49 protein-coding genes and 6 tRNA genes (1 of these 55 running past the window's edge) are annotated in these 57,671 nt (G+C 46.3%); 42 read left to right on the top strand and 13 right to left on the bottom strand.

Annotated features, from left to right (window positions below; all coding sequences use genetic code 11):
• Both C8D85_RS16880 and C8D85_RS16875 read right to left on the bottom strand, forming a co-directional pair.
• A protein-coding gene (locus C8D85_RS16880) for an HlyC/CorC family transporter (RefSeq protein WP_133564983.1) crosses the window boundary here: on the bottom strand, positions 1-865 show its 5' portion. Its footprint begins 392 nt before the window's first position; 865 of the gene's 1,257 nt are visible here — the first part of the coding sequence; its start codon is at positions 863-865; its stop codon lies beyond the left edge, outside the window.
• Positions 866-936: 71 nt separating this feature from the next.
• A complete protein-coding gene (locus C8D85_RS16875) occupies positions 937-1,704 on the bottom strand; it encodes a cytochrome C assembly family protein (protein ID WP_133564981.1) in 768 nt (255 codons plus the stop codon).
• A gap of 128 nt (positions 1,705-1,832) precedes the next feature.
• Here C8D85_RS16875 and ffh point away from each other — a divergent pair, with 128 nt between their 5' ends.
• The 10 genes from ffh to C8D85_RS16825 all read left to right on the top strand — a co-directional run bounded on the left by ffh (position 1,833) and on the right by C8D85_RS16825 (position 11,032).
• The gene (gene ffh, locus C8D85_RS16870; RefSeq protein WP_133564979.1) at positions 1,833-3,212 is read left to right on the top strand and encodes a signal recognition particle protein; all 1,380 of its coding nucleotides are present in this window, start codon (positions 1,833-1,835) and stop codon (positions 3,210-3,212) included.
• A 152-nt stretch (positions 3,213-3,364) separates the two neighbouring features.
• The gene (gene rpsP, locus C8D85_RS16865) at positions 3,365-3,613 is read left to right on the top strand and encodes a 30S ribosomal protein S16 (protein WP_133564978.1); all 249 of its coding nucleotides are present in this window, start codon (positions 3,365-3,367) and stop codon (positions 3,611-3,613) included.
• Positions 3,614-3,628: 15 nt separating this feature from the next.
• Positions 3,629-4,174, top strand: a complete 546-nt coding sequence (gene rimM / locus C8D85_RS16860) for a ribosome maturation factor RimM (RefSeq protein ID WP_133564976.1) — start codon at positions 3,629-3,631, stop codon at positions 4,172-4,174.
• A gap of 20 nt (positions 4,175-4,194) precedes the next feature.
• Positions 4,195-4,947 carry a tRNA (guanosine(37)-N1)-methyltransferase TrmD gene (trmD, locus tag C8D85_RS16855; protein ID WP_133564975.1) on the top strand — a complete coding sequence of 251 codons (753 nt, stop codon included), beginning with the start codon at positions 4,195-4,197 and terminating at the stop codon, positions 4,945-4,947.
• Positions 4,948-5,017: 70 nt separating this feature from the next.
• Positions 5,018-5,380 carry a 50S ribosomal protein L19 gene (gene rplS, locus C8D85_RS16850; protein WP_133564973.1) on the top strand — a complete coding sequence of 121 codons (363 nt, stop codon included), beginning with the start codon at positions 5,018-5,020 and terminating at the stop codon, positions 5,378-5,380.
• Positions 5,381-5,484: 104 nt separating this feature from the next.
• The gene (locus tag C8D85_RS16845; RefSeq protein ID WP_133564972.1) at positions 5,485-6,192 is read left to right on the top strand and encodes a thioredoxin fold domain-containing protein; all 708 of its coding nucleotides are present in this window, start codon (positions 5,485-5,487) and stop codon (positions 6,190-6,192) included.
• Between the two features lie 152 nt (positions 6,193-6,344).
• Complete coding sequence (locus C8D85_RS16840; RefSeq protein ID WP_133564970.1) at positions 6,345-7,646, top strand: homoserine dehydrogenase; 1,302 nt, start codon at positions 6,345-6,347, stop codon at positions 7,644-7,646.
• Positions 7,647-7,658: 12 nt separating this feature from the next.
• A complete protein-coding gene (gene thrC, locus C8D85_RS16835) occupies positions 7,659-9,044 on the top strand; it encodes a threonine synthase (protein WP_133564968.1) in 1,386 nt (461 codons plus the stop codon).
• Between the two features lie 98 nt (positions 9,045-9,142).
• Positions 9,143-9,853 (top strand): 16S rRNA (uracil(1498)-N(3))-methyltransferase, encoded by a 711-nt coding sequence (locus tag C8D85_RS16830; RefSeq protein ID WP_133564966.1) that lies wholly within the window; start codon positions 9,143-9,145, stop codon positions 9,851-9,853.
• A 75-nt stretch (positions 9,854-9,928) separates the two neighbouring features.
• A complete protein-coding gene (locus C8D85_RS16825) occupies positions 9,929-11,032 on the top strand; it encodes a GGDEF domain-containing protein (RefSeq protein WP_133564964.1) in 1,104 nt (367 codons plus the stop codon).
• 80 nt (positions 11,033-11,112) lie between these two features.
• Here the strand turns inward: C8D85_RS16825 and C8D85_RS16820 are convergent, their stop codons facing one another.
• Positions 11,113-12,345, bottom strand: a complete 1,233-nt coding sequence (locus C8D85_RS16820) for a sugar MFS transporter (protein ID WP_133564962.1) — start codon at positions 12,343-12,345, stop codon at positions 11,113-11,115.
• 336 nt (positions 12,346-12,681) lie between these two features.
• On the opposite strand from C8D85_RS16820, the gene recJ reads away from it, so the two are divergent.
• The 8 genes from recJ (at position 12,682) to C8D85_RS16780 (ending at position 22,618) form a co-directional block, all read left to right on the top strand.
• Positions 12,682-14,412, top strand: a complete 1,731-nt coding sequence (gene recJ / locus C8D85_RS16815) for a single-stranded-DNA-specific exonuclease RecJ (RefSeq protein WP_133564960.1) — start codon at positions 12,682-12,684, stop codon at positions 14,410-14,412.
• Positions 14,413-14,524: 112 nt separating this feature from the next.
• Positions 14,525-15,367, top strand: a complete 843-nt coding sequence (gene folD, locus C8D85_RS16810; protein ID WP_133564958.1) for a bifunctional methylenetetrahydrofolate dehydrogenase/methenyltetrahydrofolate cyclohydrolase FolD — start codon at positions 14,525-14,527, stop codon at positions 15,365-15,367.
• Between the two features lie 99 nt (positions 15,368-15,466).
• The gene (locus C8D85_RS16805; RefSeq protein WP_133564956.1) at positions 15,467-16,057 is read left to right on the top strand and encodes a UPF0149 family protein; all 591 of its coding nucleotides are present in this window, start codon (positions 15,467-15,469) and stop codon (positions 16,055-16,057) included.
• A gap of 30 nt (positions 16,058-16,087) precedes the next feature.
• Positions 16,088-17,395, top strand: coding sequence for an aminopeptidase P N-terminal domain-containing protein (locus C8D85_RS16800; protein ID WP_133564954.1), 1,308 nt, complete (start codon positions 16,088-16,090; stop codon positions 17,393-17,395).
• Between the two features lie 24 nt (positions 17,396-17,419).
• Positions 17,420-18,619 carry a UbiH/UbiF/VisC/COQ6 family ubiquinone biosynthesis hydroxylase gene (locus C8D85_RS16795; RefSeq protein WP_133564952.1) on the top strand — a complete coding sequence of 400 codons (1,200 nt, stop codon included), beginning with the start codon at positions 17,420-17,422 and terminating at the stop codon, positions 18,617-18,619.
• 142 nt (positions 18,620-18,761) lie between these two features.
• The gene (locus C8D85_RS16790) at positions 18,762-19,832 is read left to right on the top strand and encodes a Fe(3+) ABC transporter substrate-binding protein (protein WP_133564951.1); all 1,071 of its coding nucleotides are present in this window, start codon (positions 18,762-18,764) and stop codon (positions 19,830-19,832) included.
• 27 nt (positions 19,833-19,859) lie between these two features.
• Positions 19,860-21,521: an ABC transporter permease gene (locus C8D85_RS16785; RefSeq protein ID WP_133564949.1), complete on the top strand. Its 1,662-nt coding sequence runs from the start codon at positions 19,860-19,862 to the stop codon at positions 21,519-21,521.
• Positions 21,522-21,538: 17 nt separating this feature from the next.
• Complete coding sequence (locus tag C8D85_RS16780) at positions 21,539-22,618, top strand: ABC transporter ATP-binding protein (protein WP_133564947.1); 1,080 nt, start codon at positions 21,539-21,541, stop codon at positions 22,616-22,618.
• Positions 22,619-22,680: 62 nt separating this feature from the next.
• Here C8D85_RS16780 and C8D85_RS16775 read toward each other — a convergent pair whose 3' ends face one another.
• The gene (locus C8D85_RS16775) at positions 22,681-23,547 is read right to left on the bottom strand and encodes an HDOD domain-containing protein (protein ID WP_133564945.1); all 867 of its coding nucleotides are present in this window, start codon (positions 23,545-23,547) and stop codon (positions 22,681-22,683) included.
• 115 nt (positions 23,548-23,662) lie between these two features.
• Here C8D85_RS16775 and C8D85_RS16770 point away from each other — a divergent pair, with 115 nt between their 5' ends.
• The gene (locus C8D85_RS16770; protein WP_133564943.1) at positions 23,663-24,859 is read left to right on the top strand and encodes a class I SAM-dependent rRNA methyltransferase; all 1,197 of its coding nucleotides are present in this window, start codon (positions 23,663-23,665) and stop codon (positions 24,857-24,859) included.
• A 67-nt stretch (positions 24,860-24,926) separates the two neighbouring features.
• Here the strand turns inward: C8D85_RS16770 and C8D85_RS16765 are convergent, their stop codons facing one another.
• The gene (locus C8D85_RS16765; protein WP_133564941.1) at positions 24,927-25,592 is read right to left on the bottom strand and encodes a histidinol-phosphatase; all 666 of its coding nucleotides are present in this window, start codon (positions 25,590-25,592) and stop codon (positions 24,927-24,929) included.
• A gap of 134 nt (positions 25,593-25,726) precedes the next feature.
• Between C8D85_RS16765 and C8D85_RS16760 the strand changes: the two genes are divergently transcribed.
• Genes C8D85_RS16760 through lgt form a run of 3 tightly spaced genes read left to right on the top strand, consistent with a single transcriptional unit; the run spans position 25,727 to position 29,367 of the window.
• Positions 25,727-26,227, top strand: coding sequence for an RNA pyrophosphohydrolase (locus C8D85_RS16760; RefSeq protein ID WP_133564939.1), 501 nt, complete (start codon positions 25,727-25,729; stop codon positions 26,225-26,227).
• A gap of 31 nt (positions 26,228-26,258) precedes the next feature.
• The gene (ptsP, locus tag C8D85_RS16755) at positions 26,259-28,547 is read left to right on the top strand and encodes a phosphoenolpyruvate--protein phosphotransferase (protein WP_133564937.1); all 2,289 of its coding nucleotides are present in this window, start codon (positions 26,259-26,261) and stop codon (positions 28,545-28,547) included.
• A 22-nt stretch (positions 28,548-28,569) separates the two neighbouring features.
• The gene (gene lgt / locus C8D85_RS16750) at positions 28,570-29,367 is read left to right on the top strand and encodes a prolipoprotein diacylglyceryl transferase (protein WP_133564935.1); all 798 of its coding nucleotides are present in this window, start codon (positions 28,570-28,572) and stop codon (positions 29,365-29,367) included.
• A gap of 75 nt (positions 29,368-29,442) precedes the next feature.
• Here lgt and C8D85_RS16745 read toward each other — a convergent pair whose 3' ends face one another.
• Entirely contained in the window at positions 29,443-30,294 is an 852-nt protein-coding gene (locus tag C8D85_RS16745) for a thymidylate synthase (protein ID WP_133564933.1), read from the bottom strand.
• A 74-nt stretch (positions 30,295-30,368) separates the two neighbouring features.
• Between C8D85_RS16745 and folA the strand changes: the two genes are divergently transcribed.
• On the top strand, positions 30,369-30,869 hold the full coding sequence (folA, locus tag C8D85_RS16740) for a type 3 dihydrofolate reductase (RefSeq protein WP_133564930.1): 501 nt from the start codon (positions 30,369-30,371) through the stop codon (positions 30,867-30,869).
• A 3-nt stretch (positions 30,870-30,872) separates the two neighbouring features.
• Entirely contained in the window at positions 30,873-31,301 is a 429-nt protein-coding gene (locus C8D85_RS16735) for a secondary thiamine-phosphate synthase enzyme YjbQ (protein WP_133564928.1), read from the top strand.
• A gap of 53 nt (positions 31,302-31,354) precedes the next feature.
• Here C8D85_RS16735 and C8D85_RS16730 read toward each other — a convergent pair whose 3' ends face one another.
• The 3 genes from C8D85_RS16730 to ilvD all read right to left on the bottom strand — a co-directional run bounded on the left by C8D85_RS16730 (position 31,355) and on the right by ilvD (position 35,381).
• Positions 31,355-32,578 carry a PAS domain-containing protein gene (locus tag C8D85_RS16730; protein ID WP_133564926.1) on the bottom strand — a complete coding sequence of 408 codons (1,224 nt, stop codon included), beginning with the start codon at positions 32,576-32,578 and terminating at the stop codon, positions 31,355-31,357.
• 40 nt (positions 32,579-32,618) lie between these two features.
• A complete protein-coding gene (locus tag C8D85_RS16725; RefSeq protein WP_133564923.1) occupies positions 32,619-33,461 on the bottom strand; it encodes a 23S rRNA (adenine(2030)-N(6))-methyltransferase RlmJ in 843 nt (280 codons plus the stop codon).
• A 75-nt stretch (positions 33,462-33,536) separates the two neighbouring features.
• Positions 33,537-35,381, bottom strand: a complete 1,845-nt coding sequence (ilvD, locus tag C8D85_RS16720; protein ID WP_133564920.1) for a dihydroxy-acid dehydratase — start codon at positions 35,379-35,381, stop codon at positions 33,537-33,539.
• Positions 35,382-35,541: 160 nt separating this feature from the next.
• Here ilvD and C8D85_RS16715 point away from each other — a divergent pair, with 160 nt between their 5' ends.
• Positions 35,542-36,744 (top strand): EAL and HDOD domain-containing protein, encoded by a 1,203-nt coding sequence (locus C8D85_RS16715; RefSeq protein ID WP_133564918.1) that lies wholly within the window; start codon positions 35,542-35,544, stop codon positions 36,742-36,744.
• 1,091 nt (positions 36,745-37,835) lie between these two features.
• Here the strand turns inward: C8D85_RS16715 and fdxA are convergent.
• Positions 37,836-38,159 carry a ferredoxin FdxA gene (gene fdxA / locus C8D85_RS16710; RefSeq protein ID WP_133564916.1) on the bottom strand — a complete coding sequence of 108 codons (324 nt, stop codon included), beginning with the start codon at positions 38,157-38,159 and terminating at the stop codon, positions 37,836-37,838.
• 116 nt (positions 38,160-38,275) lie between these two features.
• Positions 38,276-40,933: a DNA mismatch repair protein MutS gene (gene mutS, locus C8D85_RS16705; protein ID WP_133564915.1), complete on the bottom strand. Its 2,658-nt coding sequence runs from the start codon at positions 40,931-40,933 to the stop codon at positions 38,276-38,278.
• 77 nt (positions 40,934-41,010) lie between these two features.
• Here mutS and C8D85_RS16700 point away from each other — a divergent pair, with 77 nt between their 5' ends.
• The 3 genes from C8D85_RS16700 to C8D85_RS16690 all read left to right on the top strand — a co-directional run bounded on the left by C8D85_RS16700 (position 41,011) and on the right by C8D85_RS16690 (position 44,370).
• Complete coding sequence (locus tag C8D85_RS16700; protein WP_133564913.1) at positions 41,011-41,499, top strand: CinA family protein; 489 nt, start codon at positions 41,011-41,013, stop codon at positions 41,497-41,499.
• Between the two features lie 102 nt (positions 41,500-41,601).
• Positions 41,602-42,663, top strand: coding sequence for a recombinase RecA (gene recA / locus C8D85_RS16695; RefSeq protein ID WP_133564911.1), 1,062 nt, complete (start codon positions 41,602-41,604; stop codon positions 42,661-42,663).
• A gap of 159 nt (positions 42,664-42,822) precedes the next feature.
• Positions 42,823-44,370 (top strand): hypothetical protein, encoded by a 1,548-nt coding sequence (locus C8D85_RS16690; protein WP_133564910.1) that lies wholly within the window; start codon positions 42,823-42,825, stop codon positions 44,368-44,370.
• A gap of 34 nt (positions 44,371-44,404) precedes the next feature.
• Here the strand turns inward: C8D85_RS16690 and C8D85_RS16685 are convergent, their stop codons facing one another.
• The gene (locus C8D85_RS16685) at positions 44,405-44,860 is read right to left on the bottom strand and encodes a regulatory protein RecX (RefSeq protein WP_133564908.1); all 456 of its coding nucleotides are present in this window, start codon (positions 44,858-44,860) and stop codon (positions 44,405-44,407) included.
• Positions 44,861-45,039: 179 nt separating this feature from the next.
• Between C8D85_RS16685 and C8D85_RS16680 the strand changes: the two genes are divergently transcribed.
• The 11 genes from C8D85_RS16680 (at position 45,040) to C8D85_RS16630 (ending at position 52,697) form a co-directional block, all read left to right on the top strand.
• Positions 45,040-46,296 carry a D-amino acid dehydrogenase gene (locus C8D85_RS16680; protein ID WP_133564907.1) on the top strand — a complete coding sequence of 419 codons (1,257 nt, stop codon included), beginning with the start codon at positions 45,040-45,042 and terminating at the stop codon, positions 46,294-46,296.
• A gap of 9 nt (positions 46,297-46,305) precedes the next feature.
• Entirely contained in the window at positions 46,306-47,397 is a 1,092-nt protein-coding gene (gene alr, locus C8D85_RS16675) for an alanine racemase (protein WP_133564905.1), read from the top strand.
• 218 nt (positions 47,398-47,615) lie between these two features.
• Positions 47,616-50,234, top strand: coding sequence for an alanine--tRNA ligase (alaS, locus tag C8D85_RS16670; protein ID WP_133564903.1), 2,619 nt, complete (start codon positions 47,616-47,618; stop codon positions 50,232-50,234).
• A 48-nt stretch (positions 50,235-50,282) separates the two neighbouring features.
• Entirely contained in the window at positions 50,283-51,524 is a 1,242-nt protein-coding gene (locus C8D85_RS16665) for an aspartate kinase (RefSeq protein WP_133564901.1), read from the top strand.
• A gap of 136 nt (positions 51,525-51,660) precedes the next feature.
• Entirely contained in the window at positions 51,661-51,849 is a 189-nt protein-coding gene (csrA, locus tag C8D85_RS16660) for a carbon storage regulator CsrA (RefSeq protein WP_055464205.1), read from the top strand.
• A 62-nt stretch (positions 51,850-51,911) separates the two neighbouring features.
• Positions 51,912-52,001 (top strand) — tRNA-Ser (locus C8D85_RS16655).
• A gap of 15 nt (positions 52,002-52,016) precedes the next feature.
• A tRNA-Arg gene (locus C8D85_RS16650) sits at positions 52,017-52,093 on the top strand.
• A gap of 70 nt (positions 52,094-52,163) precedes the next feature.
• A tRNA-Arg gene (locus tag C8D85_RS16645) sits at positions 52,164-52,240 on the top strand.
• A gap of 22 nt (positions 52,241-52,262) precedes the next feature.
• Positions 52,263-52,339 (top strand) — tRNA-Arg (locus C8D85_RS16640).
• Positions 52,340-52,521: 182 nt separating this feature from the next.
• A tRNA-Ser gene (locus tag C8D85_RS16635) sits at positions 52,522-52,611 on the top strand.
• 9 nt (positions 52,612-52,620) lie between these two features.
• Positions 52,621-52,697: transfer RNA gene (locus tag C8D85_RS16630), tRNA-Arg, on the top strand.
• Positions 52,698-52,714: 17 nt separating this feature from the next.
• Here the strand turns inward: C8D85_RS16630 and C8D85_RS16625 are convergent.
• Positions 52,715-53,701, bottom strand: a complete 987-nt coding sequence (locus tag C8D85_RS16625; protein WP_244937046.1) for a tRNA dihydrouridine synthase — start codon at positions 53,699-53,701, stop codon at positions 52,715-52,717.
• A gap of 151 nt (positions 53,702-53,852) precedes the next feature.
• On the opposite strand from C8D85_RS16625, the gene C8D85_RS16620 reads away from it, so the two are divergent.
• From C8D85_RS16620 to C8D85_RS16610, 3 genes are read left to right on the top strand one after another with little or no spacing between them, the layout of a single operon-like run.
• On the top strand, positions 53,853-54,101 hold the full coding sequence (locus C8D85_RS16620; RefSeq protein ID WP_133564899.1) for an OadG family protein: 249 nt from the start codon (positions 53,853-53,855) through the stop codon (positions 54,099-54,101).
• Positions 54,102-54,131: 30 nt separating this feature from the next.
• Positions 54,132-55,925: a sodium-extruding oxaloacetate decarboxylase subunit alpha gene (gene oadA, locus C8D85_RS16615; protein WP_133564897.1), complete on the top strand. Its 1,794-nt coding sequence runs from the start codon at positions 54,132-54,134 to the stop codon at positions 55,923-55,925.
• Positions 55,926-55,939: 14 nt separating this feature from the next.
• Positions 55,940-57,112, top strand: a complete 1,173-nt coding sequence (locus C8D85_RS16610) for a sodium ion-translocating decarboxylase subunit beta (RefSeq protein ID WP_133564895.1) — start codon at positions 55,940-55,942, stop codon at positions 57,110-57,112.
• The last annotated feature ends 559 nt before the right edge of the window (positions 57,113-57,671 follow it).

The following is a 57,671-nucleotide window of genomic DNA, read 5'->3' as shown; positions in this document are numbered from 1 at the left end:
TGTTGATAGAGGTGCTTTCTGGAATGAAGTACGGTTCCAATGTTGCTTTTAGAAGGGCTGCTTTAGATGGGTTTTCTTCACGCAAAAACTGCGCAGCATGACGGGCATGGAGGATGCCAATTACCTTGTTGATCTCGCCATTGTAGACTGGCATACGTGTGTGTCGAGAATCACAAATTTGCTGAATGATCTCTTCAATCGAGTCTTCGATATCGATGCCGATTACTTCGTTGCGCGGCACCATAATGTCTTCAACAGAGACCTTCTCTAAGTCTAAGATAGACAAAAGCATCTCTTGGTGAGCTGCGGGGATTAGACCGCTGGCTTCATTAACAACGGTGCGAAGCTCCTCAGATCCCAGCTTGTCATGGTTACCATGGGCGTGTTTTACGCCGACTAGGCGCATTAAACCATTAGACATGGTGTTAACGATAACAACGAGGGGATAAAGGGCTTTAAGTAAGATGGTTAATACCCAAGAAGCTGGGAAAGCAATCTTCTCAGGGTGAATTGTGGCCATGGTTTTAGGTGTGACTTCGGCAAAAATAAGAACAACCAAAGTCAGAACGGCGGTTGCAATGGCAACACCTGCGTCGCCCCAGATTCGCACAGCGATAATCGTTGCAATAGCAGATGCCAAGATGTTAACGAAGTTGTTACCAATCAGAATGACGCCGATGAGACGGTCAGGGCGTTCTAATAGTTTGCTGGCTTTCTTAGCCGAGCGATGCCCGCTTTTAACAAGATGTTTCAGTCGATACTTATTGATCGACAGCATGCCTGTTTCAGAGCTGGAGAAGAATGCAGATAAAATGATTAGAAAAAACAGTATTCCGCCTAGAATACTTAAGGGAACTTCGTTCAAAAAAATTATGCCTCAATTATAGAATCTGATCGGATTATTAGGTTTGCTGTAAGTCCTGTCAAATATCCTGATCATTTATTGATGATTTCGACTGCTATTTGAGTGCCAAAGTAGCCAATCATTAATAGTACGAATCCGCTTAAAGTTAGTTTTACTGCGAGCTGCCCACGCCAGCCAAGGTACAAACGGCCACCTAGCAAACCTGCAAATACAAACCAAGATGCAATGGTAAAGACGGTCTTGTGTACAAGGTGTTGCGCAAACATGTCTTCAATAAAATAAAAGCCTGTGGCGATCGTTATGCTCAGTAAGACAAACGCCGCCCAAATAAATTCAAACATTAATCGCTCTAGTACCTGTAATGGAGGAACCCGTAACAGTTGCTTTAGGCGATGATGCTTGAGTTGGTACTCTTGAATTGCAAGCAAAATGCCGACGCCACAGGCTGCGGTGAATAGACTGTAAGCGACAGATGCGATCAAAATGTGTAGAGAGGTGCCAAGGGATGAGCTATGGAGTTGTTGTAAGTTCCAAGGTTCAATAGCATTTAAAGCAATGATGATTGAGGCGAGAGGGAAAGCGATCGACAGTAGCAAAGAGAGATCCTTATCTCGATTGCTAAACCACAAAAGCAAGTTACCGATCAAAGCGATCAAAAGGCCAATGGTTAAGAAGTCGAAACCGTCTTTGCTGCCAAGTAACTGAATCAGGGCCATGGTATGCACAACAATTGTGATGGCGCCCAATGTTTGAGTAGTACGAACGCCAGGGCGCAAATAATAAGTGCCCCCAGCCGTTAGCGATAGAATACAAGCGAGCCAAAGCGAAAGATGTGTCATGTATAAGCCGATCCACTGGTTAAAACTATAGGGTGACGATCAAATCTTCGTTATAATAAAGTCAATTTCACCTTGGATAAACTGAATAAAGCGGTTTTTTCCATCTAGAGCAAATTTTTGAGGGCAACATGTTTGACAATTTATCAGAACGTTTAACGTCATCCTTAGACCGGATTCGTGGTCGCGCCAAACTCACCGAGGACAATATTAAAGATGTATTGCGTGAAGTGCGCATGGCGTTGTTGGAAGCTGACGTCGCGTTGCCCGTGGTAAAAGACTTTATTAATGCGGTGAAAGAGCGCGCGGTTGGTACCGAAGTAACTCGCAGCTTAAGTCCTGGTCAGGTTTTCCTAAAGATCGTTAAGCAAGAGCTCGAAGCGGTCATGGGGCAGGCTAACGATGAATTGAATCTTCGCGCCACGCCTCCAGCGATTATCTTACTTGCTGGTCTACAAGGTGCAGGTAAAACCACCTCTGCTGGTAAACTGGCAAAATTCTTAAAAGAGCGCCAGAAGAAATCAGTAGCTGTGGTCAGTGCGGACGTCTACCGTCCTGCTGCGATTAAACAGTTAGAAACACTTGCTAATGATATCGGTGTCGATTTCATTCCAAGTGATATTTCTCAGAAGCCGATTGATATTGCCAATAATGCTATCGACGTGGCGAAAAAGGCTCACAAAGATGTGCTGATCGTCGATACCGCAGGTCGTTTAGCGATTGACGAAGACATGATGGCGGAGATTAAAGCTCTTCACGGAGCTATTAATCCGGTTGAAACGCTGTTTGTCGTGGATGCCATGACTGGTCAAGACGCAGCTAATACCGCTAAAGCGTTCGGTGATGTCCTGCCATTAACAGGTGTGATCTTAACCAAGACCGACGGTGATGCGCGTGGTGGTGCGGCGTTATCTGTGCGTCATATCACTGGTAAACCAATCAAGTTCTTGGGTGTGGGTGAAAAGACCGATGCTCTGGAACCATTCCATCCTGATCGTTTAGCGTCTCGAATTCTTGGCATGGGCGACATGCTATCTTTGATCGAGCAGGCTGAGCAGAAGATCGATAAGGATAAAGCAGAGAAACTAGCTGGCAAGCTGAAAAAAGGTAAAGGCTTCGATCTAGAAGACTTTCGCGAGCAGCTACAGCAGATGAAAAACATGGGCGGTATGACGTCTATGTTAGATAAGCTGCCAGGTATGGGACAGCTAGGTGATATCCAAGATAAAGTGAACGATAAAATGTTCGTGCAAATGGAAGCGCTGATTAACTCTATGACCCCTGCAGAGCGCCGCAACCCAGATGTGATCAATGGCTCACGTAAAAAGCGTATTTCTGCCGGGGCAGGTTTGCAGATTCAAGACCTTAATCGTCTGCTCAAACAGCACAAACAAATGCAGAAGATGATGAAAAAATTCAGTTCCAAAGGTGGCATGAAGAAAATGATGCGTGGCCTAGGGGGCATGATGCCAGGTGGTTTACCTGGCGGTGGGAATTTCCCGAAATTCTAAAACACCGATATAGAATGAAAAAATGTTTAAAGGGCGATCAATTCGCCCTTTTGTTTTGGTGTCGAATCGACTAGAATATGCCGCCTTCTTGTAGTAGGTCTCATAAAGAGCCTAACAAGAGGTGTTTCGTTAAGCAATAAGGAACCAATCATATGGTAACTATTCGTCTTTCTCGTGGTGGCTCTAAGAAGCGCCCATTCTATCACTTGAACGTGGCTGACAGCCGCCGTGCTCGTGATGGTCGTTTTATCGAACGTGTAGGGTTCTTCAACCCAGTTGCACGTGGTCAAGAAGAACGTCTACGTGTTGACCTAGACCGTGTTAATCACTGGGTAGGCCAAGGCGCTCAGCTTTCTGACCGTGTTGCTCAGCTTGTTAAAGAAGCTGGCAAAAACGCTTAATACTGAGGTAATGCTATGTCTACTGTAAAACAGGCGAAAGCTCCTGAGCAGGCGCTTGTGGTTGGACGCATTACATCAGTTTATGGTGTTAAAGGGTGGGTGAAGTTATATTCGCACACCGATCCAATGGTTGGGATCTTTGATTACAAGCATTGGTGGCTGAAAACTCCTAGTGGGTGGAAAGTCGTAGAACTAAGCCAAGGTCGCACTCAAGGGCGCGGATTGGTAGCAGCAATTAAAGGGTATAACGATCGTGATCTTGTAAAAGAGATTTGCGGTATGGATATCTATATTGATGCAAAGGATCTTCCTAAGCTTGAGGACGGTGAATTTTACTGGTCTCAACTAGAAGGTCTAAAGGTGATTACCAAAGAGGGTGTTCTTCTAGGTAAAGTCTCGCAACTGATGGAAACCGGTGCAAACGATGTGTTGGTGGTACGAGGTTGTGAAGGCAGTTACGATCGTGAAGAGCGTTTGATTCCCTACGTGCCAGATCAGTTTGTTTTAAACATTGATTTAGATAAACAGGAAATGGTTGTGGATTGGGATCCAGACTTCTAATAGATCGAACGAGGCCTAGGGTGCGAATCGGTGTAGTAACGCTGTTTCCAGAGATGTTTCAAGCCATTACCCAACATGGTGTAACGGGCAGAGCAGTAAAATCTGGCATAGTGGAAGTGGATTTTTTTAATCCAAGAAGCTTTGCGCATGACAAACACAAAACGGTCGATGATCGTCCTTATGGTGGTGGCCCTGGGATGCTGATGAAAGTTCAGCCCCTAAAAGATGCAATTGAGGACGCTAGACAATGGGTTCCCAATGCAAAAGTTATTTATCTATCCCCTCAGGGGCGCACGCTCACACAGGAAGGCGTGCAACAGCTTGCTAAAGAAGCAGAATTTATTCTGGTAGCAGGCCGTTATGAAGGCGTTGATGAGCGTTTGATTCAATCTCAGGTTGATGAAGAATGGTCAATTGGCGACTTTGTCCTAAGTGGTGGAGAGTTACCGGCTATGGTGTTGATGGACTCTGTCTTTCGCATGGTGCCGGGGGTGCTTGGTAAACAAGCCTCTGCAGATGAAGATTCGTTTGCCGATGGATTACTTGATTGCCCTCACTATACTCGCCCCGAGGTACTTGAAGGTGAACCTGTACCACCTGTACTACTTAGCGGCAACCATGAGGCGATACGGCGCTGGCGATTAAAGCAAAAGCTCGGAAGAACTTGGCAACGTCGGCCTGACCTCCTGCAAGACCTTGAGTTGGACAAGGAACAGCAAGAGTTGTTAAAAGAGTTTATTCGTGAGACTGAAGTTTCAACCTCGGCAGAGTAAGAATCGCGAGCTTATCAGAACGTTAAACCTTCGCGCTGATAAGAAACCATATTCATTAGGAGTCACATCCATGAGCAACAAAACTAAGCTGATTCAACAGCTAGAAGCAGAACAAATGACAAAAGAGATCCCGGCTTTCGGTCCTGGTGATACTGTTGTTGTTCAAGTAAAAGTTAAAGAAGGTACTCGTGAGCGTCTACAGGCTTACGAAGGTGTTGTAATTGCAAAACGCAACCGTGGCCTAAACTCTGCGTTCACTGTACGCAAAATCTCTAGTGGTGTAGGCGTTGAGCGTGCATTCCAAACTTACAGCCCACTAGTTGATAGCATTGAAGTGAAACGTCGCGGTGACGTTCGTCAAGCGAAAATCTACTTCCTACGTGATCGTTCAGGTAAGTCTGCACGTATCAAAGAGAAATTGGCTAAACGTTAATCTCTCCGTAGAATTAAAAAAAGGCGACTTAGGTCGCCTTTTTTTATGGAACTTCATCAGCTTATGGTGGCCTAATAGGCAAACTACGATATTCAGAGGTCAGTATGGAACGGGTAATCAAACAAGCTGCAGTTGCCGCTTTAACACTGTTCAGTGTCATGCAAGCAAGTGCTGGGGAACAAGAAGTCAAAGCCGCAATGGCCAACGCCTTACCGCAATATTCAATCGAGTCTATTGAGCAGCATGAGGGTAGTGGGTTGTATGTTGTGACATTGAATAACGGTCCAATTCTTCATGTGACGCCAGATGGGCGGTATTTTGTCGCGGGTGACATGTACCAAGTTCAAGAGAAACAGCTGATTAATGAAACAGAGCAGAAGAAGCTGGCGAAGATTGAGCAACTGCCTGAGTCTGACATGGTGGTGTTCAAAGCGAAAGATGAAAAAGCTCATATTTCCGTGTTCACCGATGTCGATTGCGGTTATTGCCGTATGTTACACAAAGAGATTGAAGACCTTAATGAGCGCGGTATCACGGTACGATATTTAGCTTATCCACGTGCAGGGATCGGCTCTGAAGCCTACAACACCATGGTTAATATCTGGTGTTCTGACGATCCAAAAAAGTGGATGACCGAGGCGAAGCTTGGTCGTGAGGTGCCAGAGAATAAATGTACGAACCCTATTGCAAGCCAGTATCGTCTTGGAAATGCTGTTGGGGTCAGAGGTACACCAAGTATTATTTTAGATAATGGCAAATTCATCCCGGGTTACTTACCGGCAGATGAGTTGGCAAAAGAACTAAACCTATAGCGTTATAGCCAAAGAATCTACCAAACAATGGGGCAGTTCAGTCTTTTCTGCGTTGGGTTTATCCGCTTCTGACGGTATAATCATTGATCTAAAAATCGCTAGGTATCAGCGAGTATCAATATTATTAAAACCGTCAGCTGTGGGGTATCGTTTTGAAACCGGTAAAAGTCGGAATTTGTGGTCTTGGAACAGTAGGTTCCGGTACATTTAACATTCTGCAGGACAATGCAGAAGAAATTACACGACGTGTAGGCCGAAGCATTGTTGTAGGGCAAATTGGCGCACGTCGTGACAATCCTACCTGTGATACCACTGATATTGATATTACCCGCGATATTTTTGATGTGGCCAACAACCCAGAAGTCGACATCATTGTTGAGTTAATCGGTGGCACTAGCGTGGCTAGAGAGCTTGTATTAACTGCCATCGAAAATGGTAAGCATGTTGTTACTGCCAACAAAGCATTGATTGCCGAGCATGGGAATGAAATTTTCGAAAAAGCTCAGGCGAAAGGTGTCATGGTGGCTTTTGAAGCCGCTGTAGCTGGTGGTATTCCAATTATCAAAACCCTTCGTGAAGGTCTGTCTTCAAATAAGATCGAATGGTTGGCTGGTATTATTAATGGTACTGGCAACTTCATCATGACTGAGATGACAGAAAAAGGCCGTGCATTTGATGATGTGCTTAAAGAGGCACAAGCGCTTGGTTATGCTGAAGCTGATCCAACCTTTGATGTAGAAGGTATTGACGCGGCACACAAGCTAACCATTCTTGCATCGATTGCTTACGGTATCCCGCTTCAGTTTGAAAAAACTTACACTGAAGGCATTAGCCGTATCACAGCAGAAGACGTATCCTTTGCTCAGGAAATGGGCTATGCCATCAAGCATCTTGGTATTGCTCGTCGCACCAAGGCAGGTGTTGAGCTTCGTGTTCACCCAACATTGATTTCTAAGAAAGCCCTGCTAGCTAATGTAAACGGCGTAATGAACGCTGTCATGGTAAAAGGCGACGCAGTCGGCCCTACATTGACTTACGGTGCTGGCGCGGGTGCATTGCCAACAGGTTCTTCTGTTGTTGCTGATATTATCGATGTAGCACGTACCTTGACTGCTGATCCAACGAATCGTGTGCCACACTTGGCATTCCAAGCGGATCAACTGTCTGATGAAGCCGTATTACCGATGGAAGAAATCGAATGTGGCTTCTTCCTAAACATGACGATTCAAGATCGTGCAGGCGTACTCGCGAACATTACCCAAATCCTGTCAACGAACGGCATCAGCATTGAGTCTGTGATTCAGCGCGAACGTGAAGGCAGTGATCTAGTACCGCTTGTTGTCATGACTCATGACGTGAAAGAACGCAATATGAATGCTGCTATTGCAGCAATCGAAGCTTTGCCAGATGTTGCAGGCGCTGTTCAGCGCATCCGTGTAGAAAATCTGGCGTAAGAGGATAAATTGATGAAATACATTTCAACTCGTGGCCAAGCTCCAGCATTAAGCTTTGGCGATGTTTTGCTAGCAGGTTTGGCGAGCGATGGCGGTCTATATGTTCCAGAGCAGCTACCAAAGTACTCGACTGAAGAGATCGCTTCATGGGCATCTTTGAGCTACCAAGAGCTCGCGTTCAAAGTAATGTGGCCATTTGTAGAAGGCGAGATTCCTGCTGAAGAATTCAAACGCATGATTGATGAAGCTTATGCTGGCTTCAATCACTCAGCGGTTGCGCCAATGGTGCAAACTGATAACAACGAATGGGTATTGGAATTATTCCGTGGCCCAACGTTAGCTTTCAAGGACTTCGCTCTGCAATTGCTTGGTCGTTTGATGGACTACGTACTAGGTCAACGTGGTGAGAAGCTGGTGATCCTAGGCGCGACGTCTGGTGACACAGGCTCCGCTGCCATCGAAGGTTGCCGTCACTCCGAGCACCTAGATATCTTCATCCTGCACCCTTACCAGCGTGTATCTGAAGTACAGCGTCGTCAGATGACAACCGTGATTGATGACAACGTTTTCAACATTGCTGTAAAAGGTAACTTCGACGACTGTCAGGGCATGGTGAAATCAAGCTTCGCTGATCAATCATTCCTAAAAGGTGCGAAACTGGGCGCAGTAAACTCAATCAACTGGGCGCGTATCATGGCTCAGATCGTTTACTACTTCTCTTCAGCGCTGGCTGTGGGTGGTCCACATCGTAAAGTATCGTTCTCTGTACCAACAGGTAACTTTGGTGACATCTTTGCAGGTTACTTGGCGAAGCAAATGGGCTTGCCAATTGATCAGCTTGTGGTAGCGACAAACCAGAACGATATTCTACACCGTACCATTGCGACGAACGATATGAGCCGTCAGGCCCTAAACGTAACGCTTTCTCCAAGTATGGACATCATGGTTTCAAGTAACTTTGAGCGTCTATTGTTTGATGCCCATGGTCGTGACAGCGCTGAATTAGCCGATCTCATGGCGCGCTTTAACGCAGGTGATGTGACGCTGAATGACGAAGCTTGGAAGTACGTAAAAGAGAACTTCGACAGTTACAAAGTAGACGATGCTCGCACTTGTGAAGTGATTGCTGAAGTCTTCAAGTCGACTCAATACCTACTTGATCCACACACTGCGATTGGCCTAGAAGCGGCGCGTCAGTGCTGGAAAGACAAGTCTGTACCAATGATCACCTTGGCGACAGCACACCCTGTGAAGTTCCCTGAAGCAGTGGAAAAGGCAGGTTGTCAGTCTCCAAGTCTTCCTGAGCACATGAAAGATCTATTCGAACGTGAAGAAGCGTACGAAGTGATCGATAACGACCTTGCTGCCGTACAAGGCTTCGTTGCAGAGCGCATTTAAGCCTCTTTCGAGCAAGCAGAGCGCTTCTGCTTGCTCGATCTCTTCCTCTTTTACTAGCTTTTCCATTACTGCCTCTCTTACTTACAGAGTTTTAAATCATGAACCTTATTTTGCTTGCTCCTGAACAGGCGCTCTCGGATCAACAATACAAGTTAAGTGATCGTCAAATTGAGCACATTGCCAAAGTGTTGAAAAAAGACCATGGCGACAAGCTTCGAGTTGGGGTGTTAAATGGTCTGATTGGCGATGCAGTGCTGGACAAGTCTGAATGGCGAGTGACGATAGAAACACTGGAGAGTGAGCCGCCAAAAACCTTGCCAATGGAGCTCGTATTGGCTCTGCCTCGCCCTAATATGCTCAAGCGAACCTTGATGAATATTACTGCCATGGGCGTTAAAAAAATCCACTTGTTACACTCAGCAAAAGTAGAGAAAAGCTACTGGCAAAGCCCTGTTTTAAAAGAAAACTCTATTTATGATTACCTTGTCGAAGGTCTAGAGCAGGCTAGAGATACGGTGTTGCCTGCAGTGCATCAGCACACACGGTTTCGTCCTTTTGTTGAAGACGTTTTACCCGATTTGTTGGTGAAGCGCATGGGGCTGGTCGCACACCCCTATCAAGCAGAACCTTGTCCCGTCGATCTAGTGCAACCTTGTGTTTTGGCGATTGGGCCAGAGGGTGGCTGGAATGAGTTTGAAATGCAAAAGTGGTCTGATGCTGGCATGCAATCGGTACACCTTGGCGACCGGATTCTAAAAGTAGAGACAGCTGTTCCAGTATTGTTGTCGCGCTTATATCCAGCGAAATAGGAAACTTTACTAGCCCATGGTGCAAGTTTTAGGCTATTGTCATGTCTATATCCTTGGAAGTGATATTTGTAGAGCATGTCAGATAAAGCGCCAACATCATGGACTATTAGATGGAAGCTATGGTTTTCCAAGACGCTCAATGCTGGGGCTGTGAACGACTCCTTTAGCAATACGTCGCGTCGGGCCTTTATTATCAATCTATTCTGCTTGGTGGGCGTTCTGTTTACTGGGCCTCTAGGGTTGATCTCCCTGCTTAAAGGCAACCTTCTTATCGGTTTAGGACTGCTGAGTATTGCCTCGATTTATAGCCTGAACCATCTCTACTTGCGAAAGACGAAGAACTATTTGTTTTCCGCGAATGTCATTTTATATCCCTTGTACGCACTGATGTTGTACTTGATTTATAGTGGTGGAGTCAATGGTACAGGGCACGTATGGATTTACTGTATTCCTCCTGTTTCGCTGTTTCTTCATGGCCTAAAAAGAGGCTTGCTAGAAGTCTTTTTGTTTATTCTGGCTTTGGTTTTTATTCTCTTTTTTATCCCTTCGCCTTTTGATCGTTACGGGTACCACCCAGATCTAAAATCGCGCATTGTCTATTCCTTTATATTGATATCGTTCTTATCCACCATTTATGAGTACATCTCTTCGCGCTTTAACCAGTCCTTAGAGGCGCTCTCTAGCAAATTAGAACTGGCCGCTACGACTGATCCACTGACAGGGTTGTTAAATCGCCGCGGGCTAGAGCAACAGATGGTGGCAAAAGAATGGTTGGCTCCAACCGTCATGGTGTTGGACATCGACCATTTTAAATCGATCAATGATCGTTTTGGTCATGAACATGGCGATGAATACCTCAAGCTTGTATCGAAAAGCATGGCTGGTTTTTTAATTGGTCAGAAGTGTTTGTTATCTCGTTGGGGAGGAGAGGAGTTTCTGCTTCTGATAGAACATCAAGGTGACAACAAACGATTTGCTGATGCTCTGAGAAATACGGTGTCGAATGTGTCGCTCACGACTCAAGAAGGAGAGAGCGTTTGTACCACAGTGAGTATTGGGGTATCTGAGTTAAAGTTAACAGAGACCTTGTTAACCGCGGTAGGCAGAGCAGATAAAGCCTTGTATGAGGCGAAAAGTCATGGGCGGAATTGCGTTGTGTTAGCGAGCAAGGCGACGTAATGTTATTGCTGTTTAAAACGAAAAAGCGCCTTTAGAGTGTATTTCTAAAGGCGCTTTTTTATAGCTAACTGACTTGATACTTACTGTGTGCGTACTTTAGAGCCAATTAGACCGTAGTAAGCAATGTATAAGTAACATACAAGTGGTAAGACAAATGACACCTGTAGACCAATACTATCCGCTAGGCCGCCTTGCATAACTGGTACAATGGCACCACCGACGATAGCAAGACATAGTAAACCTGAACCACGGCTAGTATTTACGCCTAAGCCTTTAAGTGCCAAGCTAAAGATAGTTGGGAACATAATTGAGTTACATAGACCAACCAGCAGAATTGAGTACATAGCGACAGAGCCTTCGCTCGCAATCGATAGGGCAATTAGAGCGGCAGATGCAACACTGTTGAATGCCAATAGCTTACCTGCAGCGATTTTTTGCATCAGGATCGCACCAGCAAAACGGCCAACCATAGCACCACCCCAGTAGTAAGCGATGTAATGTGCTGCTTCAGATTCTGGCATGCCTGCAATGTTTTCAAGACCGAAGTAGTTAACTAAGAAGCTACCAATGGATACTTCAGCACCTACGTACATAAAGATGGCTACAGCACCTAATACTAGGTGGCGGAACTCCATCAAGCTGCTTTGTTCAGTTCCAACTTGAGTTTCTTCTTCCAAGTTTGGAGTCGGCAGTGAAATGCGTGTAAAAATCAGCGCTAATGCGATCAGAGCAATCGCTAGGCCGAAGTAAGGCACGATAACGCTTTCTGCTTCTTGTGCTTTCGTTGCAAATTCTGCTGTCGCAGAGAAAATCAAAATACTACCGATGATGGGAGCAACGGTTGTACCAAGAGAGTTGAAAGCTTGTGTCATTGTTAGACGGCTAGATGCGGTTTCTTCTGGTCCCATAATCGTAACCAATGGGTTCGCTGCAACTTGAAGAATCGTAATGCCCGATGCAAGAACGAAAAGGGCAGTTAGGAATACCCAATACACTTGAACCTTGGCGGCACCAATGAAGAGTAAGCAGCCGGCCGCAGCAATCATGAGTCCTATCCCTAGACCACGTTGAAAGCCCACTTTTTTAACGAGATTACCCGCAGGAACAGAGACTAGAAAGTATGCTCCAAAGAAACAAAACTGAATCAACATTGCTTGTGTGTAATTCAATGAAAAGACAGATTTCAAATGTGGGATGAGAATGTCATTTAGTGAGGTGATAAAGCCCCACATGAAAAATAACGATGTCAGTGCAACCAGTGCAAAACGCTGTCCTGAGGTGTTTTGGCCCAGGGATGAGGTTTGACCGCTCATAAAACCAACCTTTTTAATATTTAAGAAATGGGATAGTTAGGTGGGCGTGGATAATAACTGAGCTTGTTTTGCTTGAGAGGTAAAAATGCACGATAGTGACGCTAATTCCACTAATCGTGCAAACTTATCGAGCTTATGTAACGGATCCTTGCGGTGCGTTACAGTGCCTTATTTTCTCTAATTTAAAACCTAAACAATGGTTAAGTCTGTGGCTGAATGAAGAACGCGAGTGACGTCATCATTATTCGAGTTATGTGCTTTAGTCCTGCTAAGACATTTATGTTAACCTCTAAAAATCCCATCTATTTAATTTTCTTTTATAAATAAGAAGACTGCATGCGCATCCTAACTCGTTCACTTGATGGCTCATTGGAGAACCGCTTCCCTAGTCATTTTCCGAAAACATTGTCCCGTATTTATCAAGCCAGAGGTGTGTTAGGGCCTGAGGAACTGGAATATAAACTGGCGAGTTTGGCTCATCCTAAGCAGTTTTTTGATATCAATAATGCCGCGACTATCTTGGCGGATGCGATTGAGCATGAAAAACGCATAGTCATTGTTGGTGACTTTGATGCAGATGGCGCCACTTCAACGACCCTTGGTATTCTTGCACTGACTGCAATGGGGGCAGTGGAGCCACAGTACATCGTGCCAAACCGGTTTGAATATGGCTATGGCTTAACGCCTGAAATCGTCACACTCGTGCAAGAACAAGAAGCGGATGTGTTGGTCACGGTCGACAATGGTATTGCCAGTATCGATGGTGTGGCCGCGGCAAAAGCAGCTGGTATGCAAGTAATTGTGACAGACCATCACTTACCAGGGGATGTACTGCCCAATGCAGATGCCATTGTGAACCCCAATCATCCTGACTGCCAATTCCCGAGTAAATCGTTGGCAGGCGTTGGTGTGATTTTCTATGTTATGTCTGCTCTTAGGGCTCAGCTCACACAGCGTGGCTGGTTCGAAAGAGCGCATATTCCCCGTCCAAATATGTCTGAATACCTTGATATCGTAGCCCTTGGAACGGTGGCTGATGTGGTGCCACTGGATGCGAACAATCGTATTCTGGTTCAACAAGGATTGGCGCGCATTCAAGCTGGTAAAGCACGCCCAGGGATTCTTGCCTTATTAGAGCTAGGGGGACGAGAGGCAAGCCGAGTAAAAGCAACCGATTTAGGCTTTGTCGTAGGGCCACGCTTGAATGCGGCAGGGCGATTAGATGATATGTCGATTGGTATTGAGTGCCTACTGAGTGAGCAAGCGTTTTTAGCACGCTCTTACGCAGAGCAATTAGATCAACTGAATCGAGAGCGCAAAGCCATTGAATCAGACATGAAACAGCAAGCTGAACAATCTTTGGCCTCTATTGAGGAAGTATCGGATTTACCCTATGGCATGTGTTTTTACCAAGAAGACTGGCATCAAGGGGTCATTGGTATTCTTGCTTCACGCATGAAAGAAAAGTGTCACCGCCCAGTGATTGCCTTTGCTAAAGCGGATGACGATACCTTAAAAGGTTCAGCTAGATCGATACCTGGTGTGCATATTCGTGATGCCTTAGATTTATTGGCCAAGCGACACCCTGCATTGCTGTCGAAATTTGGCGGTCATGCGATGGCGGCGGGCATGTCGATCAAAGCAGAGCATTATGAAACCTTCACTAAGGCGTTTGATCAGATTATCGAAGAGTGGGTAACGCCAGAACAGCTTGAGGCTACCGTCTATACCGATGGTGAGCTTGCCCCAGAAGATTTTAGCTTAGAGTTTGCAGAGCAACTTCGGGTGGCGGGGCCATGGGGGCAAGCTTTTCCTGAGCCGTGTTTTGATGGCACGTTTGAGGTATTACAGCAAAGAATTGTAGGTGAGAAGCATCTAAAACTGACATTACGTGAGCCTAACAGCGGCATGTTAATTGATGGCATTCATTTCTTTTGTGATTTGTCAGTCTGGCCTAATCAGGCGCAACGGGCGCGTTTGGTTTACAAATTAGACATCAATGAGTTCAGAGGGCAGCGCAATTTACAATTAATGGTGGATCATATCTTACCAATGGGCGACGAATGACGAATATTTCCTGAGGTATTTACGTCGATAGGGGCGGCAGGACGAGGATTATAGGATATAATCTGCGTCCCCCATTTAAACCACAGACTTTTTATTTTGCAGGAGTTCATTCATGGCTGCACTGGTTCTTGACGGCAAACAATGCGCGAAAGAAACCGAAGAGCGTTTGGCAAAGCAAGTTGCTGAACTAAAAGAGCGTACCGGCGGTACCCCAATTCTAGCGACGATCCTAGTAGGCGCGGATCCAGCTTCAGCGACATACGTTAAAATGAAAGGCAATGCTTGCCGCCGCGTAGGAATGGACTCACTTGCGATTGAGCTTCCTGAGACAACTACCACAGAAGAGTTGCTAGCGAAGATCGAAGAGTTGAACGCAAATTCAGATGTTCACGGTATTCTGTTGCAACATCCAGTACCTGCTCAGATTGATGAGCGTGCATGTTTTGATGCCATTGCTGCACACAAAGACGTAGATGGCGTGACTTGTTTAGGTTTTGGTCGCATGGCGATGCAAGAGCCAGCTTATGGCGCTGCGACACCAGCAGGTATCATGCGTTTGCTTGAGGCGTACAACATCGACCTTGCTGGTAAGCATGTAGTGGTTGTTGGTCGTAGCCCTATTTTGGGTAAACCAATGGCAATGATGATGCTAAATGCCAACGCGACCGTCACGATCTGTCACTCTCGCACTCAAAACCTACCTGAGTTCGTAAAACAAGCCGATGTAATTGTTGGTGCTGTCGGTAAGCCAGAGCTTATCAAAGCAGAGTGGATTAAAGATGGCGCGGTTGTTGTTGATGCTGGCTACCACCCAGGTGGTGTTGGTGACATTGAGCTTGCGCCTCTTTATGATCGTGCTGCTGCGATCACACCGGTGCCAGGTGGTGTGGGTCCAATGACGATTAATACCCTGATCCTGCAAACACTTGAGTCTGGCCTGAAACAAATAGGCTAGACTTGTACCTAAGTAAGTATGACTTATATTAGGTAGATCCATTCAGAGCCGTACCCTAGGGTACGGCTTTATTATTTATTCGAAAAATAAGGTTTTACTATGTCCACAGACATGCTTTTAGATGCATTGGATTTCGATCTTATTGCCGATGTATTCGTAACCGAGTCGATTTCAGCGTCCCCTGCAGAGCTACATGGTCAACTTTGTGGTTACCTTGCGTCAGGCGTGGGTTTGCCATTAGAAGATTGGCTGACGATGGTTGCAGAGTTCTGCGATATTGATGGTTGGAAAGAAGAGGCGAGTCGTGCAGCCATTGTTGAGTTGTACCAATCGACCATCGCCCTGTATCAAAATGGCGAATATGCGTTGGTGCCTTGCATGAGCGATGATGATGCGCCACTAAGCGAACGTGGCACTACCTTGTCGCAATGGGCTCATGGATTTCTAGCTGGCTATGGTTTGTCCGGTCACAAGCCAAATCTATCTGATGACGCGAAACAGGTGTTACAGGACTTTGCCAATATTTCTGCCATGCAAGCAGACATGCAAGACTTGGAAGAGAATAATGACAATGAGACAGACTTAACCGAATTGGTTGAGTACGTGCGTCTCTCTGCCATGATGTTGTATTCTGAGCACCATTCCGTTTCCAATGATAACGATGCTGGTCAAGCACCATTGTTCCACTAATCCTTTAGTGTGACGTAAAAGGAGTAAGCAATGAATTTATCGAAAGCCATTTATCGTGAACGCAGACAGCGTTTAATGAGTCAACTAGGCTCTGACAATACCGTAGCGGTCATCCGCTCAGGTGAACTGGTGACACGCAATAACGATTGCGATTATGAGTTTCGACCACATTCTAGCTTCTTTTACTTAACCGGCTATCAAGAGCCAAATGCTGTGCTGTTTATTTTGCCTTCTGGTGAGAGTCACATGGCAGTGCTACCCAAAGATCCAGAGCGCGAGCAGTGGGACGGCTTTCGTCATGGTATTACAGGAGCGATGCAGACGTTCGGGCTGGACCAAGCAGCTGAACTGGATGAGCTGGATGATCTTGCTTTGGAATTGTTAGATGGCGCCGATCACATTGCACTATTGATCGACGACGAGCAATTACGTGATCAAGCATTGAATTGGCGCGACCAACTGGCGGCCCGAGCGCGTCAGGGGTCTGTAGCACCAAAAGGTCTCATTGATATGAGTGATGCCGTGCACGAAATGCGCTTGATCAAAGATCTTGGCGAGATCGAAATCATGGAGCGTGCTGCGCAAATCAGTGTTGAAGCTCATACCCAAGCGATGAAATCAGTCCGACCAGGGATGATGGAATATCAACTGGAAGCAGAGCTGAATTATGTGTTCATGAAACAAGGTGCGCGAGTGCCGGCCTACAACAACATCGTTGCATCGGGCAAAAATGCCTGCGTTTTGCATTACATCAAAAATGACGAAAAGATCGAAGACGGTGATTTGATCTTGATTGATGCGGGCGGTGAATTAGGTTGCTATGCGTCGGATATTACGCGAACGTTCCCAGCCAACGGTAAATTCAGTGAACCGCAGGCGCAACTTTATCAAGTGGTATTGGATGCTTACTACGCAGGTCTTGAGCAAATGGTGGTCGGAGCGCCTTATGACGCGTTCCACAATGCGGCGGTGCAAGTATTGACTGAAGGGCTTGTGGCGCTTGGACTGCTAAATGGCTCTGTCGATGAACTGATTGAGAGCAAGGCGTATCGCGACTTTTACATGCACAATACTGGCCATTGGTTGGGGCTAGATGTTCATGACTGTGGTCGCTATAAGCTAAATGGTGAAGCGCGACCTCTTGAGGCTGGCATGGTGGTGACGTTAGAACCTGGCTTGTATGTGAATCCAGATAATGAAAATGTGGATGCTAAATGGCGCGGCATCGGTATTCGTATTGAGGATGACATCCTCATCCAAGAAAACGGCCCATTCGTATTGACCCACGGACTGCCGAAAGAAATTCATGAGATTGAAGCCTTGATGGCTGCGAAGTAACTTATATTTGGGGATTGGATCTGAATGGCCAGAGAATACGATGTAATCATTGTGGGTGCCGGTATGGTCGGCGCATTGACCGCTGTCTTGACGGCTCAGAAAGGGTTAACGGTTGCGTTAATCGACAAGCACTCTGGTCGCTACCCCTTGTCCACACCACCTGCTTATGATGCTCGTGTTAGCGCGATTTCAGCCTTATCACAAACGCTTTTAGAACAAGCAGGGGCTTGGCAGCGCATTGCTAAAGAGCGTTTGGCTCCCTATCAGCGCATGGCGGTTTGGGATGGTCTTGGGGATGGTTATGTGGATTTCGACGTACGTTATCAACAGGCCGCCTCATTAGGCCAGCTTGTGGAAAACGCAGCCCTGTGTGATGCCCTCATGAAGAGTGTTCATGATACCCGCGGCATTGATCTGTACTTTGACGATGCTGTCGCTTCACATCAGGAACAAGAAAGTGGCGTTGAAGTGGTGTTGGCTTCTGATCGATCGCTTCGAGGAGCGGTACTCATTGCAGCTGACGGAGCGAACTCAAATCTGCGTCAGCAAAACAATGTGGATACCGTTGAATGGGATTATGGTCATCATGCAATCGTCACTACCGTAGAGATCGATGCCGCCCATGAGGACACTGCTTGGCAAGCATTTGGTGAGGAAGGGATTTTGGCATTTTTGCCGATGCCGAGTGTGGCTGACAAGCATTATGTTTCCATTGTCTGGTCCGTTTCTCCTGCCGATGCTGAGCAACTGATGGCCCTTGAAGAAGACGCTTTTTGTCGTCGTCTTACTTACGCTATTAATCGACGTTTTACCGCGTTATCACTAACCGTACCACGTATGGCCATTCCTTTGCGTCAACGCCATGCGAAACATTATGTCCAGCCAGGTTTTGTCCTGATTGGTGATGCGGCCCATACGATTCACCCGTTAGCGGGGCAGGGTGCAAACCTTGGTTTTGCGGATGTCAGTGCATTGGTGCCAATCTTAGTGAAAGCTCATCAGCGTGGCGACATGTTAGGCAGTCTAAAAATCCTGCGTCGTTACCAAAGAGCACGTATGCTGGATAACATCGCCATGTCTGCTTCCATGGAGGCGTTTAAGCGGGTCTTCACCACACAACAGCCAGCAGTGGTGCAATTACGTAATCTCGGCTTAAAGTTGTGCCATAAATCTCCTTCGATTAAGCAAAAGCTTGTTGCCCATGCTGCGGGCTTGAACCAATAATCAAAGGCACTTTGTGAATGGAAAAGCTTCTATTCAACTCAACTGAAACTATGTAAACAAAAACAGTTTTCATTTATAGTGTCTTTCTAAGGTAAGCTGTTATTAGCTTTAAGATTAAGCTTGGTTTTTTAAGGTTGTCACGATGAATGCATTAGCGGATTTCTCGCGCGCGTCAACGCGCTCATTGCTCAAAAAAAGTGTTACTCTCATGGCTTTGGCTGGCGCAACGATCGCTTCCTCTGTGTCCTATGCTGCAGGCGAAGTGAATGTTTACTCTGCGCGTAAAGAAGCGTTGATCGCTCCTGCTCTTGATGCCTTCTCAAAAGCACACGATGTAACGGTAAACTTAGTTACGGGTGATGCGGATGCATTGCTGCGACGTCTTCAAGTAGAGGGTGACGCAAGCCCTGCCGATGTATTCATCACGGTAGATGCAGGTCGTTTATACCGAGCGAAAGATGCGGGTGTACTGCAGTCTTTTGAAACTGACGTATTAAACGACGTCGTTCCAGATCATCTTCATGATCGCGACGGCTACTGGTATGGTTTGTCTCAGCGTGCGCGTGTCATTTTTTACAACCCGAAAAAAGTGGATGCTGCAGAGCTTTCTACTTATGAAGCGCTAGCAGACGCCAAATGGAAAGGTCGTATTTGTACTCGTTCTTCCTCAAACATCTATAACCAGTCTTTGGTCGCTTCAATGATCGAGGCGGACGGCGCTGAGGCGACACAAGCTTGGCTAAACGGCTTTGTTAGCAACTTAGCTCGCCCACCATTTGGTGGTGATACTGATTTGCTTAAAGCGGTTGCAGCCGGTGTCTGTGATATTACACTTGCGAACACATACTACTTTGGCCGTCTAGGACAAAGTGAAAATGCCAAAGACCGTGAAGTCTACAACAAAGTGGCTTTGTTTTGGCCAAACCAAGCGGAAGGTGAGCGTGGTGCTCACGTCAATGTCAGTGGTATTGGTTTAACCGCTTCTGCGACTAACATTGATAATGCTAAGCTTTTAGTTGAATACTTAACCAATCATGAAAGCCAAGTCTGGTACGCTGATGTTAATAACGAGTACCCAGTGGTAGAAGGCGTTGCACCACCAAAAAGCTTGCAACCATTTGGTGAGTTCAAAGCGGATTCCATGTCATTAAGTGTATTGGGTGATAATAACCGCCAAGCCGTTGAAATGATGGACGCTGCTGGCTGGAAATAATTACAAAATAAAAGGGTACATCTGTCCATGTCGACTCTGACCCATACCCACCCTACCTCGCGCCAGCGAAGTAGGGTGTCTCTGTTAAAAGTCTCTGCCATTCTCATTGCACTCGTGTTGGCGGTGCCTGTTTTGATCATCGCTATCAATATCTTTTTAGGTGGTAGTGATGTTTGGCAGCATCTCTACAATACGCTGCTGTTTGACTATGTCTCTAACTCATTTTTGCTGATGCTGGGCGTGACCTTTGGCACATTAGTGATGGGGGTTCCGGCAGCGTGGTTGACCAGTGTTTGTGAGTTTCGTGGTCGAAGTTTGTTCTCTTGGGCATTACTGCTGCCACTGGCTATGCCAGCCTACATTATTGCCTATACCTATACGGGCTTATTTGACTTTGCAGGACCGGTGCAAACGTTTATTCGCGACACCACAGGGCTTGGCTACGGAGAGTATTGGTTCTTTGAAATGCGCTCCTTAGGTGGTGCTATCACTATGTTGTCGTTAGTGTTGTACCCTTACGTGTATTTAATGAGTCGAGCTGCTTTTCTAGAGCAGTCTGCTAACACCTTAGAAGTCTGTCGCACATTGGGCTATTCAGCGCCTCAAGCCTTTATTCGCTTAGCACTGCCGATGGCTCGTCCAGCGATTGTAGCTGGGGTGACACTAGCGATGATGGAGACATTAGCGGATTACGGTACGGTGCAGTACTTTGGTGTGACCACTTTCACCACGGGCATTATGCGTACCTTCTATGGATTTGGTGATCTCGCCGCTGCGTCGCAGTTAGCTGGTATTTTGCTGCTATTTGTCGCTGTTCTGATTTTTACAGAGCGCTATTCTCGAAGAAAAATCTCTTATCATGCCTCTGGGTTGAGGAAAGCAAGTCAGCGTAAGGTTGAGTTGCGTGGACGTTATGGTCTAGCAGCCTGGTTGGCGTGTGCTATCCCTGTGATTGCTGGATTTGTTATACCCGCTGGTGTGCTGTTGTACTGGGCTGTATTTGAAGCAGAAACCGTTGGTTGGGATTTCATTCAATTATCCTGGAACTCTTTTTATCTGGCTGCCTTAGCGGCTTTAATTACCGTGTCGTTGGCATTGGTACTTGCGTATGCAGGACGTTTGCACCCCACTAAGGGGGTACAAACCGCCATTGTGACATCGGGAATGGGATATGCTTTGCCGGGCACCATCATTGCCATTGGCGTTATTGTGCCCCTAGCGTGGATTGATCATCGTATTATTGATTGGGTGAAATACACCTTCGATCAAAAAATTGGCTTGTTCTTTTCTGGGACGATCATTGCTTTATTATTAGCCTACACCGTCCGTTTTATGGCTGTATCGCTCGGTTCGGTACAAAGTGGTTTAGGTAAGGTTAAACCAAGCATGGACATGGCGGGGCGTTCATTGGGATGCTCACCTGCAGAAGTACTGCGTCGTATACATGTTCCACTGCTGAAAAGCTCGGTACTCACAGCACTATTGATAGTGTTTGTTGATGTGCTAAAAGAACTACCTGCAACACTGATTTTGCGCCCGTTTAACTTTAATACCTTGGCCGTACGGGCATTTGAATTAGCGTCTGATGAAAGATTAGTCGATGCGGCGCCGGCATCATTAATGATTGTTGCAGTGGGGTTAATCCCCGTGATTCTGCTCAGTCGTTCTATTTCATCCAGTGCTCACTAAGTTTATTGGGGATTCACATGACCGCCATGCCACCGAATAAAATGTTAAAAGAACTGAAGTTGAACCATATTGCGGTGGGCTATCAAGGAACACCTGTGGTTCAAGACGCCAACTTCAGAATCGTAGAAGGCGAGATTGGTTGCCTGTTGGGTCCAAGTGGCTGTGGCAAGTCAACGTTACTTAGGGCGATCGCTGGATTTGAGCCTCTTATGGCTGGCGATATATCGTTGGACAATGAAGTGATTTCATCGTCTGAAACAACCGTGAGTCCAGAGAAACGAAGCATCGGCATGGTGTTTCAAGATATTGCTCTGTTTCCTCATTTATCCATCGGCGAGAACATTGCTTTTGGCTTAAAGCATTGGAGCAAACAAGAAGCCAATGCTCGCATTGACTATTTGCTTGAGCTAGTTGGCTTGGCTGGTTATAAGGACCGCTACCCAGATTCACTTTCAGGTGGGCAACAGCAACGGGTTGCGCTGGCTCGTGCTATCGCGCCTAAGCCTAAGTTATTACTAATGGATGAGCCTTTTTCTGGCTTAGATGCAAAATTAAGGGAAGAGCTAGTACCGGATATTCGAGCGATTTTGCTGCATGAAAAAGTCAGCGCGATTCTGGTCACCCATGATCAGGCAGAAGCCTTTGCGATGGCAGATCGTGTGGCGATTATGGAGGCGGGCAAGATTCTACAGGTGGGGACGCCTTACGAGATCTATCATGAACCCGTTTCGCGTTTTGTCGCTATGTTCATTGGCCAAGGGGACTTCTTGCCAGCAGTGGTTTGTGGTGCGAATTGTGTGCACTCTGACCTTGGTGAAATTCACGGTGATATGGACCATGGCTTCCAGTCGGGTGAAAAAGTAGATTTGCTTGTTCGGCCTGATGACATTCTTCACGACGATGATAGCGAGTTCAAAGGCTTAATTGTAAGCAAGTGGTTCCGCGGTTCTTATTTCTTATATCGCGTAAAACTGCCTTCTGGAAAAGTGACTTACTGTTTTGCCTCATCCCATCACAACCATTCCATCGGTCAAGAAATCGGCCTAACGGTAAACTTGGATCACCTAGTAATGTTTCCAATTGAAGCCAAGGCTTAGTGCAAGATACTTAAAACAAAGAAGAGCGCCATGGCGCTCTTCTTTGTTTTATTGGGTGGGCATCACATATTGCCAATGCCTTGCTCACGGCAAGTATCAATAATGCCTTCAAAGTCGTATTCGGTCAGTTCTAGATGCTCTAGAGCATGATGGCCAATCAGTTGCCATTCGTAATCCTCTGGTGCTTTGCCTAGAAATTTGTAGGTCGCGCTAATATGCTCAGCCATCTTGAGTATGGACATAAAGGTTAGGTATTTACTATCGCCAGCGATGCGTTCGTTAAACAGCTTTTGTGCTCTGTGGTGGTGTGCAATGACATAACAACAGGCTTTGGGTAGTGCCCAAGATTTTGCTAGATAATACCCCACCACCGAGTGGTTGGTGCGAAAGGCTTTGTTCTCGAGATCTGTCAGTTCGAAATTGAAAGTCTGATAGCCCTGTTCCAAAACGTTTTTATAGTCATCAAATCGACTCATCATGAGCGGCACACCGGCATTGTGGAATAAGCCCAATGCATAGCATTCATCTTGGTACTTAAAGCCTATTTGATTGGCAATGCTAGAACACACGGAGGCAACATCCATGGCGTTGTCCCAGAAGTTGTGTAGCTCTTCAATGGCACCGTCAGAGAGCTCACTTTTCACGGCTAAACCATTCACGATATTGGAAATGGAGTTAATCCCCAGCATCATCACGGCTTGTTGAATGGAAGATATTTTTCTCGGCAAGCCGTAATAAGCAGAGTTTACAAACTTTAAGACGGCAGCAGATAAACCAACGTCTTGGGATATGATTTGCGCGATGCGGCTCATATCTGGCTCTGGCATCGCTTGTTCCATATGAAGATCTACCATGACCTGAGGCTGTGGTGGGATGGATATCCCTTGTAGAACTCGTTTGAGTTGTTCGTCGTTTAGGCCAGTAGACATCAAAACCTCTGTACGAATTATTGGCGGTTGAAAGTTGGCTGAATTACATTGCGAACGTAGAAATCAAAGACCGAACATTTATAATAGCGTTTTTTACGAAACTTTGGTGAGTACTTTGAGTGTAATTCGGTTAAAAGGGCAAGCAGATAGAAGACTTCGTGCCGGCCATCAGTGGATTTATAGCAATGAAGTGAATACAGATGCGACGCCTTTGAAGCAATTCAATGCGGGAGATCAAGTAATTGTCGAAACGGCTCATGGAAAGCCATTAGGCGTAGCCATGATCAATCCTAATACGCTGATCTGTGGTCGCTTAATTAGCCGAAGTACTGACACAGTTTTAAATAAATCCACTATTGTTCACCGCTTAAAGATCGCATTGTCATTGCGTGACAGTGTTTACCCTGAGCCATACTATCGTTTAGTGTTTGGTGATTCTGACGGACTATCTGGATTAGTAGTAGACCGCTTTGCCGACATCCTAGTTGTGCAGATTTCTACTGCGGGCATCGAGCGCGTTAAGAATGAAGTGATCGAAGCGCTACAAGAAGTTGTTAAGCCAAGTGCGATCCTGATGAAAAATGATGGCAAGATGCGTAACGTAGAAGGCTTAGATACTTATGTTGAAGAAGTCTTCGGGCATGTGCCGGAAGTGGTTTACCTAAAAGAAAACGATGTATTGTTCCAAGCACCTGTTTGGGATGGTCAGAAAACCGGTTGGTTCTACGATCACCGTGAAAACCGCAAGACCATGCAGACTTTCTGTTCTGGTAAGAAAGTACTCGACGTATTTTCTTATGTAGGCGGTTGGGGCGTGCAAGCTGCAGCGGCCGGTGCGACGGAGGTCACTTTCATTGATGCCTCTGAAGCCGCACTTGACCATGTCGATGCAAACCTGGCGTTGAACCAATATGAAGGTGAGTCCAATCTGATGCAGGGCGATGCATTTGAAGCGATGAACGCTCTGATTGAAGAGAAGCAGCGCTTTGATGTCGTTGTCATGGACCCGCCTGCGTTTATTGCTCGTCGTAAAGACATTAAAGCAGGGGAAGGTGCGTACCACCGTGCTAACCAGCTAGCCATGCGTCTTGTTGCAAAAGGCGGTATCTTGGTATCAGGTTCTTGCTCGATGCACCTTGAGACGGGCCGTTTACATGATATTGTGCGAAGTAATAGTCGTCAGCTAGAGCGTTTTTCACAGCTGGTTTACCGCGGTACGCAAGCGCCGGATCACCCAGTTCACCCAGCGATTCCTGAGACTGAGTACCTAAAAGCACTGTTCTACCGAGTGCACAACAATATGGGTCTATAAAGACGCTTAGAATGAAAAAACGCAGCCGAGGCTGCGTTTTTTCATCTTTACTGGTTACTAGACCGTATTACATAGAATTACCGCGTAGAGAGATATGCGGCCAGCCGCGCTCTTTAGCGATGTCGGTCAGTGTTGGGTCAGCATCCACGGCAATAGGGTGGTCTACTAACTCAAGCAGTGGTAAATCATTGCGTGAGTCACTGTAGAAATAGCTGCCTTCCATAGAGTGCCCCGTTTCCTTCAGCCAATCGTTTAGACGTGTCACTTTGCCTTCTTGGAAGCTCGGAATGCCCACTACATTTCCTGTGTATTCATCGTTAATGACTTCTGGCACAGGCGCAATAATGTGGTCCATGCCCAGTGCTTCAGCAATAGGACCTGTAACAAATTGGTTGGTTGCCGTGATCAAGAGCAGAAAGTGGCCTTGATCCTTATGATGCTTCAATAGCTTGGTGGCTTCTTCTTGCATCATTGGGCGCACTTTTGTGTCCATGAATTCTGCATGAAGTGCATCGCGCTCCGTTTTGCTAAAACGTGTCAGAGGTTTAAGGCTAAACGCAAGGTATTCAAAAATATCCAGAATGCCCGCTTGGTATTGTTCAAAGAAACGATCGTTTGCTTCTTTGTATTCCTTTACGTCTACAAGGCCTTTCTCGACAAGAAATTGTCCCCAGTTGTAGTCGCTGTCGCCGCTTAGTAGCGTGCCATCTAAGTCAAAAATTGCCAGTGTCACAGCATCACCTATTGATTAAATTGTGTTGCACAGTATAGCGATGGCATTGACAAATAACATCCCGATTAATTGTGTGGAACACCGAATTATGGAACAATGATGAGCATTAGATTTTAGTTATAAGGTGAGAGCTCGTGATTGATGCAGACGGATACAGACCGAATGTTGGCATCATCCTCATGAACGAGCGTGGCCAGCTTCTTTGGGCGAGGCGTGTTGGACAAAACGCGTGGCAATTCCCCCAAGGCGGCATAAAAGCGGATGAGACCCCTGAAGAGGCGTTGTACCGAGAGCTTAAGGAAGAGGTGGGATTAGAACCCCATCAAGTTGAGATAGTCGGTAGAACAAGAGGGTGGTTACGTTACCGCTTACCGAAGCGAATGCTTCGCCATAATAGCAAACCCCTGTGTATTGGACAGAAACAGAAATGGTTTTTGCTATCCATTCGCTGCGCTGATGCGTGCGTGTGTGTCGATGGTACAGATTGCCCTGAGTTTGATGGGTGGCGCTGGGTAAGTTATTGGTATCCGTTGGGCCAGGTCGTAGCGTTCAAAAAGGATGTATATCGCCGTGCACTTAAGGAGTTAGTCCCTAATGCACATCGATGGCTAAAGCGTAGGAACAAGCCCGCATAAGCTTAGTCCTGCTCAAGAAAGTAGAGGATTTATGTTAAGTTTATTGAGACGAATCACTCAAGAGGTTACGGCAGCACAGTCATTGCAGGCTGCGCTGGACATCATCGTACGACGTGTAAGACGTGCGATGCGCTCTGAAGTATGCTCAATCTACTTAGTGGATCCCAACACACAAGATTATATCTTAATGGCGACCCGCGGCTTAAACGCTGATGCTGCGGGTAAGCTCAGCTTAAAATCGGATGAAGGTCTGGTCAGTTTGGTTGGGCGCCGTGCTGAGCCTGTGAACCTAGAGGATGCGCATATTCACCCAGCGTTCCACTATTTAAGTGGTACCGGCGAAGAGCGTTACAAATCCTTCCTAGGTGTGCCGATTATTCACCACCGTCAGGTGCTTGGCGTATTGGTGGTTCAGCACGAAGAGCGCCGTCGCTTTGATGAAGGTGAAGAAGCCTTTCTAATCACTTTGTCAGCACAGTTGGCGGGTGTAATTGCTCATGCTGAGGCGACAGGGGCGATGATGTCTCTAACGCCTAATACACCGCCACCTGGTTCGGATTTTCGATACAAGGGCATTGCAGGAAGCTCTGGTGTCGCCATTGGCAAAGCTGTGGTCATTTTCCCTCCTGCGGATTTGGATGTCATTCCAGATCGTATTCCACAAAGTACAGAGTCTGAGATTGAAGACTTTTACCAAGCTTTAGAAGCGGTTCGTAGTGACATTAAAAAAGTTAGCAGTCGTTTAAGTCAGCACATCAGCAGTGACGAAAAAGCTTTGTTTGATGTGTACTTAAAAATCCTCGACGATAACTCTTTGGCTGCTGAAATTGTTAGCAAAATCGAAGAAGGAAACTGGGCCCCTGGTGCACTTCGCCAGGTGATTAAGCTGCATATTTCTTTCTTCGAGCAAATGGAAGATCCCTATTTGCGTGAGCGAGCGTCGGATATTCGCGATCTTGGTCGACGCATCTTGTCGCATTTGCAAGAGAAAACGCCAAGCATTACCGAAGACTTAACCGAGCCAGTGATTTTGGTGAGTGAAGAGTTGACGGCATCGATGCTAGGCGAATTTCCCCTCGAAAAAGTCAAAGGTCTGGTTTCTGTAATGGGCTCCAGCAGTTCTCACGTGGCAATTTTGGCGCGTGCAATGGGGATTCCCACGGTTATGGGGGCGGTCGATTTGCCGTATAGCAAACTCGATAAGATCGATATGATCGTCGATGGCTATTCTGGTCAGATCTTTACTTATCCTTCTGAAGCCATCATCGACAGCTACCAGCAGATTGTGGATGAAGAGCGCCAACTAGAAAGTGAATACGAACAGCTTAAAGACCTGCCCTGTGAGACATTAGATGGCCAGCGAATAGGTTTGTATGTGAACACAGGCTTGCTTGCAGATATTCATCGCTCTCTAGACCGTGGTGCCGAAGGTGTCGGGCTTTACCGTACCGAAGTACCGTTTATGATCCGTGACCGTTTCCCGACCGAAGCAGAACAAGAGCAGATCTATCGTCAGCAATTAGAAGGTTTTGCCCCAGCACCAGTAACGATTCGTACGTTAGATGTTGGCGGGGATAAGGCGCTACCTTACTTCCCAATTAACGAAGAAAACCCATTCCTTGGCTGGCGCGGTATTCGTGTCACACTGGATCACCTCGAAATTTTCATGGCGCAGATTCGTGCCATGATTAAAGCCAGTGCAGGCTTACATAACCTTAAAATCATGTTGCCAATGATTTCCAACGTGGCTGAAGTAGAAGAAGCGTTGGCTTTGATACGTCGCGCCTACGCTGAAGTCAAAGAGGAAGGTTATGATGTTGTGATGCCTTTGGTTGGTGTTATGATCGAAGTGCCAAGTGCCGTATATCAAGCCAAAGAGCTTGCTGGCATGGTCGACTTCATGTCGGTGGGCAGTAACGACTTGACTCAATATTTGCTTGCGGTGGATCGAAATAATTCGCGAGTGGCAAACTTATACCATACCTTCCACCCAGCGGTGTTGCGTGCCTTAGCTGACATTGTCGAGCGCACCAAAGGAGAAGGCGTGAAGCTCAGCGTATGTGGTGAGATGGCCGGTGATCCACTTGGTGCCATTTTGATCATGGCGATGGGTTATGACACGTTATCGATGAGCTCAACCAGCCTACCGAAAGTCAAAGCAGTACTACGTAAACTGACCATGGAGCAGGCGCAAGACATGCTTCGTCAGGTGTTGCCGTTAGTGCATTCCGATGCAGTGCGCCAGACCATGATGAAACTTGCGCGAGAAGCCGGTGTCGAACGCTTGATTCGTCCGTCGAAGACGGCCGCTCTACAATAACCTAACCAACGATTAGACTTTTATGATTGCCTATCCAAATATCGATCCGGTAGCGGTATCGCTCGGCCCTATTGCCATTCATTGGTATGGCCTTATGTACTTAATTGGCTTTGTTTCCGCTTATTACCTAGGCGTTTATCGCGCTAAGCGTTCGAATGGTCTTTGGACGCCAGAGCAAGTCAGTGACATGATTTTCTTTGGGGCGGTGGGAGTTATCCTTGGTGGGCGCATCGGCTATATTCTGTTTTATCAGTTCCCTTCCTTTGTTGATAATCCATTGGTGCTGTTCCGTATATGGGAAGGTGGGATGTCATTCCACGGTGGGTTATTAGGTGTTATTGCCGCCATGTGGTGGTTTTCTCGTAAAACCCAAAAGCACATCATCGATATATTGGATTTTGGCGCACCCTTTGTTCCGATTGGCCTAGGGCTTGGACGTCTTGGCAACTTTATTGGCGCTGAACTTTGGGGGAAACCGACTGATGTGTCTTGGGCGATGATCTTCCCGACGGATCCGCTTCAGCTGGCACGTCACCCATCTCAGCTCTATCAATTTGCGCTAGAAGGCGTCGCTCTATTTACGATACTTTGGTTTTTCTCGCAGAAATCCAAACCACGTTACTGCGTATCAGGTATGTTCTTATTGTTCTACGGCATTTTCCGAATTCTAGTGGAATTCGTGCGAGAGCCGGACCCGCAACTGGGCTACATAGCCTTTGGCTGGTTAACACAGGGGCAGATTTTATCCACGCCAATGGTTTTATTAGGTATCGCGCTTTTGATGTTTGGTTTCAAAATGCAACGTTACCCACAAAAGTAAAAGACTTTGCCTGTCTCGAAAACAACAACGCCGTATCAATGATACGGCGTTGTTGTTTCTAGCAGGACGTAACAGTTAGACCGTGAAAGGATAAGAGATGGGATCATGGAACTCGTAGCCTTCTAACTCGAAGTCATCCAATGTTACCCATGTTTCTAAGTCTTCCAGTGATTTGATAGCTGGATTGATTTTAAACGTCGGCACCGCCAGTGGCTCGCGCTTAAGCTGTACATCACGCATTAACTCAAGTTGATCTTCGTAGATGTGTGCGTTGACGATTTTATGATAGGCCTTGCCTGGTTTCTTACCTGTGATTTGTGCCATGATGGCGAGCAAGAAATACACTTGCACCATATTGAAGTTAAGCCCTAGAGGCACGTCACAGCTACGCTGAGTGCTGTTCAGATACAAGGTGTCGCCCAAAAGGGAGAAGTGATGACTGTACATACATGGGCGTAAGCAAGCCATATGGAGTGCGCCAGGATGGTAGAAAGTGAAGATCTCGCCACGGTTATCTACGCCCTTTGATAGATCATCCACGATTTGACGTAATTGATCGACCGTGCCGCCATCAGGCTTCGGAAAGTTACGACCAATCGCGCCATAGCAAAGCCCCATATCGTCTTCGCCTTTGCGATAAGGGTTATTTAGCCACGTCTGATTTTCATTGGCGTTAGCATCCCAAGTTTTAGTGCCCAGTGCTCGGAAGTCGGCTGCGTTATCATAGCCGCGTAAATAGCCCATCATTTCGGCAATTGCAGATTTCCAGTAGCTTTTTCGAGTCGTGACTAATGGGAATTCACCAGCACCGACATCATAGGTTAGGTCAGCGTTAATCACGGTTAGGCAGCGTTTGCCTGTGCGTTCGTTTGCTACCCATTCGCCTTCGTCAATAATGCGACGACAAAGATCCAGATATTGTTTCATGCAATTGAGTCCATGGTCGGTATAATATTGGCGCAGAGTATATCAAATTGCCCTCAGTGTGTATTGGAGTGAGAATGCTATCCCTAATCGTTGCTATGTCGTCTAACCGTGTCATCGGTGTTAATAATTCCTTGCCTTGGCATTTGCCAAATGATCTGAAGTACTTCAAGCAAGCGACCATGGGCAAGCCGATTGTAATGGGGCGCAACACGTTTGAGTCAATCGGTAAGCCGCTTCCAGGTCGTCGTAATATCGTCATCAGCCGCAACCCAGACTACCAGCCTGAAGGCGTGGATGTTGTCAGCTCTTTGGATGCAGCGATTCAACTGGGTGAAGATATTTGTCTTGTAGATGGTCAAGAAGAAGTCATGATCATTGGTGGCGCACAAATCTACTCACTTGCTCTAGAGCGTGCAGACCGCCTTTACATTACTCATGTGGATGCTGAGATCGAAGGCGATGCATTCTTCCCAGAAGTAAACTGGGAAAACTATGAAAAGATAGGCGAAGAAGCGTTTGCGGCAGAAGGCCCAAACCCTTACGACTACCGTTTTAGTGTTTACCAAAAAGGCTAAGCCATGTGGTTGCAAAAAGAGATCAAGCTGTCGCCGCGTAAGCGTGGCTTTCATCTGGTCACGGACGAGATCTTGCGTCAGCTACCAGAGCTTCGAAAGCTCGATATAGGCTTGCTGAATGTTTTTATTAAGCATTCTTCTGCGTCATTGACCATCAATGAAAACGCCGATCCTACGGTACGTGTTGATTTTGAAAGCTACTTTAATCATGCGGTGCCGGAGAATGAGCCCTATTATCAGCACACTTACGAGGGGAGCGACGACATGCCTGCGCACCTTAAGAGCAGCATTCTTGGTTCAAGTTTGAATATTCCCGTGACGAATGGGGATTTAAACTTGGGAATTTGGCAGGGGATTTACCTTTGTGAGCACCGAAATCATGGTGGCGCACGCAGCATAGTATTAACGCTGCAAGGTGAACGATCTTGGTAATCAAACTAAAAAAGGAGCCACGGCTCCTTTTTTAGTTTGGCTTGAGATATGGATTATTCTGCTATGGAAATAGCGACGCCCGACGTTCGGCCTTTTTCCACCGCTGAGTTAGCACTTTGTGCCAGTTCTTCGATGGTTTCGCCGTCTTCAGGGAAGGTGGCTAAGCCAACGCAAAGGTTAAGGTGGCTGGCATCCGAAAACTCTAATACTTTTAGCTCTTCTTGGCTTGGTTTTAAGAAGCTATTAATTAATTTCTGAGCATCTTTTAAACTGGTATTTGGCAATAATAACAACAGCTTGTCTTGAGCGACACGAGCTAAAATATCCGCCTCACGTATCTTCTTATAGATAAAGCGAGCAGACGTATGGATCGCTGTGTTGCGCTGCTCTAGAGGCATGTCCGCTAGTAAGCCACGCGCATCCAGGTCAATTTTGGCCATGGTGAGCGGGGTATACTGGCGACGAGCAAGGCCAAGTTGTTTGGTGAAGTGCGTTAACGCTGCACCGCGGTTTAAAAGTCCGGTTAGCTCATCAAAGGTTGCTTGAGAGCGTAGATGCTCCTCTAGCGCTTTCTGAGGACTAATGTCTTCAATAAAGCCGATGATTTTAGCCACGTTTCCGCTAGCATCTTGGCTGTAAGTGCGACCTCTTTCACGCACCCAAATGTACTCATCATTACCACGTCGAATGCGATATTCGGCTTCGTAGTAGCGCTGCTTATGCTTGATGTGCTCTTGTATCGTACGCATCATTTTCGGTAGATCGTCCTTGTGAACACGATCATGCCAGCCTTCGGCGCTGTGAGGCGTTTCTTCCAGTGAACAGCCTAACAAGGAGGCAATGGACTGAGAGCATGAAATGGTATCGCCCTCGATTTCCCACATCCAAATACCTGCCGAGGATTCTGTCAGTGCGAACTTAAGCAAGGTGTTTTCTGCGACACTAAAGTCCAAGTGCTCCGTATGCGAGATATAACCCAGTATATGCTGGTCATCGAGCTCAATAATCGAGATCTCGGCACTTAATGTACGGTCACCTACTTCAAGACGTGCACTGATGCGCTCCACTTCCCCCCGTTGAACTTTGGTGACAATCTCGGAAAGCTGCGATGAGGCATCGTTGACAAGGCTTGACCAAGTATTTTGTCGAGCCGCTCCAACGTTTAGGTAAAGATGCTCTAGGCTGGCATTGGCTGCTACGATATCGCCGCTGCTGACTTCAGCAACAAACGCTGGTGTCGGCATATGGTGAAAGGCAGTAGGAAAGGGAATCGACATCTTGGGCTCCTTATCAAATCAGCATGCTCGCCTATGAGCGTTACTCTGGTGTAATCCAGCGTAGTTGAAAGTGGGCGTCTTGGTCTTCCGCCAACACGTCACTTAAATACGGTAGAAACGTTTCCGCTTCCTTTTCCAGTGTCCAAGGTGGGTTAACAATGATCATGCCACTGCCAGCCATGCCGCGCTTGGTTTCTGTACCGCGAATATTTAATTCCAGTAACAATGTGTTTCTAATTTTGGTTGCCTCGACGGCATTAAGCAACTGATCTGCTTGGCGTCGATTTAACACAGGATACCATATTGCGTAAGTGCCTTGTGAAAAACGCTTATGGCCTTCCTCTAGTGCTTTTACTACCTTCTGGTAATCCGTTTTGACTTCATAAGGCGGGTCCATCAACACAAAACCACGCTTTTGTGGCGGTGGCAGCATAGATTTAACCGCTTGGAAACCATCCTCTTTTACCACATTTGCGACTCTTTTTTTGGGGAAAAGTGAAGCAAGCAGTGGGTAGTCGTTTGGATGCAGTTCGCACAAGTGCAGTTTATCTTTCTGGCGCAGATAGTGATTCACCACCATCGGGCTACCAGGATAAACGTTAAGCTTAGCTTCTGGGTTTAAGTCTTTAACAAGGTCGACAAATTGCTCAAGAGGCTCAGGCAAGTCGCTGCGCTCCATTAAGCGGCTGATCCCCGTGTCATATTCTTGATTCAATTGAGCTTGATCTGATGCCAGCTCATATAAACCAATGCCTGCATGGGTATCAAGGTAGAAAAACGGTGCGTCTTTCTTGGTTAAGTGTCGGCAAACTTGGCTCACAACCAAGTGCTTTAATATATCGGCATGGTTGCCGGCATGGTAAATGTGTCGATAACTTAGCATCGTGTTGTGTCCAGTATCATTAAAAAAGCCGTTCCTCAGGTTAAGGAACGGCTTTGAGGTTGGTATCAGTATGAATTAATCAAGCTGATCTAGATCGCGTACCGCACCTTTGTCCGCACTGGTTGCAAAGTGTGCGTAGACTTTTAGAGCTGGCGATACTTTACGAGGACGTACTTCGGCTGGTTTCCATGCCGCAGCGCCTTTTGCTTCCATCGCGGCACGACGAGCGGCTAGCTCTTCGTCAGAAAGCAATACGTTGATTGAACGGTTAGGGATATCGATCAAGATACGATCGCCATTTTCTACTAGACCGATAGCGCCACCCGCAGCCGCTTCTGGAGAAACGTGACCGATGGATAGGCCAGATGTACCACCTGAGAAACGACCGTCAGTCAGTAGGGCACAGGCTTTGCCCAGACCTTTAGACTTGATGTAAGACGTTGGGTAGAGCATTTCTTGCATGCCGGGGCCGCCTTTAGGGCCTTCGTAACGAACGATTACGATATCGCCAGCTTCCACTTTGTCAGCCAAAATGTTGCTAACCGCCTCATCTTGAGATTCTGTTACGTGGGCACGACCTTCAAATACAAGGATCGACTCGTCTACACCAGCACTCTTAACCACACAGCCATCTAGCGCGATGTTACCGTAAAGAACCGCTAGACCGCCTTCTAGAGAGAAAGCGTTTTCAAGAGAGCGGATACAGCCGTTCGCACGGTCGCCGTCAAGTGTTGGCCAACGGCATGACTGGCTGAAGGCTACTTGAGTTGGGATACCACCAGGGCCTGCTTTGTAGAACTCCACCACTTCTGGCGTTGGTGAGTCCATGATGTCCCATTTCTTAAGGCCATCAAGCATGGTGTCAGAGTGAACAGTGTGTACTTGGTTATGTAGGGCACCCGCACGGTTTAATTCACCGAGTAGACCAAAGATACCGCCAGCGCGGTGTACGTCTTCGATGTGGTATTTCTGAGTGTTTGGTGCCACTTTACATAGCTGTGGTACTTTGCGAGAAAGACGGTCGATGTCTTTCATTGTAAAGTCTACGCCCGCTTCACGAGCCATCGCTAGCAAGTGCAGGATAGTGTTAGTTGAACCACCCATAGCAATGTCTAGGGTCATTGCGTTTTCGAACGCTTCGAATGTCGCGATAGAGCGTGGTAGCCACTTCTCTTCGTCTTTTTCATAGTAGTTCTTAGTGATTTCAACGATGCGACGGCCAGCTTCTAGGAACAGACGCTCACGGTCAGCGTGGGTTGCAACCACAGTACCGTTACCTGGAAGACTTAGACCAAGTGCTTCTGTTAGACAGTTCATAGAGTTCGCGGTGAACATACCAGAACATGAACCACATGTTGGACATGCAGAACGTTCGATTTCGGCAACGACTTCATCTGAAACGCTGTCATCTGCCGCGATAACCATGGCATCAACAAGGTCAAGTTTGTGTTCAGAAAGCTTAGTCTTACCCGCTTCCATTGGTCCACCAGAAACAAAGATTACTGGAATGTTTAAGCGCAGAGCAGCCATTAGCATCCCTGGTGTGATCTTGTCACAGTTAGAAATACATACCAGTGCATCCGCACAGTGCGCATTGACCATGTACTCCACAGAGTCAGCAATAAGGTCACGTGATGGTAGGCTGTAAAGCATGCCGTCATGACCCATGGCAATGCCATCATCCACAGCAATTGTGTTAAATTCTTTTGCTACACCGCCCGCTGCTTCGATCTCACGGCAGACAAGTTGTCCAAGGTCTTTTAGGTGTACGTGCCCTGGTACAAACTGCGTGAATGAGTTGGCAACTGCAATAATTGGTTTATGAAAGTCCTCGTCCTTCATGCCTGTTGCACGCCATAGGGCGCGAGCACCGGCCATATTACGGCCGCCGGTGGAAGTTTTGGAGCGGTATGTTGGCATTTGTATCCCCACAATTTATTTTGCTTTCTTTATCCGCTCATGTTACCAAGTTTATTGCTCTCGCCCAAAGCGAAATTTGGCAATATACTGCGTAAATAGACGCTATATTAATGCACACTTTGAACAAGTGCCGTGAACGGTTAAAAGGTATCTAGGACATATGATGTATCACAATGTCGCGCTAGCTCGACAACCAATCGTCGATAATTCGCTATCCACCTTTGGTTATGAGCTGTTGTATCGTCGCGATGTACGCGCTAATAATGCGGATGTTTATGACCAAGTCGGTGCAACGGCGCAAGTGATCACCGCGTGTTTACTAGATCTTGGATTACATAATATCGTTGGTACTGGCAAAGCCTTTGTAAACTTTCCTCGAGGGTACTTGGTTAATCCAAGTGGTGTGCCGCTGCCTAAAGATCATACCGTGATTGAAGTGCTTGAAGACGCAGGCTTTGATGCCGTATTGCTGGCATCATTACGACGTTGGCACAATGCAGGCTTTAAAATCGCTTTAGATGATTTTGTCTTTGAGCCAAAACTGGCACCGTTTGTTGAAATTGCCGAATACATCAAGCTCGATATGCTGGCATTGGGTAAAGAAGCATTTCATCAGCAAGTGGAAGCGTTGCGCCCTTACAACGTCAAAATCATCGCAGAGAAGATTGAGACGTGGGAAGACTATCACTTCGCTAAGTTGTTAGAAGTGGATTACTACCAAGGCTACTTTTTTGAAAAGCCACAAGCGCTGTCTAAAAAGGCATCCAATGTTAATCAAATGACGTTGTTGCAGCTAATGGCCTCTTTGATGAAAGCCAATGATATGTCGATCGCGGAACTTGAAAATATCGTTAGCCAAGACATTGGCCTGGTGCACAAGCTTTTAAAATATCTGAATTCCCCTTTGATGGGCTTAGTGGCCTCGGTTGATTCCCTTCGTTTAGCCATCATGCTCATAGGAACTGAGCAACTAAAGTCCATTACCAACTTACTCTTAATGTCAGAAATGACTGCAGATCGAGAGGTACTTCAAGCCCAGGTTCTGCTCCGCGCTAAGCATGCTGAGCTGTTCGCTCAATCTCAACAATACGCAAATCAAGAACGCTATTTTCTAGCAGGAATGTTGTCGATGATTGATGTGTGCGTGGGCGTGGATTTAGAAGACATCTTATCTGAGTTACCGTTGCCGCTTGAATTTACGGGAGCTATCTTAGAACGGTCAGGAAGAGTGGGATACACCCTCGACTTGATTGAAGCCTACGAAAAAAATCGTCCGATTAAGTCTGAAGAAGACATGAAAACGCTCGCACAAACATACGCTGAAGCTGTGAAATGGGTAGAAGGCTTCCGCGCAGCGGTCTAACAAAGACTGGCAAAGCCTCAAAAAGACGCCGATAAATTTAATCCTGACCAATAGGTTTGTAAGGGGATTCTGACAGGGCTGTAAGGCTTTTCGGTAATGTTAGTGGAATTAACGGAAAAATTCTGATGAGAAAAGTGCAACGCATTGATTTATATTGTTTTTATCTGGTTTTCCGGTTTTCTTTGTAAGTTGCAAGTTGCCAAAATTAGAGTACATTTAGCCTATCCAAAGGGAACTCAAGGATTGAGACAGCACATAGAGGTGCAGCAAAGCAAGGAGCTTTGTGGGATAACTGGAGTAGAGTGATTGGATCACTTGAAGACGGATTTTGACAGGACAAACTAACTCGACGGAATAGAGTTATAGGCCAAGGTGGCAAGTTACGGACTGACAGCGATGGATTCGCACACTCATGGACTGAGCGCTTTAAAGGACTAGAGCAAAAACGGGGCAGCTTAGGCTGCCCTTTTCTTTTTCAATTTCCGTAGATGATCTAATCAACTTTAGCTGTGTTCACGGCATCTATTCTGTTCGAATAAGTTCAAAGCTTACTTAATCCCCCCTGATTTCTTCTTAATGGTTTAATCCAAGTGAATAGCGTTGTAGGGCGAATCTGACATAAGCGTAAGGAATTTCAGTAATATGCAAGGAATAACGGAAAATTGAGGATTGAAAGTTCCTAAGTCATTGAATTTAATGGTAATAGTTTATTATTGGTGTTTTTCCGGCGAGTTGCAAGTTTCTCTGGATGAGGTAAATTAAAGACATCCAAAGGGAGCTCACGGATTGAGATGCACAGAGAAGTGCAGCAAAGCAAGGAGCTTTGTGGGATGACTGGATTGAAGTACGGATCACTTCGAAGACGGATTTTACAGGACAAACAGCTTGACGGACTCAAGCGTAGGCCAAAGATGGCAAGTTACGGATTAACGGCGACGGATTCGCATCTTCAAGGATCGATCGCTTTAACGGAATAGAGCAAAAAACAGGCAGCCTAGGCTGCCTTTTTCTTTGCCTGCGATTTATCAAGTTATCTTTCCCGAGGCATAAAAAAAAGCAGCCGAAGCTGCTTCTTTTAAAACGTCTCAAACTTAGCGCTCTAGGTGCTCAAGCTTGTCTTCAACGCCGTCCCATTCTGCTGCATCTGGAAGTGCGTCTTTCTGCTCCGTAATGTTTGGCCAAATTAGAGAAAGCTCTTGGTTTAGCTCAACGAACACTTCTTGGCCATCTGGCAGTTCGTCTTCAGAGAAGATCGCGCCCGCAGGACATTCAGGTTCACACAGTGCACAGTCGATACACTCGTCTGGGTTAATTGCTAGAAAGTTTGGACCTTCGTAAAAACAATCAACTGGGCAGACTTCTACACAGTCTGTGTATTTACAACGAATACAGTTGTCAGTAACGATGAAAGCCATTCGACTTCTCTCCTAGAATTAGTTCAAAATTTTGCCAGTATTTTAGTGGCATAGGCTGTGAAGCGGCAAGGAACAATTGGCCGTACCGCTAAATTTTCTGATCTTAGCTTATGCAGCTACAGACCGCTTTTCAATTTGTGTAGCAGATTAAGTGCTTCCAGTGGCGTGGTGTTGTCTATATCAACCGCTGCAATGGCCTCTTTTAGCTGACTTGCTTCATCTACTGCAAACATATCCGCTTGCATAGGTGAAGGGCTCACCTGAGCCATCGCTTTTGGTGCTGACTCTTTAACTTGCGGCGCAGTGAATTCTTGTGGCACGGCTTCGGGCTGAACCGCAATTGCATTCTGTTCAGTACGCTCGCCTTCTAGCTCACCCAATTTTTGGCGCGCTTCTAAGATAACGCTTCTCGGCACCCCTGCCAGTTGAGCCACTTGCAATCCGTAAGACTGGCTGGCCGGGCCGTCATGTACTTGGTGCATAAAGACGATGTCGTCTTCGTATTCTGTCGCCGTCAAATGTACGTTGGCAGCATTAGGAAGACGCTCGGCTAAGGTTGTCAGTTCAAAATAGTGCGTGGCGAATAAAACATAGCTGCCTAGCTCATTTGCTAGGTACTCAACCGCTGACCAAGCTAATGACAAACCATCAAAGGTACTGGTGCCTCGGCCCACTTCGTCCATTAGCACCAAGCTGTCTTTGGTGGCATTGTTTAAGATGTTAGCGGTTTCCGTCATTTCCACCATGAAGGTTGAGCGACCACCTGCTAAATCATCCGAAGACCCCATTCGGGTAAAGATACGATCCACTACAGACAGAGAAGCGGCTTCTGCCGGTACAAAGCTACCGGTATGAGCCAATAGGGCAATGATCGCAATTTGGCGCATGTAGGTGGATTTACCACCCATGTTTGGACCGGTGATCATCAGCAAGCTACGGCCTTCGTGAAGGTCTAGGTCATTGGGGATAAACGGATCTGAAATAACAGACTCTACGACTGGGTGGCGACCTGCTTGGATCGACATGCCGCCACGGTTGTGTACTTCTGGGCAGCAAAAACTTAAGCGATTCGCGCGCTCGGCAAAACAACCTAGTACGTCCAATTGCGCAACGGCTTGGCTGGCGGTTTGTAATGGTCCAAGAACATCGTTTAATTTATCGAGTAGCTGCTCGTACAACTGCTTTTCACGTGCTAGTGCTTTGGACTTAGCGCTCAGGGCTTTGTCTTCAAATTCCTTCAGTTCTGGTGTGATAAAGCGTTCAGCGTTTTTCAGGGTTTGGCGGCGAACGTATTCGGTTGGTGCCATATCTGAATGCAAGCGACTGATTTCAATGTAGTAGCCGTGAACTCGGTTGTAACCCACTTTTAAAGAAGCGATGCCAGTGCGCTCTTTTTCGCGTCGCTCCACTTCTGCCAAATAATCGGTGGCGTTAGTGGAAAGAGAAATTAACTCATCTAACTCTTCGTCGTACCCTTGTGCCATCATGCCACCATCACGAATCACAGCAGGTGGGTTTTCGACTAAAGCGCGCGCTAGTTCGTCCGTTAGCTCTGGTTGTTCAACCAGACGATCGTGTAAATGTGCTAAACGGCTGTTATCAGGGATTTCGCTTAAAATACGGCGTAGCTCAGGCATGGTTTCTAGTGCCATGCGTAGACGTACTAAGTCTCTTGGGCGCGCTGAGCGCAGTGCCACACGAGATAAGATACGCTCCATATCACCCACGGCTTTGATGGTGCTTTGTAGAGTTTCAAAGGTGAAGTTATTTAATAGAGCATGTACCGCCTGCTGACGACCGTGAATTTCATCAAGATTGCGGATCGGTGTGTGTAACCAGCGTTTTAAAAGGCGTGATCCCATTGGCGTGGCACAGCTGTCGATGACGCTCATCAATGTATTACTCGTGCTGCCGTTGAGATTTTGGTCAATCTCTAGGTTGCGACGAGTGGCACCATCAATCAGTACAGAATCATCACGTTGCTCGACGCTGATTGCTTGGATATGGGGTAGCGATGAGCGTTGGGTGTCTTTAGCGTATTGAAGTAAGGCGCCAGCTGAGGCAATGGCTGCGGTTAAGGCTTCACAACCAAAGCCAGATAAGTCTTTGGTATTAAACTGTTGAATGAGCTGGCGGTAGCTTGATTCAAAATCAAAGTGCCAAGGGCCTAATTCGCTGACGCCGCGCTCAAGGGTAATCAAATCGCGAGCAGGGAAGTCTTCAGACAGTAGAATCTCTTTGGGAGATAAACGCTGCAATTCGCTGGCTAGGGCTTCATGACCATCTACTTCAAACACACAGAAGCGGCCGCTGGCCATATCTAGGTAAGAGAAGCCAAAGACATCTAGACCTTTGCGCTGAACGTGAGCAACGGACAATAAAAGGTTTTCCCGTTTTTCTTCAAGAAACGCTTCATCACTGATGGTGCCGGGCGTCACGATGCGCGCCACTTGACGCTCGACAGGCCCTTTGCTGGTGGCTGGATCACCCACTTGCTCTGCGATAACAACCGATTCCCCCATACGTACTAAGCGAGCGATGTAGTTTTCTGCTGCATGGAATGGAATGCCTGCCATCGGGATCGGTTTTCCGCCAGAGTGTCCACGTGCGGTCAAGGTGATATCTAGCAGCTCAGAGGCGCGTTTTGCGTCGTCATAGAACAACTCGTAGAAGTCTCCCATACGGTAAAACAGCATTTGATTAGGGTGCTGTGATTTTAGGCCAAAGTATTGGCGCATCATTGGCGTATGATTGTCTTTATCGGATTGGCTCATGTGTGACGACTCACGTTGTATGGATGAAACAGGGCCGATATTCTAAGGCATAATCTATTGATATTTAAGGGAACGACATGCTTGATGACAAAATCCTTAATGACTTAGTGGCTGACGTCGCCGAGTGCTTAATGGAAAAAGGGGTAATGCTGGTGACTGCGGAGTCTTGTACTGGCGGCCTAATTGGCGCGTATTGCACGGAAATGGCGGGAAGTTCCGCTTGGTTTTATGGCGGGATTATCAGCTATGCCAATGAAGCTAAAATGTCTGGCCTGGGTGTGTCGGCTACCACGCTAGAACAAGAAGGCGCAGTAAGTGAGGCGACAATCAGGGAAATGTGTGCAGGAGCCTTGCAGTTTGGGGGGGATGTCGCGATCGCGGTAAGTGGTGTAGCTGGCCCCAGTGGTGGTACAGCCGAAAAGCCAGTAGGGTGTGTTTGGATTGGCTGGCAACTGGCAGGGCGGGATGCCAAGGTGGAGCGTTGTCAGTTTACTGGAACACGTTCTGACATTCGCCAAGCAACCGTGGCACATGCTTTGACGCAATTGTTAACTCTGATGAAATAAAAAAATCTGTGTTTTTATACAGTATTTTTCTTGAGCACAATTTTAAAAAGCGTTACATTAGGCGCAGTTTAAATCTACGGATACACCACTTAGGATTGAAATATGGCTAGCACGGCAGACAACAAGAAAAAAGCGTTAGACGCAGCGCTTTCACAAATCGAGCGTCAGTTTGGTAAAGGCGCCATCATGAAAATGGGTGAAGGTGCAAAATTAGACATCGAAACGGTTTCTACGGGCTCTCTAGGTCTAGACATCGCTTTGGGTGCTGGTGGCCTGCCATATGGTCGTATTTGTGAGATCTATGGTCCAGAATCTTCAGGTAAAACGACTCTGACGCTTAGTGTGATCGCAGAAGCTCAGAAGCAAGGTAAAACATGTGCCTTCATCGATGCGGAGCACGCGTTAGACCCATCTTATGCAGAAAAACTAGGTGTAAACATCGGTGAGCTACTGGTGTCTCAACCAGATACTGGTGAACAAGCTCTAGAAATTTGTGACATGTTAGTTCGTTCAAACAGTGTTGATGTGGTCATCGTTGACTCGGTTGCAGCCTTGGTTCCAAAGTCTGAAATCGAAGGTGAAATGGGTGATTCATCAGTTGGTGTACAAGCGCGTTTGCTTTCTCAAGCGATGCGTAAACTGACTGGTTCTATCAAGCATGCGAACTGTCTAGTTGTCTTCATTAACCAGATCCGTATGAAGATTGGTGTGATGTTTGGCTCGCCAGAGACCACAACTGGTGGTAACGCTCTGAAATTCTACAGTTCGGTGCGTCTAGATATTCGTCGTATTGGCTCTGTGAAGCAGGGTGACGAAGTGATTGGTAACGAAACCCGTGTGAAAGTGGTGAAGAACAAAATTGCGCCACCATTCAAACAAGCGGAATTCCAAATCATGTATGGTGCGGGCATCTACCGCATGGGCGAAATCATCGACTTGGGTGTGAAGCAGGGCTTCATTGATAAGTCGGGTGCTTGGTACGCTTATGGTGGTAACAAAATTGGTCAAGGTAAAGCCAATGCTGCGCAGTACTTAGCGGATAACCCTGCCATTGCGCAAGAAGTCGAGGGCATGATTCGTGATGCTTTACTGACTAAGACAAAGAAAGCGGATGAGGCGTCTTCTGCAGCAGCTGATGATGCGAATGAAGAACTAGACTTCTAATATCATTGGCTATTCGGTTTTCCGATTTAGATTTAAAAAAAACAGTCCAATAGGGCTGTTTTTTTGTTTACTGTGTTAAAAAAAGTAAGGCCTATGGAGTCTGTTACGGGAAGGAACTATTCTTACTTAATTAGTATCGTTGATGCCTAGGTGTACAGGATGACAGTTTTTCTAACATTAGTGATTGCAGCAGGTGTATCGGCAGTCATGTTGCTGGCGAGCATATGGTGGTATTGGAGAACTAAGCGTAATTTGTCTTCTGTATCGGAGGGTGAAGAAGGTGTTGATGTGTCTGACTCGAACGAAGAGAGTTTTGTAGAAACGGTCGCTCCGGACGCCGTTCAAAGGCCATCACAAAAAGAGCGCTGGCTAGAATTGCTCGCTCAGCAAAGAGCTTTATGTGATGAACTCATTGAGGGGCAACAAGGCAGTGGAGACGATGCTCTCACCTTACAGTGTTGGCAAACTTTCCTTGATATTGAACGGGACTTGGTCGAACGTGATAGTGCAAATGTTGCAGATTATCTTAATAAGTTTGAGTTTGTCTTAGAGCGCTTGAAGCAGGCTCAGGAGATTGATGCCTTATTAAAACGCCTATCAGTAAGTAATCAAATTCTGAAGCAGTTAAACAAAGTGATCCAGAAAACTGGTGATGCGGCATTTGAGCAAATGAATAAGACCGCACAACTGAATTTACAGCTAGATCAGTTGCAAGATTCGTTACAGCGAGAAGAGGCTTTGGATCAGGAGCTTGCAGAGATTCGTGCGGAGCTAGCCAGTCTTCATGAGTTGGGAGAACAGATACAACAATCCGCTAAAGATAAAGGCTCTTCCGATGAAGATTATATGAATATGCTGTCTGAATTCTTAGGTAGTGCTTCTTCGGATAGTTTCCTCGCACCAATCAAGACAGAACTGGATGAGAAGGTTGATGAATTACAGCACCTTGCGGACTACCGTAGTCAGGTAATCGAGGAGCTTAAAGAGCAGCTTAAATCTTTGCGTGATACTTCTGATGGTCAGCATGATCACATAGCTGTTTATGATATTGCGTTTGCTAGATTAGAAAAGAGCTTATTGGAGAGTAACAAAGTTATTAAAGCTCTTGAGCATAAATTGGAGAGTTTGCAGACGATCAAATATAACTTGAATGTGGATATGCGCAAACGTGAAGAAGAGTTAAAGGTTAAGGATGCAAAGCTTAAAGCTTCTGGTCAAGAGGCGAAGCTACGGGCTCAATCAGCCATTGCTAGAGAGCAAAGCTCAATTGAGGCCATTGCAAGTTTTATGGATACGGCGCCTTTGACAGCAGAATATGCCGATTTCGAAGAAGCCCAAAGTGAGAGGCTTGCGACGTTACAGGAGCTGGTAAACGAGTCAGAGCTCTATGTAAATGTATTAGAGCGAGACTTGGATAAAGAGCGAGTGGAGCACGAGCAGCTGTTAGCCAGACTTGAAAATGACCATGGGCAACCGCTTACTTTATCGCCACATGAAGAAGATGAGTTGAACAACCTTCGCGAGGCTAATTCTGAGTTAGAAAGCGAAAAAATTAGCTTGTTAGAGCAACTATCAAACACGACAGAGGATTCGGATGCGGTAGAAGAGCTGCAACGAAAAATCAAGGAGTTGGATATGAAGATCGAAACGGTTCAGGTGAATTATGTCAATATGGAAGAGCGTTATCTTAATTCGTTAATGTCTTAATTCTCCTATATATGGCTGCTGAGAGCAGGCGTTATCAGTCCTGCTCGGTGCAATCCTCTTCGATCGCGTAACGAACTTCATCATAGCCAAAGCCGCGGTAAAGCAGGTAGCGCATCTGCTTCGACTTCTTTTGATAATCTCGTTCTACTGCGTCCCCAAATTTTCTTTGTTTTAGGTTTAATGCCAACTCAAACCAATCCACATCAAGTGAGCTGAGCGCCTGCTTAGCCTGCTCCTCACTAATACCCTTTTGTTTGAGCTCATTTAGAATACGTTGTTTACCCAATGGCTTGGCTGATTTGCTTCGGCAAAAGGCTTCAGCAAAACGTTGATCGCTCAAATAGTTAAGTGATGTAAGCTCCTCAATAACCTGGGTAATACTGTCTTCTTCAAAGCCTTTGCGCGACAGCTTCTGTCTCATTTCATATGTGGAGTGCTCTCTGGAGCCGAGTAACCAGAGGGCGTGATTTCTGATATCACTCTGGGACATATTTTAACCACCGCAAAATGGAAATGATTATACCTAAAAGAATCGAATTAAAAACTTATCGTTTATTTTTTAAAATGGCTATTAATTAGTTTTAAATGTTTAATGAAGATAAAAATATAGTGAGAAAAACTTAAAATCTTCTGTAAAAATAGTGGATAGTTCTTTTTGAGAGGTCTGCTATGAAAGTTTGTATATTAGGTGCAGGGGTTGTTGGTTTAACATCCGCTTACTATTTGGCCAAAAAGGGAGTTCAGGTAACCGTTTTGGATCGCCAGCCAGACGTTGCGTTGGAAACCAGTTTTGCCAATGCGGGACAAGTGTCGCCTGGCTATTCAGCGCCATGGGCTGCACCAGGTATTCCATTAAAAGCCGTTAAATGGCTCTTTCAAAAGTATGCTCCGCTTAAAATTAGCCCAGAGCTTGAGGCTAAAAAAGTGGTGTGGATGTCTAAGATGTTAGGTAACTGTACGACATCGGCTTACAATACCAACAAATCTCGAATGATGGCGCTGGCAGAATACAGCCGTGATTGCTTTGTTGATTTACGTAAAGAGATTGGCATCTCCTACGACGATGGTCAGGGAGGAACGTTGCAACTGTTTCGTTCTGATGAGCAAGTTGAAGGGGCTGAAAAAGACATTAAAGTGCTGAAATCACTTGGTGTGGCACACGAGGTGTTAGACCCGAAAGCTATCTTGGCTGTGGAGCCTGGATTAGCGCCCGTTATTCACAAGTTTAAAGGTGGCCTGCGTCTTACGGGTGACGAAACGGGTGATTGCTTGATGTTCTGTCAGTCTTTAAAGAAAGAGTGTGAGTCATTAGGTGTTGAATTCAAGTTTAATACTTCTATAGAGCGTATTCTTGTCGAGCAAGGCCAAGTGCGATCCGTAATTACCAATGAAGGTGATGTGTCTTGTGAGCAGCTTCTGGTGTGTTTGGGGAGCTATTCAAAAGAAATGCTCAAGGCAATCGGCTTGGATGTACCAATCTACCCTGTCAAAGGCTACTCTTTAACTGTGCCGATCACTGATCAAGCGTATGCGCCGACCTCGACTATTATGGACGAAACATACAAGGTCGCTGTGACGCGTTTAGGAGATCGTATTCGTGCGGCGGGTACGGCTGAATTAACAGGCTACAACCTAGATTTGCCGAAATCTCGCACAGACACTATCACTCACGTTGTTGGTGATGTGTTCCCTCAAGGCGCTAACCTGAGCGAAGCTGAGTATTGGACTGGGTTACGACCAATGACACCTGATGGCACACCAATTATTGGTGAGACGCCCATCAAAGGTCTCTACCTCAATACAGGTCATGGAACCTTAGGTTGGACCATGAGCTGCGGTTCAGCAGCAATCATTGCTGATATTATGATGGGCAGCCAAACGGCGATTGATTCGTCGGAACTTGCCGTGAAACGTTACGCAAAATAAGGGGCTCCGATGTCTAGGCCACTTACAGCGACCGTCGATTTAGAGGCGATCCTGTCAAATTACCGATACGCAAAAAAGCTACATCCTAAATGTAATGCTTTTGCAGTTGTCAAAAGCGATGCATACGGCCATGGTGCCGTGCGTGTCGCGCAATATTTAGAAGAAGATGCGGATGCATTTGCGGTTGCGACCATTGAAGAAGCGTTAGAGCTTCGAGCGGCGCAGATTAAAAAGCCTATTATGCTATTGGAAGGCGTATTTGAACCTTCAGAGTGGGAGCTTTGTGCCGATCAGGGTTTTTGGGCTGCCATTGAAAATACCATGCAGTTAGAGAGTCTTTTGGCGCTTGGTAAGTCTATCGAGAAGGTGTTTGTAAAACTCGACTCGGGTATGCACCGACTGGGTGTAACGCAAGAAACAGCGCCTGAATTCGTAGAGGCATTGCGAAACTCAGGCTTGGTTGGTGAAGTACTATTGATGACACACTTTGCCTGCGCGGATGATTTGTCAGATATGACGACGATGAAACAGTTGGCGTATTTTGAGCAAACGCGCCAGCTCATTGGGGATATTCAGGCCAGTGTGGCTAATTCTGCTGCGATTATGAAGTGGAGTGTGCCTGAGGGTGGCTGGATTCGCCCAGGGATTATGCTGTACGGCATTTCGCCATTTGCTGAAGTGAGTGGTGCAGAACTTGGTTTAAAGCCTGCTATGACATTGAGTTCGAAGGTCATTTCCGTAAGACAAATAAAAGCCGGCGATCAAGTGGGTTACGGTTTGTCTTATCAGGCACCAGAGGATCATCAGTTAGTAACGATTGCAGCAGGTTATGGGGATGGCTATCCCCGATCCGCGGATCATGGAACCCCTTTGCTTATTAAAGGTAACGCCGCTGAATTAGCTGGCCGAGTTTCCATGGATATGATTACTGCGAAACTCTCAGATAACGACACTACGAATCTTGCTATCGGCGACGAAGTGGTTCTATGGGGTGACGGTGTGCCAGTTGAGCATGTCGCCCACTGCTCGAAAACCATAGGTTATGAGTTGGTGACGCGTATGACATCGCGTCCCAGTCGTATTTATCTGACTAAAGATTAGCGTTGATTGTTGTTCCTTAATATGGATTGATAGCGTGGAAACCCTATCAATCCGTCTTTTTTGATCAAAAAATGGCAAAAATCATTTTTTAAGTTTTGATCAACTACTCTATTTCCGTGTACTATTTTCTACCTTTCTAAAGTGCATAATGGCGCCCTAATAGGAGCCAGTCGTACTGTTTAATTTGCCAGATATTTAGAGATAGAGTCTCATCCAATATGAAGAGTTCTGAGTTACGCCAGTCATTTTTGTCTTTCTTTGAAAGCAAGCAGCACCAAATCGTCGAGTCCAGCTCGCTGATTCCTGGGAACGATCCGACCTTGTTGTTCACAAACGCGGGGATGGTGCAATTTAAAGATGTTTTTCTTGGGGCTGATCAGCGCCCTTACACTCGAGCGACTACATCGCAGCGCTGTGTTCGAGCGGGTGGTAAACACAATGACTTGGAAAACGTAGGCTACACGGCGCGTCACCATACCTTCTTTGAAATGTTGGGTAACTTTAGTTTTGGTGACTACTTCAAAGAAGACGCTATCTCTTACGCTTGGGAGTTTTTAACCGGTGTTTTGGGCCTTCCAAAAGAAAAGCTTTTGGTAACTGTTTATGCTGAAGATGATGAGGCGTACAACATTTGGAAAGATAAGATCGGCGTTCCTGCTGAAAAGATCATTCGTATCGGCGATAACAAAGGCGCACGCTACGCATCAGATAACTTCTGGGCGATGGGTGATACAGGCCCTTGTGGTCCATGTACAGAAGTATTCTACGATCACGGTGAGCACATTTGGGGTGGGCCTCCAGGTTCTCCAGAAGAAGATGGCGACCGTTTCATTGAAATCTGGAACGTCGTATTCATGCAGTACAACCGTTCAGCGGATGGTACGATGGCGAATCTACCTAAGCCTTCTGTTGATACCGGTATGGGTCTTGAGCGTATCGCGGCTATCCTGCAAGGTGTGCACTCTAACTACGAAATAGACCTGTTCCAAAATCTAATTAAAGCGTCTGCAGAGGCTGTAGGTGCAGAAGATCTTTCTTCTCAGTCACTACGCGTTATTGCTGACCACATCCGTTCATGTTCATTCATGATCGTTGATGGTGTTGTACCTTCAAACGAAGGTCGTGGTTACGTTCTGCGTCGTATTATTCGTCGTGCAGTTCGCCACGGTAACAAGCTTGGTCAGAAGCAGCCGTTTTTCCACAAGCTAGTTGCAGCGTTGGATGCAGAGATGGGTGAAGCTTACCCTGAGCTACGTAAACTTGCTGATCGTGTCGCATCGATCCTTCTGAAAGAAGAAGAGCAGTTTGCGAAAACGCTAGATCAAGGTATGCGTATCCTTGAAGAAGCTATTTCTAACCTAGGAGATAGTAAAATCATCCCAGGTGAGACCATCTTCAAGCTTTACGATACGTACGGTTTCCCCGCTGACTTAACAAATGACGTTGCACGTGAAGCGGGCCTTGAGATTGACGAAGAAGGTTTTGAAGCGGCAATGGAAGCTCAGCGTGCACGTGCGCGTTCGGCGAGTAACTTCAGTATGGATATGTCTGGCTCTGTTAGTGTGGACGGTCAAACAGAATTTACAGGCTATTCTGACTTAGAAGGCAAAAGCGCTGTTGAGCAAATTCTTGTAGAAGGTGAGTCTGTTGATTCCCTAGAGCAAGGTCAAAAAGGCTTGGTGATCTTGGCTGAAACGCCGTTTTACGGTGAGTCTGGTGGTCAGGTTGGTGACCAAGGCTGGTTCCGTGGCCCTGCTGCAGTGAAAGTAACGAATACTACCAAACAGGGTAAAGTACATCTGCATCATGTAGAAGTACGCGAAGGTGCCTTAAAAGTCGGCGATGTGGTTACGACAGAGGTTGATAAATCTCTGCGTAATGCAACGGCATTGAATCACTCGGCGACTCACCTATTGCATGAAGCGCTTCGCCGTGTGCTGGGTGACCATGTTGTGCAAAAAGGCTCTTTGGTTAACCCTGAGCGTTTGCGCTTTGACTTCTCTCATTTTGAAGGTTTAACAGCAGCAGAACTTGAGCAAGTGGAAGACATGGTTAACGAGCAGATTCGTTTGAACCATGAAACTATCACTGAAATCATGGATATTGAGGCAGCCAAAGAAAAGGGTGCTCAAGCATTGTTTGGCGAAAAATACGAAAGCCAAGTTCGTGTTTTAACGATGGGTGCAGATTACTCAATTGAACTGTGTGGTGGTACACACGTTAAACGCACAGGTGATATTGGTCTGTTTAAGGTTGTTCAGGAAAGCGGTATTGCGGCGGGTGTGCGTCGTATTGAGGCGTTGACAGGTAAAGCTGCGATTGATGCAACGCGTCAAACAGAATTGTCCTTGTCTCAGATTGCAGGCTTATTTAAAGCAAGCAAAGAAGCGGCACTAGATAAAGTGGTTGCTCTTAACGATCAAGCACGTGCATTGCAAAAAGAAATTGATCAACTTAAGTCTAAGTTGGCTGCGCAAGCGGGTGCGGACCTAGCTTCTCAAGCTGTCGCTATCAATGGTGGCAAGTTATTAGTTGCTCAGGTTGAGATCGAAGATCCAAAAGGCCTTCGTGATTTGCTGGATGAATTGAAGAGCAAGCTTGAGTCGGCAGTCATTTTGTTGGCTGCGGTAAACGATGGCAAAGTGAGTTTGATTGCAGGTGTGACGAAAGAGTTAACAGCAAAAGTCAAAGCTGGAGACTTAATCAAAATGGCAGCGCCATATGTGGATGGTCGCGGCGGCGGTCGTCCTGATATGGCACAAGCTGGCGGAAGCAAACCAGAAGGGGTTGCGGAAGTGCTGGCAGTCGTTCCAGACTGGGTTAACGAACGACTATAAATGATTTATGCGCCCCATCGGGGCGCTTTTTAGTTTGGGATATAGAATATGGCATTGTTGGTTCAAAAATATGGCGGTACTTCCGTAGGCTCGGTTGAGCGTATTGAGGCGGTAGCAGACCGTGTCTTGAAGCATAAACAGCAGGGTGACGATATTGTTGTCGTTGTGTCGGCCATGAGTGGTGAAACCAACCGCTTAATCGAATTGGCTAAAAGTATTCAGGGGACCCCTGATGCTCGTGAGATGGACGTGTTGTTGTCCACAGGCGAGCAGGTGACGATTGCGTTATTGAGCATGGCCCTGATGAAGCGTGGTTTGCAAGCCAAATCGTATACGGGTAGCCAAGTTCGTATCACGACTGACAGTGCTCACGGTAAAGCACGTATCCAAGATATTGATACTGAGTCTATGCGAGCAGATTTGGACGCTGGCAAAGTATTGGTTGTGGCAGGTTTCCAGGGTGCGGATGAACACGGCAATATTACGACGCTTGGTCGTGGCGGCTCAGATACGACGGGTGTGGCGTTGGCCGCTGCGTTAAAAGCTGATGAATGCCAAATTTATACCGATGTAGATGGTGTTTACACGACTGACCCTCGTGTGGTCGATAGTGCTCGTCGCCTTGAAAAGATTACATTTGAAGAAATGCTTGAGATGGCAAGTCTCGGCTCAAAGGTGTTGCAGATTCGTTCGGTTGAATTTGCAGGTAAGTATCAAGTTCCATTACGTGTACTTTCAAGCTTTGTGGAAGGTGAGGGTACGCTAATAACTACTGACGGAGAGATTTCTATGGAACAACCAGCCGTTTCTGGTATCGCGTTTAATCGTGATGAAGCAAAATTAACGTTAAAAGGCGTTCCAGACGTACCAGGTGTTGCTTCAAAGATTTTGGGCCCTGTAAGTGATGCAAATGTCGAGGTCGACATGATTGTGCAAAACGTTTCAATGGATGGGACGACGGATTTCACTTTCACTGTGCATCGCAATGATTACGACAAAGCATTGAAAGTGCTTGAAGTGGTAGCGAAAGACTTAAATGCGAAAGAAGTTTTATCGAACGATAACATTGCTAAGGTGTCTATAGTGGGTGTGGGAATGCGATCTCATGCCGGTGTTGCAACAAATATGTTTAAAGCACTTGCAGCAGAATCCATCAATATTCAACTTATCTCCACATCTGAGATCAAAGTGTCTGTCATAATTGATGAGAAATACATGGAATTAGCAGTACGCGCATTACATTCGGCATTCAAACTTAACGATCCTAATGCAGGTGTTAGCGAAGCGTAACACTTTGATACAAGTTCACTGCGATGGGATATGGATTCGAAGTATGAGAGCGGCTACAATTCACCTTGTAAGGAAATTCCTACAAAAGCAGTCAGGGGTTTCTGACATCTCACAAGGATATTAAAGGAGAAGTGTTATGCTTATTTTAACTCGTCGCGTTGGTGAAACTCTAATGGTTGGTGATGAAGTATCAGTAACTGTTTTAGGTGTAAAGGGCAACCAAGTCCGTATCGGTATCAATGCTCCAAAAGATGTTTCTGTTCACCGTGAAGAGATTTACCTTCGCATTCAGAAAGAGCAAGACGACCAAAATTCAGAAGATTAATTTTTTTTGAAAAAAGCCTTTACATAACAAATGAGGCCTCTATAATACGCCGCACTTGTTACGGAGAGTTGGCCGAGTGGCCGAAGGCGCTCCCCTGCTAAGGGAGTATGGGGTGAAACTCATCGAGGGTTCGAATCCCTCACTCTCCGCCATTTTAAATGTGCTGTGCATCCGTAGCTCAGCTGGATAGAGTACTCGGCTACGAACCGAGCGGTCAGAGGTTCGAATCCTCTCGGATGCGCCATTTAAAGTAAAGGCAAGTGTTAAATTAACTAAAACTATCCTTTTAGTTAATCGTGTAAAATTTTAGATATGCATCCGTAGCTCAGCTGGATAGAGTACTCGGCTACGAACCGAGCGGTCGGAGGTTCGAATCCTCCCGGATGCGCCATCTAAAATGAAAAAGTAGTTACGCATCCGTAGCTCAGCTGGATAGAGTACTCGGCTACGAACCGAGCGGTCAGAGGTTCGAATCCTCTCGGATGCGCCATTACTTCCCCTTCTAAGTAAGTTCTAAATGTCTCCATTTTTTTATTTCTCAACATAGCAGATGAAAATCTGGTAATGCTTTTTTGAACTCTACTAGTTGTTTTTATTAAGATTTTTAAAAATCTTACAGTCTTTTGGGTTGCGTTTGTGAAGATGAATATTCATAATATGCAGCACATCGACGGAGAGCTGGCCGAGTGGCCGAAGGCGCTCCCCTGCTAAGGGAGTATGGGGTGAAACTCATCGAGGGTTCGAATCCCTCGCTCTCCGCCATTTTAATACGCATCCGTAGCTCAGCTGGATAGAGTACTCGGCTACGAACCGAGCGGTCAGAGGTTCGAATCCTCTCGGATGCGCCATTCTTTCTTCCTTTTATTCAAGCTTCCGATTTTTGCATAGTCTGCAATAGTGCTTTCAGTTGATCCGTATGTTGTGTGCTTCGGATGGCTCTCAAGTTATCTGCCATGATAGGCCAGTCTCTGCGCAAGTGTGCGCTCCATTGCTTTATGCGTCCAAGGGTTGCAAAGTCGTCATAGTGTTGTAGTAACTCATTGATATAAAGCTCTATAAGTTCGAATAGCTCCGATAAGCTACCAGGAGCACCACCTTTTAATTCTCTAAAGATGAAGGGGTTGCTCAGACTGCCTCGACCAATCATAAAATGCGAGCATCCTGTTGTAGCCATGCAACGTTCTAGCGATGCACGGTCCTGAATGTCGCCATTGGCAATGATCGTCATCTTGGAGCGCTTTACCGCCTCGCCTATTTTTTCCCACCTTGCGGCTGGTCCGTAGCCATCCTTCTTAGTTCGGCCATGTATTGTTAATGTGTCAGCGCCGGCTTTTTCAATCGCCTCTAAGTTTTCAAAAAATAGATCCTCATCAAGGTAGCCAAGTCTCATCTTTGCGGAGAGAGGGATGTTGCTTGCTAACGACTCACGAACAGCTTTGACTACCTGATACAGTGTCTCGGGATCTTGTAGCATGAAAGAGCCACCACCGTGGCCATTCACGCGTTTTGCGGGACAGCCAAAATTTAAGTCCAAATGCGTTACTCCAGCTAAGCTTGCTTCTGTTGCAGTTTTTGCCATGGTTTCAATGTTTGAGCCCAGTAGCTGCAAGTGGACAGGGTGCTTATACGGAGTTTGGCAATGGTTATTTAGCTCTGGGACGAGGCGTTTTAATGATTGGGCAGGTACGCGTCGCTGAGTGACGCGTACAAATTCTGATACGAGGTAATCCATTCCGCCCACTCTTGATAGAAGTGCCCTCATAGTATGATCCATGACACCTTCCATTGGTGCGACGGCCAGTATGATGTTGTGTTCAGTGGGGAGGGAGCTGGCGCAATTAAGCAAGTTCACGTTAGTAACTTCCAAAGCAAAAAAATATGAAATCAGTATTCTTTGTGATACAAAAAGAATAAACACTGGGGAATTTTTGTGCAAAACGGTAATTGCCGAGTGACACAAAGTGACTGTGCTCTGAATTATTCAGATTTTAATGGAAAGTGCTATGAATAACTTAATTAACGATGGTTTTGGCTTAATGCTGCTAGGCATGGGATTCGTTTTCGTTTTTCTTTGCTTGCTTATTATTGCGACCGGCTTGATGTCCAAGTTGATCAATCAATATTTTCCTGAAGCGACTCCGGTAGCAAAGAAACCAAGTGTTGCTCCTACGACTTCGAATTCAGCATCCGCTACGGATCCTAAAATTACAGCAGCAATTACAGCCGCTATCCATCAACATCGTAACCGTTAATACCAATCATAGACGATTAGAGGCCACAAAATGTCGAACAATAAACAACCTCTTGGCATCACGGATGTCGTTTTAAGAGATGCACATCAATCTTTATTTGCAACGCGAATGCGTATCGATGACATGCTTCCTATTGCGGAGAAGCTTGATCAAATTGGCTTCTGGTCGTTGGAGTCTTGGGGCGGTGCAACTTTCGATTCTTGTATCCGTTTTATTGGTGAAGACCCATGGGATCGCATTCGTGAGCTAAAAAAGGCAATGCCAAACACGCCACAACAAATGCTGCTTCGTGGTCAGAATCTGCTAGGTTACCGTCATTATGCTGATGATGTGGTGTCAAAATTTGTTGAGCGTGCTGCGAAGAATGGCGTGGATGTTTTCCGTATTTTTGATGCCATGAATGATCCTCGAAATTTAGAGACGGCCATCAAGGCAGTGAAGGCGGAAGGTAAGCACGCACAAGGCACTATTTCCTACACTAAAAGTCATGTTCACACTCTACAAAACTGGATCGATTACGCCAAAACTCTAGAAGATATGGGAGCGGATTCGATCGCTATCAAGGATATGTCTGGCATTCTGACTCCTTACGATGCCTATGAGTTGGTAGGCAAGCTTAAAGAGCAGACCCAACTAGAGGTGCAACTGCATGCCCATGCTACCTCTGGCTTGTCAGATATGACCATTCTTAAATCTATTGAAGCAGGTATTGACCGCGTTGATACGGCGATTTCTTCTATGTCGATGACATACGGCCACTCTTCAACAGAATCTATTGTTGCAGCGCTACAAGGAACAGATCGTGATACTGGCCTAGATTTAGCTAAGCTAGAAGAAGTTGCTGCATATTTCCGTACGGTTCGTAAGAAGTACGCTAAGTTCGAAGGTTCTCTTCGCGGAACTGATTCTCGTATTCTAATCGCCCAAGTGCCTGGTGGTATGTTGACCAATATGGAAAACCAGCTGCGTGAGCAAGGGGCATCAGATAAGTTCGATGCGGTTTTAGAAGAAATTCCTCGTGTTCGTGAAGATCTAGGTATGATCCCGCTAGTGACACCGACTTCTCAGATCGTTGGCACACAGGCAGTATTGAATGTTTTAACGGGTGAGCGTTACAAGTCTATTTCGAAAGAAACCGCTGGTGTTCTCAAAGGGGAATACGGAGCGGCACCTGCTGAGTTTAATAAAGAGCTTCAAGCGCGAGTATTAGACGGTGCGGAAGCGATTACATGCCGTCCTGCGGATCTGCTTGAGCCAGAAATGGATAAACTATCTGCAGAGCTTAAACAACTAGCTCAAGAAAAAGGTGTGAAACTTGCGTCAGATGAAATTGATGACGTATTGACGTATGCACTGTTCCCACAGATTGGTTTGAAATTCCTGCAAAACCGTGGTGATGCCTCAGCATTTGAGCCAGCCCCAACATTAGAAGACGCTGCACCGGCGGCGGCCCCAAAAGCGGCTCCATCGGAAGGGCCAGCTGTTTACACTGTGAACGTTTCTGGTCAAAGCTTTGTTGTTCAGGTATCAGAAGGTGGTGATGTAAGCAATATTCAACCCGTTTCTGCTCCTCAAGCGTCGGCTCCAGCAGCTTCGCCAGCACCAGCGAGTGGTGGAGAAGACGTGCCTGCACCGCTTGCGGGGAATATTTTTAAGGTACTTGTTTCTCCTGGTCAGCAAGTGGCAGAAGGCGAAACGGTGATGATTATGGAAGCAATGAAAATGGAAACAGAAATTTCTGCGCCGAAAGCCGGTACAGTGGCATCTGTTTACGTGAAAGAGGGCGATGCCGTGCAAGTTGGCCAAGCTCTTTTAGCTCTTTAAAAGGTCGATAACGAATGGAACAGAAATTATTAAACCTTTATCACGATACTGGTATATATCAGCTTGAGCTTGGTCAAGCCATCATGATGGTGGTAGGGCTGTTGCTGATTTATCTTGCTATCAAAAAGGGCTTTGAACCACTTTTACTTTTACCTATTGGTATTGGTGCTGTGTTGGTAAATATTCCTGGGGCAGGTTTTATGTCTGCTCCGGTTTACGATGCGGCGGGACACATGGTGTCGCCAGGTGGATTGCAGTATTACATTTACCACGGTGGTATCGAAACAGGTTTATTCCCTCTGCTTATCTTTATGGGTGTTGGGGCGATGACTGATTTCGGCCCTATGCTTGCGAACCCTAAAACATTACTTCTAGGTGCCGCTGCGCAGTTTGGTATTTTTGCCACGGTTATCGGTGCGGTATTGCTAGGTGCTTCAGGCATTATGGACTTTACATTAGCTGATGCCGCAGCGATTGGTATTATCGGTGGCGCAGATGGCCCAACCGCTATCTTTGTTGCTAGCCGATTGGCGCCAGAACTACTAGGGGCAATTGCCGTTGCGGCGTATTCTTACATGGCACTGGTGCCGCTGATTCAGCCACCTATTATGCGTGCACTGACATCAGTGGAAGAGCGTTCTATTAAAATGGAGCAACTGCGTCACGTAACTAAAGGTGAGAAAATTGTCTTCCCGATTATTGTGACCATTCTAGTAGCAATGTTCTTACCATCAGCCGCTCCATTATTAGGTATGTTCTGTTTTGGTAACTTGATGCGTGAATGTGGTGTTGTAGATCGTCTAAGTGATACGGCGCAAAATGCATTGATTAACATCGTGACTATCTTTCTAGGTTTAGGTGTGGGTTCAAAATTGAGTGCTGAGGCGTTCTTGAATATAGAAACGCTAGGTATTTTGTCACTTGGTTTGGTGGCGTTCTCTATCGGTACCGCTGCTGGTGTGTTAATGGCGAAAGTGATGAACAAATTTTCATCGACTGCAATTAACCCACTTATTGGTGCTGCAGGTGTATCGGCAGTACCGATGGCAGCTCGTGTTGCGAACAAAGTAGGCCTTGAAGCCAATAAGCAAAACTTCTTGCTAATGCATGCAATGGGGCCAAACGTTGCAGGTGTTATTGGTTCTGCGGTAGCTGCTGGTGTGATGCTAAGCTACGTTGGTGGCTAAATAGCGCGACAAGTTAGCTCATATTTCAAAGCCCGCTACTGAAATCAGTAGCGGGCTTTTTGCTTTCAGGGCCTTGGTTTTATTGGGGAGCGGTTTGTTTTGCAAAGTTTTTGGTTGTTTATTGATCGATTGGTGTGTGTTTCTGGTTGATAAGTAAACAGATTCGAGCTTTTTTCGTCATAAAGGGAACTTTTTTAAAAATAATTGAAAAAGAGCTTGCGCTGAAAATTCTGATGCGTATTATACGCACCCACTGACACGGCAGGCCACCACGGACTGCACAGCGAACTGGAAACGGTAAGCAACTTACTCTTAGAGAGTTAAGAAAATGTGTCAACGCTCTTTAAAATAGATAATCAGATAATTTGTGTGGGCGCTCGCTGGAGACTTCTCAAAAACTTTAGAAGTCTTAAATGAGTGACCATGTCAATTCGCTTTACGTTCTTTAGTCTTCGGATTGAAGAATATAGTTAAAGTCAGACGTGATTCATGAGTTTGAGCAAGCTTTTTTAAACTGAAGAGTTTGATCATGGCTCAGATTGAACGCTGGCGGCAGGCT

This window comes from Marinomonas communis, from assembly GCF_004363305.1.
GTDB lineage: Bacteria > Pseudomonadota > Gammaproteobacteria > Pseudomonadales > Marinomonadaceae > Marinomonas > Marinomonas communis.
The sequence above is the reverse complement of the archived record's forward strand: the minus strand, read 5'-3'. Positions and strand labels throughout refer to the sequence as shown.

Excerpts from the sequence above, each read along its gene's own strand:
- C8D85_RS16610 (WP_133564895.1), top strand. The coding sequence starts at position 55,940 with ATGGAACAGAAATTATTAAACCTTTATCACGATACTGGTATATATCAG.
- C8D85_RS16680 (WP_133564907.1), top strand. The coding sequence starts at position 45,040 with ATGAAAGTTTGTATATTAGGTGCAGGGGTTGTTGGTTTAACATCCGCT.
- C8D85_RS16780 (WP_133564947.1), top strand. The coding sequence starts at position 21,539 with ATGACCGCCATGCCACCGAATAAAATGTTAAAAGAACTGAAGTTGAAC.
- C8D85_RS16825 (WP_133564964.1), top strand. The coding sequence starts at position 9,929 with ATGTCAGATAAAGCGCCAACATCATGGACTATTAGATGGAAGCTATGG.
- C8D85_RS16700 (WP_133564913.1), top strand. The coding sequence starts at position 41,011 with ATGCTTGATGACAAAATCCTTAATGACTTAGTGGCTGACGTCGCCGAG.
- alaS (WP_133564903.1), top strand. The coding sequence starts at position 47,616 with ATGAAGAGTTCTGAGTTACGCCAGTCATTTTTGTCTTTCTTTGAAAGC.
- C8D85_RS16805 (WP_133564956.1), top strand. The coding sequence starts at position 15,467 with ATGTCCACAGACATGCTTTTAGATGCATTGGATTTCGATCTTATTGCC.
- fdxA (WP_133564916.1), bottom strand. The coding sequence starts at position 38,159 with ATGGCTTTCATCGTTACTGACAACTGTATTCGTTGTAAATACACAGAC.
- C8D85_RS16785 (WP_133564949.1), top strand. The coding sequence starts at position 19,860 with ATGTCGACTCTGACCCATACCCACCCTACCTCGCGCCAGCGAAGTAGG.
- rplS (WP_133564973.1), top strand. The coding sequence starts at position 5,018 with ATGAGCAACAAAACTAAGCTGATTCAACAGCTAGAAGCAGAACAAATG.
- C8D85_RS16875 (WP_133564981.1), bottom strand. The coding sequence starts at position 1,704 with ATGACACATCTTTCGCTTTGGCTCGCTTGTATTCTATCGCTAACGGCT.
- alr (WP_133564905.1), top strand. The coding sequence starts at position 46,306 with ATGTCTAGGCCACTTACAGCGACCGTCGATTTAGAGGCGATCCTGTCA.
- C8D85_RS16775 (WP_133564945.1), bottom strand. The coding sequence starts at position 23,547 with ATGTCTACTGGCCTAAACGACGAACAACTCAAACGAGTTCTACAAGGG.
- recJ (WP_133564960.1), top strand. The coding sequence starts at position 12,682 with ATGCGCATCCTAACTCGTTCACTTGATGGCTCATTGGAGAACCGCTTC.
- C8D85_RS16730 (WP_133564926.1), bottom strand. The coding sequence starts at position 32,578 with ATGTCGATTCCCTTTCCTACTGCCTTTCACCATATGCCGACACCAGCG.
- oadA (WP_133564897.1), top strand. The coding sequence starts at position 54,132 with ATGTCGAACAATAAACAACCTCTTGGCATCACGGATGTCGTTTTAAGA.
- rpsP (WP_133564978.1), top strand. The coding sequence starts at position 3,365 with ATGGTAACTATTCGTCTTTCTCGTGGTGGCTCTAAGAAGCGCCCATTC.
- mutS (WP_133564915.1), bottom strand. The coding sequence starts at position 40,933 with ATGAGCCAATCCGATAAAGACAATCATACGCCAATGATGCGCCAATAC.
- C8D85_RS16715 (WP_133564918.1), top strand. The coding sequence starts at position 35,542 with ATGATGTATCACAATGTCGCGCTAGCTCGACAACCAATCGTCGATAAT.
- C8D85_RS16620 (WP_133564899.1), top strand. The coding sequence starts at position 53,853 with ATGAATAACTTAATTAACGATGGTTTTGGCTTAATGCTGCTAGGCATG.
- ilvD (WP_133564920.1), bottom strand. The coding sequence starts at position 35,381 with ATGCCAACATACCGCTCCAAAACTTCCACCGGCGGCCGTAATATGGCC.
- C8D85_RS16800 (WP_133564954.1), top strand. The coding sequence starts at position 16,088 with ATGAATTTATCGAAAGCCATTTATCGTGAACGCAGACAGCGTTTAATG.
- C8D85_RS16845 (WP_133564972.1), top strand. The coding sequence starts at position 5,485 with ATGGAACGGGTAATCAAACAAGCTGCAGTTGCCGCTTTAACACTGTTC.
- lgt (WP_133564935.1), top strand. The coding sequence starts at position 28,570 with ATGATTGCCTATCCAAATATCGATCCGGTAGCGGTATCGCTCGGCCCT.
- C8D85_RS16795 (WP_133564952.1), top strand. The coding sequence starts at position 17,420 with ATGGCCAGAGAATACGATGTAATCATTGTGGGTGCCGGTATGGTCGGC.
- C8D85_RS16830 (WP_133564966.1), top strand. The coding sequence starts at position 9,143 with ATGAACCTTATTTTGCTTGCTCCTGAACAGGCGCTCTCGGATCAACAA.
- C8D85_RS16745 (WP_133564933.1), bottom strand. The coding sequence starts at position 30,294 with ATGAAACAATATCTGGATCTTTGTCGTCGCATTATTGACGAAGGCGAA.
- ffh (WP_133564979.1), top strand. The coding sequence starts at position 1,833 with ATGTTTGACAATTTATCAGAACGTTTAACGTCATCCTTAGACCGGATT.
- csrA (WP_055464205.1), top strand. The coding sequence starts at position 51,661 with ATGCTTATTTTAACTCGTCGCGTTGGTGAAACTCTAATGGTTGGTGAT.
- thrC (WP_133564968.1), top strand. The coding sequence starts at position 7,659 with ATGAAATACATTTCAACTCGTGGCCAAGCTCCAGCATTAAGCTTTGGC.
- C8D85_RS16820 (WP_133564962.1), bottom strand. The coding sequence starts at position 12,345 with ATGAGCGGTCAAACCTCATCCCTGGGCCAAAACACCTCAGGACAGCGT.
- folA (WP_133564930.1), top strand. The coding sequence starts at position 30,369 with ATGCTATCCCTAATCGTTGCTATGTCGTCTAACCGTGTCATCGGTGTT.
- folD (WP_133564958.1), top strand. The coding sequence starts at position 14,525 with ATGGCTGCACTGGTTCTTGACGGCAAACAATGCGCGAAAGAAACCGAA.
- C8D85_RS16725 (WP_133564923.1), bottom strand. The coding sequence starts at position 33,461 with ATGCTAAGTTATCGACACATTTACCATGCCGGCAACCATGCCGATATA.
- C8D85_RS16690 (WP_133564910.1), top strand. The coding sequence starts at position 42,823 with ATGACAGTTTTTCTAACATTAGTGATTGCAGCAGGTGTATCGGCAGTC.
- C8D85_RS16735 (WP_133564928.1), top strand. The coding sequence starts at position 30,873 with ATGTGGTTGCAAAAAGAGATCAAGCTGTCGCCGCGTAAGCGTGGCTTT.
- recA (WP_133564911.1), top strand. The coding sequence starts at position 41,602 with ATGGCTAGCACGGCAGACAACAAGAAAAAAGCGTTAGACGCAGCGCTT.
- C8D85_RS16790 (WP_133564951.1), top strand. The coding sequence starts at position 18,762 with ATGAATGCATTAGCGGATTTCTCGCGCGCGTCAACGCGCTCATTGCTC.
- C8D85_RS16685 (WP_133564908.1), bottom strand. The coding sequence starts at position 44,860 with ATGTCCCAGAGTGATATCAGAAATCACGCCCTCTGGTTACTCGGCTCC.
- ptsP (WP_133564937.1), top strand. The coding sequence starts at position 26,259 with ATGTTAAGTTTATTGAGACGAATCACTCAAGAGGTTACGGCAGCACAG.
- rimM (WP_133564976.1), top strand. The coding sequence starts at position 3,629 with ATGTCTACTGTAAAACAGGCGAAAGCTCCTGAGCAGGCGCTTGTGGTT.
- C8D85_RS16665 (WP_133564901.1), top strand. The coding sequence starts at position 50,283 with ATGGCATTGTTGGTTCAAAAATATGGCGGTACTTCCGTAGGCTCGGTT.